At 68.5% G+C, this 57217-nt stretch carries 50 protein-coding genes, 1 tRNA gene and 1 pseudogene (1 of these 52 running past the window's edge); 38 read left to right on the forward strand and 14 right to left on the reverse strand.

All coding sequences use genetic code 11. The features are described 5' to 3' along the window. Positions 1-51 precede the first annotated feature (51 nt). The 10 genes and pseudogenes from HMPREF1529_RS11905 (at position 52) to HMPREF1529_RS11945 (ending at position 14300) form a co-directional block, all read left to right on the forward strand. A protein-coding gene (locus HMPREF1529_RS11905; RefSeq protein ID WP_157533856.1) for an IS3 family transposase occupies positions 52-1304 on the forward strand; the annotation gives its coding sequence in 2 pieces (ribosomal slippage) (positions 52-334 and positions 334-1304; 1254 coding nt in all). A 63-nt stretch (positions 1305-1367) separates the two neighbouring features. Next, positions 1368-1781: pseudogene (locus tag HMPREF1529_RS16430) on the forward strand (recombinase family protein); the annotation flags it as partial. Between the two features lie 72 nt (positions 1782-1853). Next, entirely contained in the window at positions 1854-2594 is a 741-nt protein-coding gene (locus tag HMPREF1529_RS16435; RefSeq protein WP_269634131.1) for a recombinase family protein, read from the forward strand. Between the two features lie 59 nt (positions 2595-2653). Then, on the forward strand, positions 2654-6367 hold the full coding sequence (drmA, locus tag HMPREF1529_RS11915) for a DISARM system helicase DrmA (RefSeq protein WP_084675257.1): 3714 nt from the start codon (positions 2654-2656) through the stop codon (positions 6365-6367). Next, positions 6367-8397, forward strand: a complete 2031-nt coding sequence (drmB, locus tag HMPREF1529_RS11920) for a DUF1998 domain-containing protein (protein WP_016465015.1) — start codon at positions 6367-6369, stop codon at positions 8395-8397. The genes drmA and drmB overlap by 1 nt, the downstream gene beginning before the upstream one ends. Further along, positions 8387-9103 (forward strand): DISARM system phospholipase D-like protein DrmC, encoded by a 717-nt coding sequence (gene drmC, locus HMPREF1529_RS11925; protein WP_016465016.1) that lies wholly within the window; start codon positions 8387-8389, stop codon positions 9101-9103. Before drmB ends, drmC begins: the two co-directional genes overlap by 11 nt. Positions 9104-9432: 329 nt before the next feature. After that, entirely contained in the window at positions 9433-9855 is a 423-nt protein-coding gene (locus tag HMPREF1529_RS11930) for a type IV toxin-antitoxin system AbiEi family antitoxin domain-containing protein (RefSeq protein WP_232212123.1), read from the forward strand. Next, entirely contained in the window at positions 9852-10811 is a 960-nt protein-coding gene (locus HMPREF1529_RS11935) for a nucleotidyl transferase AbiEii/AbiGii toxin family protein (protein ID WP_016465018.1), read from the forward strand. Before HMPREF1529_RS11930 ends, HMPREF1529_RS11935 begins: the two co-directional genes overlap by 4 nt. Positions 10812-11283: 472 nt before the next feature. Continuing rightward, positions 11284-12297, forward strand: a complete 1014-nt coding sequence (locus HMPREF1529_RS11940; protein WP_005050149.1) for an aldo/keto reductase — start codon at positions 11284-11286, stop codon at positions 12295-12297. A gap of 74 nt (positions 12298-12371) precedes the next feature. Beyond that, on the forward strand, positions 12372-14300 hold the full coding sequence (locus HMPREF1529_RS11945; protein WP_005050151.1) for an ArnT family glycosyltransferase: 1929 nt from the start codon (positions 12372-12374) through the stop codon (positions 14298-14300). On the opposite strand, the gene HMPREF1529_RS11950 is transcribed toward HMPREF1529_RS11945, so the two are convergent. Both HMPREF1529_RS11950 and HMPREF1529_RS11955 read right to left on the reverse strand, forming a co-directional pair. Continuing rightward, a complete protein-coding gene (locus tag HMPREF1529_RS11950) occupies positions 14285-14998 on the reverse strand; it encodes a HEAT repeat domain-containing protein (protein ID WP_016465019.1) in 714 nt (237 codons plus the stop codon). The genes HMPREF1529_RS11945 and HMPREF1529_RS11950 overlap by 16 nt on opposite strands. Before the next feature lie 74 nt (positions 14999-15072). Continuing rightward, entirely contained in the window at positions 15073-16608 is a 1536-nt protein-coding gene (locus HMPREF1529_RS11955) for a serine hydrolase (RefSeq protein ID WP_232212124.1), read from the reverse strand. A 261-nt stretch (positions 16609-16869) separates the two neighbouring features. Between HMPREF1529_RS11955 and HMPREF1529_RS11960 the strand changes: the two genes are divergently transcribed. After that, the gene (locus HMPREF1529_RS11960) at positions 16870-18597 is read left to right on the forward strand and encodes a sensor histidine kinase (protein ID WP_005050156.1); all 1728 of its coding nucleotides are present in this window, start codon (positions 16870-16872) and stop codon (positions 18595-18597) included. Beyond that, positions 18588-19268: a response regulator transcription factor gene (locus HMPREF1529_RS11965; RefSeq protein ID WP_005050158.1), complete on the forward strand. Its 681-nt coding sequence runs from the start codon at positions 18588-18590 to the stop codon at positions 19266-19268. Before HMPREF1529_RS11960 ends, HMPREF1529_RS11965 begins: the two co-directional genes overlap by 10 nt. A 1-nt stretch (position 19269) precedes the next feature. Here the strand turns inward: HMPREF1529_RS11965 and HMPREF1529_RS11970 are convergent, their stop codons facing one another. Both HMPREF1529_RS11970 and HMPREF1529_RS11975 read right to left on the reverse strand, forming a co-directional pair. Further along, positions 19270-20805 (reverse strand): bifunctional phosphatase PAP2/diacylglycerol kinase family protein, encoded by a 1536-nt coding sequence (locus HMPREF1529_RS11970; protein WP_005050160.1) that lies wholly within the window; start codon positions 20803-20805, stop codon positions 19270-19272. An 11-nt stretch (positions 20806-20816) separates the two neighbouring features. Then, positions 20817-22856 carry a DUF262 domain-containing protein gene (locus HMPREF1529_RS11975; RefSeq protein ID WP_005050161.1) on the reverse strand — a complete coding sequence of 680 codons (2040 nt, stop codon included), beginning with the start codon at positions 22854-22856 and terminating at the stop codon, positions 20817-20819. A 135-nt stretch (positions 22857-22991) separates the two neighbouring features. Between HMPREF1529_RS11975 and HMPREF1529_RS11980 the strand changes: the two genes are divergently transcribed. The 5 genes from HMPREF1529_RS11980 to HMPREF1529_RS12000 all read left to right on the forward strand — a co-directional run bounded on the left by HMPREF1529_RS11980 (position 22992) and on the right by HMPREF1529_RS12000 (position 28024). Beyond that, positions 22992-23765 (forward strand): hypothetical protein, encoded by a 774-nt coding sequence (locus HMPREF1529_RS11980; protein ID WP_005050163.1) that lies wholly within the window; start codon positions 22992-22994, stop codon positions 23763-23765. Positions 23766-23911: 146 nt separating this feature from the next. Further along, on the forward strand, positions 23912-24694 hold the full coding sequence (locus tag HMPREF1529_RS11985; RefSeq protein ID WP_005050165.1) for a DeoR/GlpR family DNA-binding transcription regulator: 783 nt from the start codon (positions 23912-23914) through the stop codon (positions 24692-24694). Further along, the gene (locus HMPREF1529_RS11990) at positions 24691-25638 is read left to right on the forward strand and encodes a 1-phosphofructokinase family hexose kinase (protein WP_005050166.1); all 948 of its coding nucleotides are present in this window, start codon (positions 24691-24693) and stop codon (positions 25636-25638) included. The genes HMPREF1529_RS11985 and HMPREF1529_RS11990 overlap by 4 nt, the downstream gene beginning before the upstream one ends. Before the next feature lie 38 nt (positions 25639-25676). Beyond that, positions 25677-27710 carry a PTS fructose transporter subunit IIABC gene (locus HMPREF1529_RS11995; protein ID WP_016465021.1) on the forward strand — a complete coding sequence of 678 codons (2034 nt, stop codon included), beginning with the start codon at positions 25677-25679 and terminating at the stop codon, positions 27708-27710. 41 nt (positions 27711-27751) lie between these two features. Next, positions 27752-28024 (forward strand): HPr family phosphocarrier protein, encoded by a 273-nt coding sequence (locus tag HMPREF1529_RS12000; protein ID WP_016465022.1) that lies wholly within the window; start codon positions 27752-27754, stop codon positions 28022-28024. Positions 28025-28092: 68 nt separating this feature from the next. On the opposite strand, the gene HMPREF1529_RS12005 is transcribed toward HMPREF1529_RS12000, so the two are convergent. Next, a complete protein-coding gene (locus tag HMPREF1529_RS12005; RefSeq protein ID WP_036283727.1) occupies positions 28093-28731 on the reverse strand; it encodes an MBL fold metallo-hydrolase in 639 nt (212 codons plus the stop codon). A gap of 120 nt (positions 28732-28851) precedes the next feature. On the opposite strand from HMPREF1529_RS12005, the gene HMPREF1529_RS12010 reads away from it, so the two are divergent. Then, a tRNA-Glu gene (locus HMPREF1529_RS12010) sits at positions 28852-28927 on the forward strand. A 62-nt stretch (positions 28928-28989) separates the two neighbouring features. Here HMPREF1529_RS12010 and HMPREF1529_RS12015 read toward each other — a convergent pair. Both HMPREF1529_RS12015 and HMPREF1529_RS12020 read right to left on the reverse strand, forming a co-directional pair. Beyond that, entirely contained in the window at positions 28990-30114 is a 1125-nt protein-coding gene (locus tag HMPREF1529_RS12015; RefSeq protein ID WP_005050174.1) for a DUF4349 domain-containing protein, read from the reverse strand. Beyond that, entirely contained in the window at positions 30111-30674 is a 564-nt protein-coding gene (locus tag HMPREF1529_RS12020; protein WP_016465024.1) for an RNA polymerase sigma factor, read from the reverse strand. Before HMPREF1529_RS12020 ends, HMPREF1529_RS12015 begins: the two co-directional genes overlap by 4 nt. Positions 30675-30894: 220 nt before the next feature. On the opposite strand from HMPREF1529_RS12020, the gene HMPREF1529_RS12025 reads away from it, so the two are divergent. The 7 genes from HMPREF1529_RS12025 to HMPREF1529_RS12055 all read left to right on the forward strand — a co-directional run bounded on the left by HMPREF1529_RS12025 (position 30895) and on the right by HMPREF1529_RS12055 (position 38414). Then, entirely contained in the window at positions 30895-31893 is a 999-nt protein-coding gene (locus tag HMPREF1529_RS12025) for a TerC family protein (RefSeq protein ID WP_005050180.1), read from the forward strand. Between the two features lie 150 nt (positions 31894-32043). Continuing rightward, the gene (gene leuC, locus HMPREF1529_RS12030) at positions 32044-33489 is read left to right on the forward strand and encodes a 3-isopropylmalate dehydratase large subunit (protein WP_016465025.1); all 1446 of its coding nucleotides are present in this window, start codon (positions 32044-32046) and stop codon (positions 33487-33489) included. Between the two features lies 1 nt (position 33490). Continuing rightward, on the forward strand, positions 33491-34087 hold the full coding sequence (gene leuD / locus HMPREF1529_RS12035) for a 3-isopropylmalate dehydratase small subunit (RefSeq protein WP_005050185.1): 597 nt from the start codon (positions 33491-33493) through the stop codon (positions 34085-34087). Positions 34088-34165: 78 nt separating this feature from the next. Next, positions 34166-35524: a UDP-N-acetylglucosamine 1-carboxyvinyltransferase gene (gene murA / locus HMPREF1529_RS12040; RefSeq protein WP_005050187.1), complete on the forward strand. Its 1359-nt coding sequence runs from the start codon at positions 34166-34168 to the stop codon at positions 35522-35524. Then, positions 35521-36306 carry a lysophospholipid acyltransferase family protein gene (locus HMPREF1529_RS12045; RefSeq protein WP_016465026.1) on the forward strand — a complete coding sequence of 262 codons (786 nt, stop codon included), beginning with the start codon at positions 35521-35523 and terminating at the stop codon, positions 36304-36306. The genes murA and HMPREF1529_RS12045 overlap by 4 nt, the downstream gene beginning before the upstream one ends. 10 nt (positions 36307-36316) lie before the next feature. Further along, positions 36317-37432: an NAD(P)H-dependent glycerol-3-phosphate dehydrogenase gene (locus tag HMPREF1529_RS12050; protein WP_016465027.1), complete on the forward strand. Its 1116-nt coding sequence runs from the start codon at positions 36317-36319 to the stop codon at positions 37430-37432. Then, positions 37332-38414, forward strand: a complete 1083-nt coding sequence (locus HMPREF1529_RS12055) for a D-alanine--D-alanine ligase family protein (protein ID WP_084675258.1) — start codon at positions 37332-37334, stop codon at positions 38412-38414. Before HMPREF1529_RS12050 ends, HMPREF1529_RS12055 begins: the two co-directional genes overlap by 101 nt. Before the next feature lie 25 nt (positions 38415-38439). On the opposite strand, the gene HMPREF1529_RS12060 is transcribed toward HMPREF1529_RS12055, so the two are convergent. Then, positions 38440-38919, reverse strand: a complete 480-nt coding sequence (locus HMPREF1529_RS12060; protein WP_232212125.1) for a DUF3515 family protein — start codon at positions 38917-38919, stop codon at positions 38440-38442. Positions 38920-38941: 22 nt separating this feature from the next. Here HMPREF1529_RS12060 and thiL point away from each other — a divergent pair, with 22 nt between their 5' ends. Beyond that, positions 38942-39925 (forward strand): thiamine-phosphate kinase, encoded by a 984-nt coding sequence (gene thiL / locus HMPREF1529_RS12065; RefSeq protein WP_005050199.1) that lies wholly within the window; start codon positions 38942-38944, stop codon positions 39923-39925. Positions 39926-40479: 554 nt separating this feature from the next. Here thiL and rsmD read toward each other — a convergent pair. After that, on the reverse strand, positions 40480-41040 hold the full coding sequence (gene rsmD, locus HMPREF1529_RS12075) for a 16S rRNA (guanine(966)-N(2))-methyltransferase RsmD (protein ID WP_082230644.1): 561 nt from the start codon (positions 41038-41040) through the stop codon (positions 40480-40482). A gap of 76 nt (positions 41041-41116) precedes the next feature. On the opposite strand from rsmD, the gene HMPREF1529_RS12080 reads away from it, so the two are divergent. Genes HMPREF1529_RS12080 through mutM form a run of 6 tightly spaced genes read left to right on the forward strand, consistent with a single transcriptional unit; the run spans position 41117 to position 46247 of the window. Further along, on the forward strand, positions 41117-43294 hold the full coding sequence (locus HMPREF1529_RS12080) for an ATP-dependent DNA helicase RecG (RefSeq protein WP_016465030.1): 2178 nt from the start codon (positions 41117-41119) through the stop codon (positions 43292-43294). Between the two features lie 35 nt (positions 43295-43329). Then, complete coding sequence (coaD, locus tag HMPREF1529_RS12085; RefSeq protein ID WP_005050208.1) at positions 43330-43827, forward strand: pantetheine-phosphate adenylyltransferase; 498 nt, start codon at positions 43330-43332, stop codon at positions 43825-43827. A gap of 46 nt (positions 43828-43873) precedes the next feature. Beyond that, on the forward strand, positions 43874-44428 hold the full coding sequence (locus tag HMPREF1529_RS12090) for a YceD family protein (protein ID WP_016465031.1): 555 nt from the start codon (positions 43874-43876) through the stop codon (positions 44426-44428). A 2-nt stretch (positions 44429-44430) separates the two neighbouring features. Then, complete coding sequence (gene rpmF / locus HMPREF1529_RS12095) at positions 44431-44640, forward strand: 50S ribosomal protein L32 (RefSeq protein ID WP_005050211.1); 210 nt, start codon at positions 44431-44433, stop codon at positions 44638-44640. A gap of 16 nt (positions 44641-44656) precedes the next feature. Continuing rightward, complete coding sequence (gene rnc / locus HMPREF1529_RS12100; RefSeq protein WP_005050213.1) at positions 44657-45349, forward strand: ribonuclease III; 693 nt, start codon at positions 44657-44659, stop codon at positions 45347-45349. Next, complete coding sequence (gene mutM / locus HMPREF1529_RS12105) at positions 45342-46247, forward strand: bifunctional DNA-formamidopyrimidine glycosylase/DNA-(apurinic or apyrimidinic site) lyase (RefSeq protein WP_005050215.1); 906 nt, start codon at positions 45342-45344, stop codon at positions 46245-46247. The genes rnc and mutM overlap by 8 nt, the downstream gene beginning before the upstream one ends. On the opposite strand, the gene HMPREF1529_RS12110 is transcribed toward mutM, so the two are convergent. From HMPREF1529_RS12110 to HMPREF1529_RS16440, 3 genes are read right to left on the reverse strand one after another with little or no spacing between them, the layout of a single operon-like run. Continuing rightward, complete coding sequence (locus tag HMPREF1529_RS12110; RefSeq protein ID WP_005050218.1) at positions 46217-46798, reverse strand: GNAT family N-acetyltransferase; 582 nt, start codon at positions 46796-46798, stop codon at positions 46217-46219. The two genes, mutM and HMPREF1529_RS12110, sit on opposite strands and share 31 nt — an antisense overlap. Continuing rightward, a complete protein-coding gene (locus HMPREF1529_RS12115) occupies positions 46795-47880 on the reverse strand; it encodes a GNAT family N-acetyltransferase (protein ID WP_005050219.1) in 1086 nt (361 codons plus the stop codon). The genes HMPREF1529_RS12110 and HMPREF1529_RS12115 overlap by 4 nt, the downstream gene beginning before the upstream one ends. Before the next feature lie 58 nt (positions 47881-47938). Continuing rightward, positions 47939-48070, reverse strand: a complete 132-nt coding sequence (locus tag HMPREF1529_RS16440) for a hypothetical protein (RefSeq protein ID WP_005050221.1) — start codon at positions 48068-48070, stop codon at positions 47939-47941. Between the two features lie 397 nt (positions 48071-48467). Between HMPREF1529_RS16440 and smc the strand changes: the two genes are divergently transcribed. The 4 genes from smc (at position 48468) to HMPREF1529_RS12135 (ending at position 54194) form a co-directional block, all read left to right on the forward strand. Next, complete coding sequence (gene smc, locus HMPREF1529_RS12120) at positions 48468-51974, forward strand: chromosome segregation protein SMC (protein WP_016465032.1); 3507 nt, start codon at positions 48468-48470, stop codon at positions 51972-51974. Positions 51975-52047: 73 nt separating this feature from the next. After that, a complete protein-coding gene (locus HMPREF1529_RS12125) occupies positions 52048-52713 on the forward strand; it encodes a hypothetical protein (RefSeq protein WP_016465033.1) in 666 nt (221 codons plus the stop codon). Positions 52714-52772: 59 nt separating this feature from the next. Further along, positions 52773-53645, forward strand: coding sequence for a signal recognition particle-docking protein FtsY (ftsY, locus tag HMPREF1529_RS12130; RefSeq protein ID WP_005050226.1), 873 nt, complete (start codon positions 52773-52775; stop codon positions 53643-53645). Positions 53646-53693: 48 nt separating this feature from the next. After that, a complete protein-coding gene (locus HMPREF1529_RS12135) occupies positions 53694-54194 on the forward strand; it encodes a DUF2004 domain-containing protein (RefSeq protein WP_036283483.1) in 501 nt (166 codons plus the stop codon). 21 nt (positions 54195-54215) lie between these two features. On the opposite strand, the gene lipA is transcribed toward HMPREF1529_RS12135, so the two are convergent. Both lipA and lipB read right to left on the reverse strand, forming a co-directional pair. Next, entirely contained in the window at positions 54216-55241 is a 1026-nt protein-coding gene (lipA, locus tag HMPREF1529_RS12140) for a lipoyl synthase (protein ID WP_005050228.1), read from the reverse strand. Continuing rightward, the gene (lipB, locus tag HMPREF1529_RS12145; protein ID WP_005050229.1) at positions 55238-55885 is read right to left on the reverse strand and encodes a lipoyl(octanoyl) transferase LipB; all 648 of its coding nucleotides are present in this window, start codon (positions 55883-55885) and stop codon (positions 55238-55240) included. Before lipB ends, lipA begins: the two co-directional genes overlap by 4 nt. A gap of 73 nt (positions 55886-55958) precedes the next feature. Here lipB and HMPREF1529_RS12150 point away from each other — a divergent pair, with 73 nt between their 5' ends. Together HMPREF1529_RS12150 and ffh are read left to right on the forward strand one after the other, a co-directional pair. Continuing rightward, positions 55959-56507 carry a TetR/AcrR family transcriptional regulator gene (locus HMPREF1529_RS12150; RefSeq protein WP_232212127.1) on the forward strand — a complete coding sequence of 183 codons (549 nt, stop codon included), beginning with the start codon at positions 55959-55961 and terminating at the stop codon, positions 56505-56507. A gap of 67 nt (positions 56508-56574) precedes the next feature. Beyond that, positions 56575-57217: the beginning of a signal recognition particle protein gene (ffh, locus tag HMPREF1529_RS12155; protein WP_005050231.1), read on the forward strand. The gene runs 908 nt beyond the window's last position; the window shows 643 of its 1551 coding nt (coding positions 1-643); it begins with the start codon at positions 56575-56577; its stop codon lies off the right edge, out of view.

Below are 57217 nucleotides of genomic sequence, written 5' to 3' on the forward strand. Positions count from 1 at the left end.
TGACTCGCCCCGGCGTGTCCGGAGACAGGATTCCTTGGAAGGATCTGTCTCATGGGACGTCCCAGTAAGTACCCGCGCGAGCTTCGTGAGCGCGCTGTCCGTATGGTCGCCGAGGTGCGATCCGACTATCCGAGCGAGTACGCCGCGATGACCGCTGTCGCGCAGATGCTCGGCGTCGGGTCGCCAGAAACGATCCGCACCTGGATCCGCAGGCAGCAGGTCGACGCGGGCGACCGGCCCGGAGTCACGACCGACGCCGCGGTGGAGATCAAGCGACTAAAGCGGGAGAACGCGGAACTGCGGCGGGCGAACGAGATCTTGAAGGCGGCCTCGGCTTTCTTCGCGGCCGAACTCGACCGGCCACACAAGCGATAGTCGGCTTCATCGACGCGCACAAGGACCGCGCCGACGGAGGGCTCCGATGGGGTGTCGAGTCGATCTGCGCCGTGCTCACCCAGCACGGCGTGAAGATCGCCCCATCGACCTACTACGACGCGAGAGATCGCGGTCCGTCACCGCGGATCGTGTCGGACGAGAGGTGGAAGCCGATCATCCTGACCACGTGGCAGACGCACCGGAAGGTGCTCGGGGCCCGGAAGCTCTGGCTGCGGTTGCGTCGCGACGGGCACGACATCGCCCGCTGCACGGTCCAACGCCTCATGCGCGAGCTCGGGATCGCCGGTGTCGTCCGCGGAAAACGGAAGCGTCCCGTGGATGCGGATCTGCGGGAGACCAGGCCCGCCGACCTCGTCGACCGGCACTTCGCCCGGTTCCGCACGAACCAGCTCTGGGTCGCCGACTTCACCTACGTCTGGACGTGGTCCGGATGGGTCTACGTCGCGTTCGTGTTCGACGCGCACTCCCGCCGCATCATCGGGTGGAGAGCGGCGACCTCGATGACAACTCCGCTCGTGCTCGACTGCCTCGACATGGCTCTGTTCACCCGCCGCCGCGAAGGCGTCACCGGGTTCGCCGGGCTCACGCACCACACCGACGCCGGCAGCGTCTACACCTCGATTGCCTTCACGGACCGGCTCGTCGACGAAGGCATCGACCCCTCGGTCGGGTCCGTCGGCGACGCCTACGACAACTCCCTCGCGGAATCGCAGATCGGGCTCTACAAGTCCGAGCTCATCCACCACGACGGGCCCTGGCGCGACATCGACCAGGTCGAGGCGGCAACCGCGTCCTGGGTGCTGTGGTTCAACACGGAGCGCACCCACGGCTCCATCGACGACCTCACACCCCTTGAGGTCGAGCAGCTCGACTACGCTCGCAACGAACCGGTCGGAAAAGCCGGCTGACACCAGTAAAACGCTCTCCGGACACGCCGGGGCGAGTCAGTACGTCGAAGTGTCCTTTACGCCCGCCTCAGTGTCACTAAGGAGGAATCCGTCTCGATTGCGCGGCAGCTTCAGTCATGCCGTCGCTACGCTGAGGCCCGCGGTTGGGAGGTCGTGGGTGAGTTCGTTGACGACGGTGTCTCGGCGACGGCCAACCGCCCCGAGGAGCGCCTCGGATGGAAGTCGCTGCTCGCAACTCGCGACTTTGACGCGGTGATCATCTGGAAAGTGGATCGGCTCGCGCGCAGGGTGCTCGACTTCCTCCACGCCGACGAGACGCTCCAGAAACGGGGCGCGGGTCTCGTCGCCGTCGAAGACCCGATCGACATGACCAGTCCCCAGGGGCGCGCGTTTGCTGTCATGCTCGCCGTTTTTGGCGAGATGGAGGCCGAGGCCATCCGCGCCCGAGTTCGAGCTGCGCGCGCGCAGATCCTCAAGGACGGACGGTGGCCCGGCGGCGGCATCCCGTATGGGTATCAGTCGGGCCCGAACCCCGACGGTCCAGGCCGAGTGCTGACGAAGGACATCGAGCGCATCGGTTGGCTCTCGGAGGCCGTTGCTAGGGCGCTTCGGGGCGAGACCGTCAACGCAATTGCCACGTGGCTCACCGATAGCGGCGCACCGCTACCCGTGCGTCGCGTCGAGCGCATATCGGGGAGTACGTCGTGGAACCGTCAGACGATCGACGGCCTGCTGCGCAACCCAGTGCTCGCCGGGATGACGCCGCACAACCCAGGCCGCGCCAAGAGCGCAAAGCGGGTCGATCCGTTCGCCGTACTCCAGGACGAGCACGGCTACCCGACCGTCAACGAGGCGCTCGCCGTCATCTCCTACGAGGAGTTTGAGACACTGCAACGACTCCTTGACGCCCGCACCGTGCCCCAGGCACGGAAGGGATCCGAGCGCCAATCTACAAGTCCCTTTCTCTCACGCGTCGCGCGCTGCGATGAATGCACCGTATTCCTCTGTCGAGGCACAAACCAGAAGCGGCCTGTCCTGTACTGCCCGAAGTGTCGCCAGACCATTGGCCGGACAGCGCTCGACGCCTACCTGATTGACCGGCTCCTCTCCGAGCGTTCCGAAGAACTGGTAGGCGACCTTGATGTCGCGGAGGCCTGGGCGCGCGCCGGCCACGATGACAAGGCCCGGCGGGCAGTTTTTCTATCCCAGCTCGGCACTCTCTTCATCCGCCGTGGAGTCGTCGGACGCTACTTCGATGAGGATCGCGTGTTGCTGGCATGGTCGTCCTAACACTGACGGTCCCGCGATCCGCGCCAATCGATATCAGTAGTCTGCGGCAGACTGGTTCCATGGCAGAGAGCACGAACGCGCAAACCCCAGCAGGCTCGGAATACGTGCTCAACTTCCCTACGAACGGCAGCTCGTTCGGTGTGCGCGAGAACCTCGTTGACATCCTGGAGCGGGAGCTGCTCGGGCCGATCCATGGCGAGGAAGAGCTGCTGCCGTTCAGCCCGAAGCAGATGTACCTAGTCGGTCTGGTCGCGCCGGTGAAGCTCACGGATATCGGCTCCTCGGTTCTGGACCAGGACGATGCCGACGACCTCGCGGAGGTGCGTCTCGACGAGGACGGCGTTACCGAGGGCCGGGGGGTTCCGACGGTCGCCGCCGATGAGAGCGAGGCTGACGCCGAAGAGGATGATGTCGAGGACCGTGCGCCTAAACAGGGCTTGATGATCCCTGCGTCGATGGGTTTGCGCTTTCAGGTGCCGAGTGTCCTGCCGTCGTTTGAGGTCACGGCGTCGTGGGGTACGTACGAGACGGTCGAGACCGACGAGGTGACGAAGGCTGGCCGCCCGGTGCGCAAGTACCAGCGCACGCCGGTTGAAGAGAGGCGGACGATCTCGCTTAGGTCGTTGATTCCGGGGCGTACCGAGACGGTCGTGCTTCGCGATGCGATCTGCTTGCGGATCGACCGGTACGACGATGCCAAGTACGGTCGTGTTCTCGTGGAGATCGCGCTCTGCAATGACCGCGAGACGCCGTTACCGATCCCATCAAGTATGTGGATGTTCCAGACGAAGCTGATGGTCGACGCGAGCGGGGACGATGTGTTCCTTCCCGTTCGTGACGTACTGGAGCAGAACTGGCCCGAGCACGACGACGAGGTGCGGCGACTCGACCTCCAGTACAAGGACCGGCTGGAGTTCGCGATCGGTCGGACCTGCTCGGCCGACTGGGTTGTGCGCAAGGGCGCGCGCCGGGCGACCTCGGTGTCGACGACCTGGCTGCCACAGGCCGAGACGCCACAGACCCGAGCCGGGGAGGTCAAGGGCTCGACACTGTCTATGAAAGCGCTAGCATCCGCCACTCCCAATGACTTGCGCGTCGGGCTCGCGCCGTTGGTCTCCGGGTATGGCGCTTGGCTCGACAGGCAGAAGGGCATCGCGGCGGAACTGCCCGCGCACCTCCGGTCGACGGCGGACGATGTTCTGTGGGAGGCGCGAGCGGCGCACACACGACTCGTCGAGGGGCTGGAGTTCGTCGCTTCGGATCAGACCGCACTCCAGTGCTTCCAGTTCATGAACCGGGTGATGCGTGACCAGCGCCTCGCCTCACAGGTCGCCGAGGCCCGAAAGTCTGACTCCGCGCTGTCGATCAAGGACGCATGGGCGAACCTGGAAGCGGACGAGACCGACGGGAAGCCGGTTGCCTCGTGGCGTCCGTTCCAGCTTGCGTTCATCCTCATGCAGCTTGGTGCGCTCACCGATCCGACCGCGCCGCTTCGTAGCGCGGAGCATCAGGCCGAGGTCGAGCTGTTGTTCTTCCCGACCGGTGGTGGCAAGACCGAGGCGTATCTCGGCCTCGCGGCCTACACATTCGCGATCCGTCGTCGTCAGGCGGTCGTACAGTCAAGCGACGGCCCACTGAACGGCGGCGATGGCGTCTCCGTGCTCATGCGTTACACCTTGAGGCTGCTTACTGCACAGCAGTTCCAGCGTGCGACCTCTCTTATTTGCTCGGCCGAACTCGCGCGCCGTGAGGACGAGCTGACGTGGGGAACGGAGCCGTTCCGCATTGGCCTGTGGGTCGGTACCGATGTCAGTCCGAAGCGGTTCGAAGAGGCCGACGAGCAGCTCAAGAAGGTCAACGATGGAGCCTCACACCGGCTCACCGTGCTCCAGATTCAACGCTGTCCCTGGTGCGGCACCGAGATCGCCCCTGCGAACGTCAGGGGCGACGCCACCAGCCGCCGCGTGTTTGTACACTGCGGTGACGAGCTCGGCCGCTGTCCCTTCTCGAAGGGTGGCGGTGTGTCGGAAGGTCTCCCGGTGCTGACGGTCGATGAGGAGATCTACCGGCTTACCCCAGCGTTCGTCATCGCCACTGTCGACAAGTTCGCGAGGCTCGCACGCGAGGGCGAGGCAGCGTCGTTGTTCGGCTACGTCAGCAAGCGCTGCGGGCGGCACGGATACGTGCATCCCGACTACACCGGCTGCACCGTGCAATCGCACCCTGCGAACAACGGGCACGCAGCGGCCACCGTGATATCAGTCGGCCGTCTACGCCCGCCGGACCTAATCATCCAGGATGAGTTGCACCTCATCACCGGGGCGCTTGGCACCGCGGTCGGTCTCTTCGAGGTTGCGGTCGAGACGCTGTGCTCCTGGGGGAGCCCCGAAGGCAAGCCGGTGAAGCCGCTCATTGTCGCTTCGACCGCGACCGTGCGGAACGCCGTTGAGCAGGTGCGTCAGCTCTACGGCCGCAAGGTTGAAATCTTTCCGCCGCAGGTTCTCGATGTTGCCGACACTTTTTTCTCCCGCGAGGTTGACGTATCCGAGCAGAACCCTGGGCGTCGCTACATCGGCGTGAGCGCGCCAGGCGTGCGCCTGTCGAGCGCCGAGATTCGCCTCGCCGAGGTGCTGCTGCTCGCGGGCCAGCTACTGTTCGATCGCACGGGCATCGAAGCTGACCCTTATATGGTCCTTGTCGGGTACTTCAACGCCACCCGCGAGCTGGCCGGCATGCGCCGCTACTTGGACGATGATGTGAGCACCCGGGTCGGTAACCCGCGGCGCGACTCAGGCTTCCCACGCCGCTACGGCACCGCGTTCGGAAGCCTCAACGTCGCCGAGCTAACCTCGCGCATCTCAGGTGCCGATATCGGCAAGACCCTCGACAAGCTCGGGCTCGAGTTCGACCCCGACTACGACACGACGGCTGCGTTCCAAGCCCGCATCGCGCTGAGGCGCGAGGACAAAGCGGCTCCCAAGCGTGATGCCGATGCACCGTTCGATGTGGTGCTTGCGACATCGATGCTCCAGGTCGGCGTCGATGTGCAGCGACTCGGCCTCATGCTCGTGGTCGGCCAGCCGAAGAATACGGCGGAGTACATCCAAGCATCCTCACGCGTCGGACGAGACGCGTCCCGCCCCGGCCTGGTCGTATCACTCGGGAACTGGGCTCGCCCGCGTGACCTCGCCCACTTCGAGCAATTCCGGCACTACCACGACACCTTCTACAAGCAGGTCGAGGCGCTGTCGGTCACCCCGTTCTCGCCTACCTCCCTAGAGCGCGGTATCGACGGGCTACTCGTCAGCGCGGCGCGCGTCGCCCAGGCGATGCTCGCTGACGGCCTTTCGCCCGAGCGCGAAGCGGGGAAGATCGCTTCACACCACCCCGCTGTCGTTGCGATCATCGACCGGCTCAGGGCCCGCATCCTCGCCGCGTCGCAGGATGACGACCTAACCAAGAAGGCGAGCGACCTGCTCACCAACCGGGTTGATCGCTGGATGAGCCGAGCCGGGTACGCCAGCGAGCGGCACCAGACTCTCGTCTACGAGCGCACAGGCGAGGGCGACAAGTACCTGCCGCTGATCATCAGCCCTGAGAACCACCGCGCTAACGTCGGCAGCACGACCGAGGCACCGTTCGTGATCGCCAACTCGATGCGTGAGGTGCAGCCCGAGATCAACCTCCTGGTCTCGCCGATACCAGACCGGCTCTTCGCCAGAACCCCCGCGGGTGTTGACGAATGGGCGATGCCCGTCGGGGAGGATGACTGATGGCTGAAACCACCATCGCGGCACTGGCCGACAACAATGACGCCCTCGACCCGCTCGGCGACGCCGACGAAGGCTTGGTGAAGAACCGGGCCAAGGTCGGCTCGGCGCGGCCATCGTCGCTGCTGTATACCTACGGCCCGGGCGCGATCATGGATCTGCCGAGCTTCTCAGTGATGCCCGCCGGGTTGGATGACTGGGAGCCGATCTGGAAGCGCCGCGAGATCGTCCCGACGATTCTTGAACCGCGCCTGCTTAACGTCGTCCGGCTGCACCTCGGCCCGCAGGTCGAAGCACTGCGTCCATTCCCGTGGCAGCCGAAGAAGGGCTCGATGTCCACCGAGGGCTCCGATCTCGGCCTGCCCGCGCGCGTGTTCCCGCAGTGGTTTCGCTGCACCGGCTGCGACTACCTCGGCCCGATCACCCGGTTCACCTACACGAACACGCATCCGTTCCGGCCCGACCTCGCCCAGTTTACCCACAAGCCGTGCCCAGGCCGTGGCGGGCGCGGACGGCGCGAGGGCAGCCCGGCTGTCCCCGCGCAGCACCTGCTGACCTGCACCAACGGGCACCTTGACGAGTTCCCGTACGCGCTGTGGGTGCACAAGGGCAAGAAGTGCCCCGTCGCAGAGAACCCTGACCTGAAGATGCGCGACGCCAACGTCGGCAAGAGTGTCGGCTCCACGATCATCTGCCAGTCCTGCAACGCGACGCGCGGCATGGCCGAGGCTCAGGGCGCGAAGGGACGGGAGAAGCTTCCCCAGACCTGCCGTGGCCGCCACCCTCACCTCGGCGCGTTCTTCCCCGGCTGCAAGGCCCAGCCTGCGTTGATCATGATGGGTGCCTCGAACCTGTGGTTCCCCTCGACTCAGAGCATCATTGTCATGCCGCGCTCAGAGGTCGAGCAGAAGGAAGCGCTCGCCGACCAACTCCGCGTCGAACTCGGCATCGAGCAGATCCAGCAGTTCGCTGACCAGATCCCGGTCATCCGCGCGCTCGCCGGGGCACGCAACATCGACGTGGCCAGCCTCTCGGACGCCGATGTCGCTACTGCCGTCGCCGACGTGCTCGCGCCTCCGGAGTCGGAAGAGGCCCGCGAGGAGCGCCGCGCCAGCTGGGACCCGATCGAGCTACTCATCCCCGAGTGGCGCTATCTCCAGAAGCCGATTCTGTTCCCCGAGCAGCAGAACGACACCGGGCTCATGGTCACGGAGAAGCAGCGCGGTGCTGACCTGCATCCGCGCATCACACGTGTCGTCGGTGTGGACAGGATGAAGAAGGTGAACGCTGTCCTCGGCTTCACGCGCCTCGATGAGATGGACCGCGTGAACGACGTGGCCTCGCGGCTCGTCGACCTCACCCGGAACGGCAAGCCCGCCTGGGTACCTGCCACCGAGGACCGAGGCGAGGGAATCTTCCTGCAACTCGACCTTGACACCGTCGCGCAGTGGGAGCAACACATAGAGACTGCCCCGTTGTGGGACGCTCACGTCAAAGCACACCGCCGCAACTTCGCCCGGCGTTTCTCCGAGACCGCCGCAGCGGTCAACCCCGATACCCGGATGCCTGGGCCGCGCTACTGGCTTGTCCACACGCTGTCGCACATCCTCATCCGAGAGATGGCGATGTACTCTGGCTACGGTGCGGCCAGCCTCACCGAGCGCATCTACGCCTGGGGTGACGAGCCTGGGCGCGAGGCTGCGGCGGGACTGCTCATCTGCACGACAGCGTCTGACAGTGAAGGCACGCTCGGCGGCCTCGTCGCTCTCTCAGAACCGACGAAGTTCCGGAACATCGTGCTTTCCGCGTTGCGCCGGGCCGCACGATGCTCGTCCGACCCGGTTTGCGCTCAACGCACGCCGTCCGACCCCGAGGACTTCCTCCACGGCGCGGCCTGCCACACCTGCTCCTTCGCTTCGGAGACCTCGTGCGAGAAGGCCAACCGGTTCCTTGACCGTCGGTTCCTCCTCGACCTCCCGACGGCGAATGGCCCGACCGTGCCAGGGTTCTTCGGCAGCATCCATGGCCTCTGACCCGCTCGCAGAACTCGGCAGCTTCCTCACCGCGACTGAGGCGGAACGGCTCGCCATGCAGTTCGAGACCGGCACGCCTGTCAGCGTTGCAGTGCGCGAGATCGCGAGTAACCGTCGAGAACAGGTCAAGGAGTTGCTCGTCGCGTCGGGGCTCGGGCCGGGTGACCGGGAGCGCGCCGTCAGCGTGCTGCGCGCCGTCGCCGGGGCGAAGAGTGCGCTGCGGGAGCTGACGCCTGTGTGGACGATGCCCGGCCACGAAGCGAGCATCGGTCACCTCACTGGCGAGTTCCACCGCATCGTTGGAGCCGCACGGCAGTCGGTCACGGCGGCCACCTACAACTTCCAGGACACTTCGCAGATGTGGACCGCGTTGAAGGCAGCCTCTGACCAGCCTGACGTCGTTGTGACGGTGTACGTCGATGCCGGGGTCGGCGATGCCGCGACGGTCAAGGCGCAGCTCTCACGAGTCACGGTCTACCGCTCGGCGATCCTGCCGAGCGGTAAGCAGGTGGTGAGTCACGCCAAGTTCGTCGTCGTCGACCACGAGGTATTGCTCATCACCAGCGCCAACTTCAGTTTCTCCGCCGAGAACCGCAACGTCGAGTTTGGCGTCCTCATCCGCGATACCGCCCTTGCTGCATCCGTCGAGGCCACCATGAGGAGCAAGCACGGGTCGCTCTACGAGCTGGTCCGGCTGGCTCCGTAGCTCCACCAACTCGACGTGGTCGACGAGTGTCTCGCCCGATACGAGGACATTCCGGCGGCAACAGTCCGGCGATCTTTGGAGGACATGCGGCATCGGGTTCCGCCCGACAAATGTGGATAAAAACCACACATAGAAAAGTCGTCTGTGCAAGGATTATATCCATGAAGGAGTTGGACGAGTCGCTCCCGTCGACGTTCACGACGGAGACCTCGCGGGCGCACGGTGTGCATCCGCGAGACTTGTATGCCTGGCGAGATGGCGGGCGGATCATCGAACTCTCGCGCGGGGTCTTCCGTCGAGCAGACGCGCCCCCGGCGTCGTACCCCGACATGATTGCCGTGGCGCACCGCGCTCCTCGCGCGATCGTGTGCTGCGTCTCGGCGGCAGCGATCCATGACCTGACGGACGAGATGCCCTCGTTAGTGCAGATCGCGGTTCCCAAGCGGTCGCATACGCCGATAATCACCTACCCTCCGGTGATGGTGTTCCGCTTCGACGAAGCCGTTTTCGAACTCGGGCTGACGTCGTTCGAGGCGGGGCCGGGAGAGTCGGTACGCATCTACGACGCTGCGAGGACGGTGGTGGATCTCATGCGGTTCCGGAAGCGCCTTGGCGAGCCGATCGCGCACGCCGCGCTTTACCGATACCTGGCCGCACCGCACTCGAAACCGGCACTGCTGTTGGACTACGCGGAGGCGCTGGGGACGTTTGGGCCGATGCGCGCTGCGCTCGATGTCGCGAGCGCCCGATGAGTAGGCCCACGCGAGAGAGCGCCGCAGGGCGCGCATACCTCGATCTGCAGAACCAGGCCCGCCGCCAGAAGCGCGGCACGCAGGAACTGCTCACGATGTACATCGTCGAGCGGTGGCTGTCGCGGATGTCGCGCTCACCGTATGCCGAGGACTTGATCCTGAAAGGCGGGATGCTGCTGGCTTCCTTCGGCACCCGCCGTCCCACGGTCGACGCCGACGCCCTCGCGCGCAACATGGCCTCCGACGAAGAGACCGTCGCTCGCCGCGTCGCTGAGATCGCCGCGATCGAAGATCCAGACGACGGCGTGGAGTTCCTGCCTGAGACCGTGACCACCGCAGTGATCCGCGACGATGCCTTGTACTCCGGCGTGCGGGTGACGATGACGGCACGGCTCGCAACAGCGCAGGTCAAGCTGCGTCTTGACATCAACTTCGGCGACCCTGTCACTCCGGCCCCGCGAACAGTCGTGCTGCCGTCGCTGCGGCGGGACGCTCCGCCGATCCGCATCCTGGGCTACCCGATCGAGACGGTACTCGCGGAGAAACTCGTCACCGCGATCGAACTGGGACGAGCGAACACGCGCGTGCGTGACTTCGCGGACATCCACCTCTTGACCGGCACACAGGCTCTCCAGTGCGGGGAACTGCGTGACGCGCTCACGGCGACCGCAACTTTCCGCGGGACCACGTTGATTCCGTTGGTGCAGGCCACCGAGGGGCTCGCAGTGCTGCGCAACTCGACCTATGTCGCCTACCGGAAGGGGCTCGGTGAGGCGGGCGCGAGTCTGCCGGCTAGGTTCTCCGACACCGTCGCTGCGGCTGCTGACTTCGTCGACCCGGTGCTCGACGGGCTCAACGCCAAAGCCGTCTGGAGCCCCGCCGAACGGAACTGGAACACGGCACCCGCCACACCATCCGTGCAGACAGAATCCGCTACAGGTAGGACAGGTCTGTGACGGTTTCTGTCGGACCTGGCCGCAGCCGATCCGGTGACCAGATTGGTGACCAAAAACCCTCCCGAGTGGCACGAATCAGCCCGAATCACTGCGTAGCTGTCGGTAGCCGGAGGTACACTTAACCCCATGAGATCCCTGAAATTACGGGGAACTCCACCGATTCGGGGCTTCGTTCGGACGGGCCAGGCGGCTCTCAGTTGTTCTTGGTTCGAGTCCAGGTACCCCAGCAAGACAGATAGCCCCGGAAATCCGCATCACGGCGGATCACCGGGGCTCTTGCTTTTGGGGATGGAGATGCCCACCTTCTGTGCAGAGTGCGGAACGTCGCTCCCGCACCGACCCCTCGCGCGCGGCTGGGACGCTCTCGAGGCGGACTCCACGCGACGCACGAGCAGCTGCGCCGCGATGCGATGATCGGCGGGCTCGTCTGACGCCGCCTCGGCGGGGGCGTCCTCGCAGATAGGCTCGACGCATGGCTCCCGCACGCTCCTCCCTCCCGCATCGCGCACTCGGCCGCACCGGCCGCGACGTGTCCGTGATCGGTCTGGGCACGTGGCAGCTGGGCGCCGATTGGGGCGATGTCTCCGACGAAGACGCGGCGGCGGTGCTCGCGGCATCCGTCGACGCCGGCGTCACCCTCTTCGACACCGCAGACGTCTACGGGGACGGGCGCTCGGAGCAGATCATCGGCCGCTTCCTCGCGACGCACCCCGGTCACGGCATCACGGTCGCGACGAAGATGGGGCGTCGGCAGGAGCAGCGCGCCGAGAACTACACGGCGGACAACTTCCAGGTGTGGACGGACCGCTCTCGCCGCAACCTCGGCGTCGAGACACTCGACCTCGTTCAGCTGCACTGCCCGCCGACGGCCGTTCTCGACGACGAGCGCACCTTCGATGCCCTCGACGGTCTCGTCGATGCCGGAGCCATCGCGGCATACGGGGCATCGGTCGAGACGGTCGCCCAAGGCCTGCGTGTCCTCGGTCGACCCGGGCTGGCGAACGTGCAGATGATCATCAACCCGTTCCGCCTGAAGCCGCTGGACGAGTTCCTGCCCGCCGCGGCCGACGCGGGCGTGGCGGTCCTCGCCCGCGTGCCGCTGGCGAGCGGTCTGCTGTCGGGCCGTTACACCACCGCCACGACCTTCTCCGACGCCGATCACCGCTCCTACAACCGCGAGGGCCAGGCGTTCGATAAGGGAGAGACGTTCTCGGGGGTCGATTTCGAGACCGGCGTGGCGGCCGCGACGGAGCTGTCCGCGGCGCTTCCGGACGGCGTGAGCCTCCCGGCGGCCACACTCGCGTGGATCGTGGCGCAGCCCGGTGTGACCGCGGTGATCCCCGGAGCGCGCACTCCGGCACAGGCCACGGCGAATGCCGCCGCAGCGTCGGCCTTGGACGATCCAGTGGCGTACGCCGCTTTCGATGCGGCCGTGCACGAGGTCTACGATCGCCGCCTGCGCGGAGCCATCCACCCTCAGTGGTGAGATGCGCTCATAGGCTTCCCTCAGCCCCCGCCGAGCGGGCGCCGAAGCGCCGCGCCTAGCGTCGGCCCGTGCCGATGACACCCGCCCTCCCGCGGTGGTGGCGCGAGCCCTGGTGGGCGCGCGTCACCCTTGCCGCAATCCTGGTCGCTTTCGCCGTCCTTACGGCGTGGAATCTGGCCCGCGGCGGCGACTTCTCTTTCTACGAAGCATCCGCGCGTTCGATGTCGCAGTCCTGGCAGGCACTGCTGTTCGGTGCTTTCGATCCCGCCGCCACGGTCACCCTCGACAAGCTGAGCGGCTTCGCCGTCCCGCAGGCGTTGAGCGTTCGCCTGTTCGGCATGTCGACCTCCGCGCTGGCGCTTCCGCAGGTGATCGAGGGGCTGGTCACGGTGTTCGCCTGCGCGCTGATCGGTCTGCGGTGGCGCGGTCGTGCGGTCGGGCTCATGGCGGCGGCTGCCGCGGCATCCACGCCCATCTTCGTCTCGATGTTCGGTCATCCCATGGAAGACGGACTCCTCACGATGTCGCTCGCGGTGGCGGTGCTGTGGTGGCAGCGCGCCGTGCTGACGAAGCGATGGTGGCCGCTGTTGTGGGCCGGGCTGTTCATCGGCGTCGGCTTCCAGGCGAAGATGATGCAGGCCTGGTTCGTGCTCCCCGCCCTGCTCATCGGGACCCTGATCGCCGTCGGCGGCCGCTGGCCGCAGCGCCTGGCTCGAGTCGGTGCGCTGCTCGGGAGCGCGGTCCTGGCCTCGCTGTCATGGATGCTGATGATGCAGCTCGTTCCCGCAGCGTCGCGTCCGTTCGTCGACGGCTCGACCGACAACAACGTCTTCGCGATGGTCTTCGGCTACAACGGCATCGATCGTCTCTTCCCGAACGCGATCGACGGTGCCGTCCGCAGCGGCGGCGGGACGCAAACGGCGTCCGGCGCCGCAGCGGCGGTGACGAAACTGATCGATCCGCTGTATCTCGGGCAGATCGGGTGGCTGTACCCGGCTGCGCTGTTCGGTGTCGGGCTGGGTGTGTGGTCGCTGGTGCGGACGTGGCGCGGTCGGAGCAGACCTCGGCCCGTGTCGCCGGCGACGGCGATGTTCGTCGTCCTGGTCGTGTGGCTGGTCACGGGTGCCGCGATCCTCTCGGCGGCACGCATGCCCCACACGGCATATCTGTCTGCGATCGGGGTGCAGCTGGCGTTGCTCGCGGCCTTCGCGGTCGATGAGGCGGTTCGGCTCCGCCGTGCACCGGGCCGGGCCGGACGGCTCGTCCTGCCGATGCTGACCGTGGTCCAGCTGTCGTGGTGCGTGGTGCTGGCCGTCGTGACGGGGATGCCTCGTCCCCTGTGGATCGCGATGATCGGCGTCACTGCGGGAATGTGCGCGCTCGTTGTCGCGAGTGCTCTGCGGACACCGTGGCGCCGACGCCTCGGCCGCACGATCGCCCTCGCCGCGGCGGTCGCGGTTCTGGCAGGACCCGCGCTCTTCGCCGTGCAGGTGGTGGATGCCGCGCGCGACGGCAGCGGGGGAGACGCGTACGTCGGCGTGAAGCACGACGACCCTCGCGCCGCCGTGGCGGCCTCGTTCCGGCCGTCACCACCGCAGGTCTGGGGCGGTGCGCCGGGGATCACGCCGCCGCTGGTGGAGCTCGTCGCCGCGGCCCGTGCGGCGGGAGGAGGGCGCGATGGCGCGCCGCTGTTCCTGACGGACTCGTGGAGCATCGCGGCTCCGGTCATCGACGCGACCGGCGATGAGGTGCTCACCGATGGCGGCTACTCCGGTCAGGCGGTCGTCTTCACCGCGGCCGAGATCACCGCGAAGATCCGCACCGGGGTGCACCTGATCGTCGTCAGGGATCACACCCCCAAGGGCGATCAGGTCGCCAACGCCGTGCGCGCCGCGTCTTGTCGGACGCTGCACACCTGGCCATCCGCACCGGCCGGCTCCCACACGAAGTCGACCTCGTCCGGCGGCGGAGCGGGCGGGTTCACGCTCTACTCCTGCTCCTGATGCGGCGTCACCGCCTCCAGAGAGAGCAGGCGCTTCTTGCGACGGTTCTCGCGAATGATCCAGGCGACGTCGGGGTCATCGCTGGACAGCGCGTGAAACGCGCGGAGTCCGGGGGCCGGGTCCGCGGCCACGGCGACGCTCCAGGCATAGCCCAAACACTGGCGGAGAGTCCGCACATCGGGGTCCCGTCGCCCCGGGGTGGGCAGCGCGCGGAGTGTGTCGGTGGCCTGCCTGCAGATCTCCACGGCGCGCGCGGCGGCGGATGATGATCGCAGCAGACGTGGCTCGCAGATCGCCGCGACCGCTGCGCGTCGGACGAGCGGGCTCGCCGCCGTCGCCCAGGCGGCGACGAGCTCCGCCATCGCCGCGGGGTCGACGTCGCCCCAGAGCTGAAGGCCGATCACGACACCTTCGCGCACACGCCACCGCGGATCCTGTGCGAGGCGACGCGCTCGCTTCTCGCTGTCGGGCGCGCCCGCATCGCGCCCGATCGCGGCGGCCGCGCACATGGTCGCGAACTCGCCGCCCGCGCGCACGAGCGCATCGATCTCCGACGCTCCGGCGATCCGCGCGGCCGCGACCACGAGGTCGAGGTTGGCGCGAGGTCCGGGCAGCTCCGACGCGCCCTCCAGCGTGGAGGCCCAGTCGTCGGCGTCGAGACGGCGCAGTCTCGCCGACCAGTCGATCGTGCTCGCCATGGCGCGAGACTAGCGCGCCACACGACGCGCCCACGTCGGTCGACACCGTGTCTATCCGGTGGGCGATGCCGCCCTCAGCGCTGACGCGTGAACACACCCAGGCCCGAGGGCTCCGCGATGTGCGGGTAGCGGTTGAGGTAGGTGAGCGTCGCGGTCGTCACCGCGCCGCCGGAACGTGCGAACACCACCGAGGACAGCGATCCCGGCAGCGCGTTCTCACCCGTGGGGACGTACGCCATGGTGTCGCCGTTCCATGGCGTGATGTCGAAGGTCGTCGCCTCCGTCGGCCCCAGCGCTCCTCGTAGTCGACCGCCGGCCTCGGTGACCGTGAGCGTGCCGAAATACGCACTGGTATAGGTGCCGACATAGTCCGATGCGGGAGCGGATGCCGCGGCATCCGTCGGCGGGCGCCGGCCGGCGAGGTCGCCCGACGGCGCGTTGAAACCGGCGAAGAAGCCGTGCATCGTGTCGACCCAGTCCCGGGACTGGTGCCCGTACATCACCTCGTCGAGGAAGATCTGCACCACGGCTTCGGGCAGGCCGACCGGTGCACCGTTCGTCAGGACGACGATGCCGAGGTCGAGGTCGGGTACGAGAGTGGCGGCGGTGGCCGCGCCGAGGCCGAACGCGCCGGAATGGCTGAGCGTGACGCGGCCGCCCGCGGCGGATCCGACGTTGATGCCGAACCCGTAATGCCCCGGGCGCTGATCGAGGTCGCCGGCATGGGAGCTGACGATCTGGGCCGAGAGCGCCTGGTTCAGCGGGTCCGAGTTGATGAACGCCGACCCGTCTCGCGAGCCGTCGCTGAGGAGCAGCTGCATCCACGTCGCGAGATCGCGCACGTTCGAGGACACGCCGCCCGCGGGAGCTTCCGCGTCGGGGTCGCGATCGAACAGCGGTTGGAAGTCGTCCTCCGCGATGCGGGCGTGCAGCACCGCGTGATTCGGGGCGGAGAGGAAGTCGGCGTGGCTCGTGCTCGTCGAGGTCATTCCCAACGGGCTGAAGAGCAGTTCCTTCGACATCTGCTCCCAGCTCTGGCCCCGGGATGCGGCCACCGCCTCCGCGCCCGTCGTCAAACCGAAGTTCGAGTACTGGTACGTGGTCCGAAACGGTTGCAGGGGGATCTCGCTGAGGTGGGAGAGGATGTAGTTCCGGTCGAAGCCGAGATCCTCCAGATCATCGCCGCCTCCCGTCGGGATGCCGCTGCGGTGTGCGAAGAAGTCGCCGACGGTGATGTTCTGGGTCACGTAGTGGTCGGCGAGTGCGAGGCCCGGCATGAGCGTGTGCGCCGGTGTCGACCAGGTCAGCGACGGATCCTGGGTCATCGCCTTGGCGAGGATGGTGGCGGAGATCGGTTTGGACAGCGACGCGATCTGGAAGACCGTGTCGGCATCGACCTTCGCGCCGGTGGACTCATCGCGAACGCCGAAGCCGTTCGTGTACAGCACCGCGTCGTGAGATACGACCGCCACCGCCAGCCCCGGAACCTTCGACCGGCGCAAGGCATCGTCGATTTGTGACGGCAGCAGAGTGAGCGCCGCATCGACCGCTGCGGCGCGGTCCGTGTACAGCGCCACCACGTCCTGGTTGGGCCGGGTCCCGGTGTCCACGGCGACGGTCGACGATGGCGCAGGCCCTCCGCTGCAACTGCTCAGCGCGCAGGCGGCGAACCCCGCCGCTACGACGATGGCTGTCGCGCGCGTGACGCGGCGTCTCATCGTGCCGATCTGTCCCATGAGCTTCCCCCTGCCGTGCGGCGACGATCCGTGTGCGAAGGCGTTCCGCTGGATCGACCATAGGGGAGAGCGCCGCCGGGAGGCCATGGACCTGGGTCCCGTTCGCGCAGACGTCGCCGGGAGTACGGTCGACGCATGGTGACACCGCGTACGCGTGGAGCGGAGCCTCGACGCGCCGGGCGAGGACATCGGCGACAGGTCCTGCCGCTCGAGCTCGCACTGTGGGTCATCGTGGCGTTCGCGGTGATCGTCGGGGTGGTGCAGCTGGCCGCAAGCGCGGCGCACCCCGACATGGCGAATGCCCTCGTCGCGTTCACCGTCGTCTTGTGGATCTGGGTGGTCGCCGGTGTGCTCGCGTGGTGGCGCCGCCCCGCCAACGGCACCGGACCCCTGATCCTGCTCGGAGCCGTCGCCCTGTGCCTCGGCGGGCTCGGCAACCTTCAGCTACCGCTGTCCGACGTGGTGTCCGCGTTGTTCGCGACCTCCGTGTTCGCCGTGACGGTTCACCTGTTGCACGCCTTTCCATCCGGCCGACTGCGGGGTCGCCTGTCCGTGGGCGTCGTCATAGCCGGCTACGCAGCGGCGACGGGACTGGACGCGCTGCGCGTGGCCGCTCCGCGCGCCGGGGCGCTGATCAGCGTGGTGCAGCCCGTCCTCGGCGCCCTGGTGATGACGGCGACGGCGGCGATTCTCACGATCCGCCTCGTTATCAGCGACCGTCGCCATCGTCGCATCCTGCTGCCACTGTCGGCATACGGCATCGTCGCCGTGCTCGGCATCGTCGCGGCGCCCCGATTGCTGACCGGCACGGCGGCATCCATGGTCGGAGTCGTCCAGCTCGCTCTCATGGCCGGGCTGCCGGTGGCCTTCCTCCTCGGCGTCGTGGCCGGCTCGTTCGCTCGCACCACGGCGCTGGAGTCGCTGAGCGCGTGGCTCGCGGTCGGGGGCCCCGACAAGCCGGCCGTCGAGCGGGCGCTGCGAGCCAGCCTGGGCGATGACAGTCTCCAGGTCGTGTACTGGTCGGCGCAGAGTGGAAGCTTCGTGGATGCCGACGGTGTCGCGTTCCTGCCCGCGGCGCCGGCCGGCGGGAGGGCGCACGTGCCGGTGCGCGTCGACGGTCGCCTGGTCGGGGCCATCGACTACGACACCCGCGTCACGGACGATCCTCTGACGGTGAGGCGAGCGGGGGAGATCCTTGCGATCGCGATCGACCGTGAGCGTCTCACCGCGGAGCTCACCCTCTCGAACGAGGAGCTCATCCAGTCTCGGCGTCGGTTGATGGAGGCTGCGTACGCCGAACGGGCACGCATCGCGCGCGATCTTCATGACGGACTCCAGGTGCAGCTGGTGCTGCTGGCGCTGGAGGCTCAGTCGATGGCCGACGTCGTCGCCGAGGACACCCCCGCGGCCGCGGAGCACTTGCGGGCCGGCATCGACGAGGCGGCGACGGAGCTGCGCCGACTCGTGCACAACGTCATGCCGGCGCCGCTGCGCGAGAGGGGGCTGGTGGCCGCGGTCGAGGAACTCGTCGATCGCGCGGAGGTGCCGGCTCTGTTGAGTGCCGACGTCGACGAGTCCCGTGTGTCGTCGGCGGCGGCGCACACGGCGTACTTCGTGATCGCGGAGCTGCTCACCAACGCCGTCAAGCACGCGGGCGCCACGGCCTTGCGGGTGAGCGTCGCCCTCCGCGAGGACCGCCTGACGGTCATCGTGGAGGACGACGGCGTCGGTGATGCACGCATCGGAGTCGGTGCGGGCCTGCGTGGTCTGCACGACCGGGTCGCTGCCCTCGAAGGCGCCGTCGAGATCGTGTCGCCGCGCGGCGGCGGCACCCGAGTGGGAGTCGAGCTGCCGTGCGTGTGATCATCGCCGAGGACGAGGTGCTGCTGCGCGAAGGGCTGACGCACGTTCTCGAGAAGGAGGGATTCAGCGTCATCGGTGCGGTCGGCACCGCGGCGGACTGGGAACAGGCCGTCGACGCGCGCGTGCCGGATCTGGCCATCACCGACATCCGGATGCCGCCGAGCCACACCGACGAGGGCCTCGCGGCGGCCGTGCGGGTCCGTCACGCTCACCCGCAGGTCGGTGTGGTCGTTCTTTCGCAACACGTGCAGCGCCGGTACGCCACGGAGCTGCTGGGGGCCCAGGCTGGGGGAGTCGGCTATCTGCTGAAGCAGCGCATCGCCGATGTGCGCACGTTCACCGCCGACCTTCGCCGGGTCGCGGCGGGCGGATCCGCGCTCGACCCGGAGGTCGTCGAGTTGATGCTCGCCCGGGCCGGTCGCTTCGGCGGTGCGGTGGGTGGGCTCACCCCGCGGCAGTTGGAGGTGCTCGCTCTCATGGCACAGGGACGCAGCAACGCCGGGATCGCGGCAGCCCTGGTGCTGACCGAGAAGGCGATCGTCCAGCACACCTCGAACATCTATGACGCACTGGGCCTTCCCGTGGATGCTGACGACCACCGCCGCGTGCTCGCGGTCGTCCGGTACCTGGATGCGGCGGCCGCCGGCGCTCTGCGCCCTCCCGCAACCTGAGTCAGCGCGCGGACGCGGCGGGCGCGATCACGGTGAGGGCGCGCGCAAGCACGCGCGCGCGGAGATGATCGACCTCTTCGCCCACTTCGCCGTCACGGGCGATGCGATACGGACCGTCGAGCAGTTCGAGGTCGAACTCGGCATCCGAGAACTCCTGATACCGACGGTTGCGGGAGATCCGCCCGGTGAACAGGTCGACGAAGACGCGCGCGCGGGACCCCAGGCGTGAGACGCCCAGTACACGCAGATCCAGTCGCGCGTCGTCGAGGGTCGCGCGGTGCACCGGAGCGAATCCCCGTGGTTCATACCGCCCGTTGCCGAGGAAGAGGAGGCTGAAGCGGGCGTCGACCGTCTCGCCGTCGAGATCGCGCACCCGGACGCGGACCGCGCGGGCGGTGCCCAGGGTCTTCACCGCGGCGACGACCGCGGCCAGCGGCTTGCCGATGCGGCGTTCGTAACGTTCCCGGATCGTCACGAAGTCCGTGTACGCGCCGACGCTGGCCGTGTTCACGAAGATTTTGTCGTTGACCTCACCGAGGTCGACCTTGGCCACCGTCCCGGCGCGGATCGCCGCGATCGCCGTCGACAGCGGGTACATGCCGAGGTCCTTGGCGAAGTGGTTGAACGTTCCCGCCGGCAGCACGGCCAGCGGGATGCCGTGCTCGCGGGCGGCGGCCGCGGCCTGTTGGACGGTGCCGTCCCCGCCGGCGACGGCAAGCACCTCGCAGTCGGCTGCCGTCGCGCGGATGACGGCCGCGTAGTCGTCGTCCGCGTCCAGCTCGACGACCCGCAGGCGGGGGAGGGCCCGCCGCACGGTCGGAAGGATGCGCGCCGCGCGCCCGGAGCCGGAGCGCGGATTGATCACCAGTGCGATTCCCGCGCCGTCGGGCCGGGGCGTGCCGGCATGCACGGCGAGAGCATCCTGCAGCGGGTCCACGCGTTCGACCGGGACGACGCGGGTCGTCAGCCAGGCGATCGCTTCGCCCAGGGCGAAGCCTGCCGCCACATCGGACGGGTAGTGGGCGCCGGTGGCGACGCGAGAGAACCCGACGAGCCCGGCGAGGGCGCGCAGCGGAACGGTCAGCGTGGGCATCTCGGCGGATGCGGCGGCGGCGAAGGCCATGGCGCTGGCCGAGTGACCGCTCGGGAACGACGTCGAGTCGGGAATCCGCCGGGCCAGCCGCTGCGTCGGCACTTGCGTGATGGACGGTCGAGGGCGGCGGTGCAGCCGCTTGGAAACCTGGTTCGCGAGGAGACTCGTGACCCCGATGGCCGCCAGCCCGCGCGCCGCAGCACGCCGGCCGCGTGGGCGGGCGGTGAGCGCGAGCAGACCCGCGATCGCCATCCACAGCACCGAACGGTCGGCGGCACGCGTCAGCGCCGGCATCGTCGCGTCCAGCAACGGGCTGTGCGTGCGCGCCACCGCGGCGAAGGTCGCGACGTCGAGGGCGTCGACCTGCCGCCGCACGTCGCGCCAGCGCCGCGCTGAGCCGCGCTCGGTACGGGAGCGGCGAGGCGTGGCCGATCGACGAGGCATGACGGCTCCGATCACTTCATCGCGTTACCGATGTAGGAGTACTTGACGAACACCTCCGAGGCCCACCCCGCCTCGTCGAGCACGCCCTGAACCGCAGTGAGCATGTACTTCGAGTCCCAGCCCATGTAGAGGTAGCGGCCGTCGCCCAGCTCGTCCCACTGGCCGTTCCACGCCTTCGCGGGATAGACCGGTCCGCCGCGCCGCGCGCTGAAATCGATGACGCTCTGGCGGGAGTCGGCCCAGAGACGCTTGAAGATGCGGTTGAAGAGGTAGCGGATGTCCGGCACCTCCCAGTGCTCGCCGCGGAACTCGACGTAGTCGAACTCGCGCTGCCATCCGCGCGGCCAGCCGCGCCGCTTCACGGCATCCAGGATCGGCGTCAGATTGTCGTCGTCGATGCTGACGACGGCGGGGCGGCGCCACACCTGGAGGAACAGCTCGGTCAGCGCCTGCGTGCGCGCGGCGATGGCTGCCGTGCTCCACGACTCGGTGCGGGCGATCGCGCGGGTGATCTCGACGGCGCTCTCGTCGTACACCGCACGCTTCGGGGGGAACGAGGCGTCGAACGCCCGCTCGAAAAGATGCTCTTCCAGCAGCGTCAGGTTGCCGAGTGTGGGTGCCAGCGCACGGAAGCTGTTCTGCTCGTCGTCGGTGAGGTCGGCCCATCGGCGGATGCCGTCGGGCGACCAGTCGTCGGAGGGCGCAGCGGGTGCGACGTGCTCCAGGTCGATGCCGGGAAGATCGATGTCGCCCGCCAGACGCTTCAACACGTAGGAGGGGTGCGGAAGTGCCGTGTACTTGAGCCCCACCCGGGTCCGTTCGTCAGACGGTGTGATGCGGGCGATCGCCTGCACCAGGGCGTCGCTCGACACCGCAGCGGCACGGCACAGGCGTGCGACGAGGCGGTCGGTGGTCACGCCCACGACGGTGCGTCGCAGCAGCAGCGACTGCACGTGCTCGAGCGAGACACGCAGCTCGGCAGCGCTGAGGTCGCCCTCGATGTGCTCGTGAAGCAGTCGAAGCGCCAGGGGGTACATGCCGCGTCCGAAGGTGTTGAGGTAGGCCAGCTGTCGTGCGATCACGGGGTCGTCGGCGCGCGCCGGATCGAGGAGGATCCGGTAGATGCCCGCGTAGCGACGCCACTGCGCGGCGCGCTCCCGCAGCGTCGCGAGGTCGAGGCGTGGGAACTGGGAACGGAAGGTGTCGTAGACGCCCCGCTCACCGGCGACCGTGACCTCGCGCCCGGTGAGCATGACCAGGTAGTGGCGCCAGAAGTCGCCGATCTGCTCGCCGGTGTCGTGCTCGATCGGCATCCAATACTCGTCTTCGATCTCGCCCTGCTCGGCGTGCGAGAGTCCCATCAGGACGTAGTTGTGGATCAGCTCATGATCACGCAGCGGCTCGCCGGTGGAGTTGAGGCTCTCGAAGGTCTGCTGGGCGTTCGCGTCTGCGCCCAGGGTGATCGACACGTGTTCGAGGCGCTCCAGGCCCCGCCAGATGTGGGCGGCCTCGTCGGGGCGGATCTGACTGCGGAAGAACGCATAGTTGTCGTCGAACCGTGATTCGCGCATCTGCTCGCCCGCCTCTCGGCGACCGAGCACGACGCTCTCGAAGACATCGGCCCACGCCCGGTGCGGACGCAGCTTGGTGCGCGTCGGATCGTCGCTGCGCACCAGGACGCGCTCGAGTTCGGCCGCGAGTGCGGGGTCGTCGTCGCGCAGCGTGTGATGCAGGGCGGCGACCAGCAGCATCAGAGTGGTGATGCGCTGCTGTCCGTCGATGAGCACCAGGTGCGCATCGTCGTCGGAGGAGGCCGACGCCGTCGACAGGATCGAACCGATGAAGTGTGTCTGTCCGGCGCCGGCATCGGCGACAGCGCGCACGTCGGCGAGCAGTTGCTCGCACCCGCCGATGTCCCATCGGTACTGGCGCTGATACACCGGGACGACGATGGTCGTGTCGGATGCCGAGAGCCAGCGGATCGTCGCGACAGCGGTGGCCGAGACGTGTGCCGCCGCGACCGAGGGGGCGAGATGCGTACCGCTGTTCATACTGTCCGTGTCGCCTCCGCGCTCGCTCTCGATGACCGCCGTCGAGTCTAATCGCGTTCACATGGGCGCTCTGTAGGCTTGCCTCGGCCGGGCCTGTAAAAACTTCGCTTGTCCGGCAGAAAGGTTGAATCCGTCATGGGTTACATCAAGAGCGCGGCTCTCGAGGAGACCGGTTACGTCGTCCTCGACCGCTACAACAACGAGATCGATCCGAAGGAATGGCTCGACGTCGAATACGTCGACTGGAAGTCTTCGGGCGACACTCGTTTCGCACCGCTGGCCTCGGCCAAGGGTGAGATCGAGTGCAACGGCTTCTGGAACCACAAGCCGCCGCGCACCGACAAGGACGGCGTCTGGATCGACTCGCAGACCGCCATCGCACCGACGCTGACAGCGCGCGCGATGGAGCCGGGTGCGAACGTCGGACGTTGCCGGATCATCGAGCTGCAGCCCAACACGTACGCGGACTGCCTCTACAACCTGCACCAGGACGACAACAACCGTCTGAACCCGGATGGCACGGGTTGGGTGGTGCGCGGGTTCTTCAACCTCACGGACGACACCACGAGCTACTTCGTGCTGCGTGAGAACCGCACCGATCCGAGCGAGGAGACGCGTATCGCGCTGCCGGCCGGCGCGCAGCTGATCGTCGACACGCAGCGGCTGTGGCACGCCGCCGCCCACTACGGAACCGAGCCGCGCTACTGCCTCATCACCTCGTGGGAGTCCGGCCCGGAGCTGGACGCCTACATCGCCAAGTACAACGGTGTGAACAAGGTGGACAGCTACCCCGTCGACCAGGAGACGCTGGATGCCGGTCAGATCGAACAGGAGCGTCGCATCGCCGCTCGCGCCGCCGCTCTGGCCGCACGCGGTCAGCAGGAAGTCACGGTGATGAGCGAGGCCTGAGCCTCGGCATCCCTCCGCGCGCCGCGCGGCAGAAGGGCCCCGGTCTTCGGATCGGGGCCCTTCTGCGCGTGATGTGGTTTTTCCCGGGCTGGTGTGTTGATGCGGCTGTGTTTGTGTTGTAACGTGTGGCTATTCAAGGAGGAACCGTGTACGCAACGGAGCGACAGCAGCTCATCGAGCAGCTGATCACCACTGAGGGTCGGGTCGTTGTCATCGATCTCGCCCGCCGCTTCGGCGTGACGACCGAGACGGTTCGCCGCGACCTCGATCAGCTCGAGTCGGCGGGCCTCGTGCGTCGCGTGCACGGGGGAGCCGTCGCCCGCACCCGCGTCAGTACCGCGGAGACCTCCTTCGTCGAGCGCACTCAGCGTCGCACCGATGCGAAGCTCGCCATCGCGGCGCGCGCGCTGGACGCCATCGGCACCCACGGTGACGGCTCGGTATACATCGACGCGGGCACCACCACGGCCGCGCTGGCGGGACTCTTGGCTCAGCGCGCCACGACGGCGCACCCGCTCGAGGTCGTCACGCACTCGATGACGGTCGCGCACCTGCTCGCCGGAGCGCCGGCGCTGAACCTCACGGCGATCGGCGGCCGCGTTCGCGGTCTGACGGCCGCCGCGGTGGGGGCGCAGACCGTCGATGCGATCTCGCGCCTTCGTCCCGACCTCGCCTTCATCGGCACGAACGGGCTGTCGGCCGCATTCGGGCTGAGCACTCCCGACCCCGACGAGGCGGCCGTCAAGCGTGCCGTCATCGCTTCGGCCCGCCGGATCGTGGTCCTCGCCGACGCGGAGAAGTTCGACGGCGAACTGCTCGTCTCCTTCGGCCGTCTGGCCGACCTCGACATCCTCGTCACCGACGCCGAGCCCCCTGCCGACCTCGTCGCCGCCCTCGGCGACGCCGATGTGGAGGTGTGGATCGCATGATCGTCACCCTGACCGCCAATCCGTCTCTCGATCGCACCGTGACGCTGTCCGACGCGCTGCGCGTGGGCGAAGTGCAGTCTGCACTCTCGGTCCGCGAGGATGCCGGGGGCAAGGGCATCAACGTGACCCGCGTGCTCGCCGGCTCCGGCGTCGCGACGCGCGCCGTTCTCCCGCTGGATGCCGACGACCCGTTCGCCGCCGTGCTGCGTTCCGCGCACGTGCCGGTTCTCGCGGTGCCGCTGCCGGGCACCGCCCGCGCGAACCTGACGCTCACCGACAGCGACGGCGTGACGACCAAGATCAACCTTCCGGGCGTCACGCGCACCGCGCAGGATGCGGCGACGCTCATCGATGCGACCGTGCGCGCGTCGGCAGATGCCGACTGGCTCGTGCTGGCGGGCTCGCTTCCGCCGGGCCTTTCGGAGGACTTCTACGTCGACGTGATCACCGCCGTTCGCGCCGCCGGAGCATCCGCTCCCCGCATCGCGGTCGACACGTCCGGCCCCGCATTGCGCGCGGTCGTCGAGCGCGGACGCCCCGACCTCATCAAGCCCAACGATGAGGAGCTGGTGGAGCTGGCCGGCGTCGCTCTGGACGCGGAGCTGCCGCTGCCCGAGGCGGTGCTCGCCGTCGCGCGCCAGCTCGTACCGACCCGCGTCGGGGCCGCCTTCGTCACGCTCGGCGGCGACGGCGCCGTGCTCGTCGACCCCGACGGCGCCTGGTTCGGTACCCCTCCGCCCACGCGTGTGCGCAGCACCGTGGGCGCGGGGGACAGCTCGCTGGCCGGGTTCCTGCTCGCCGACGTCGCCGGCGCTGCTCCCGACGAGCGGGTGCGCAGCGGCATCCGCTACGGGTCGGCGGCGGCCGCCCTGCCGGGAACACAGGCCCCCACCCCCACCGACCTCCTCCCCGGCGACGTGCCGGTGAGGCCTCTCGCCCTCTGAAAACCCACCCTGTACCCAAACGACCACTGGAGGTCACCGTGTCAGAGATCATCACGCCGGCGCTCGTCAGCCTTGACGAGTCGCTCGGCACCGACAAGCGGGCCGTCATCGACGCCCTCGCCGCCCGCGTGGCGGCGACGGGACGGGCGACGGATGCCGCAGCCCTCGCCGCCGACGCCTGGAAGCGCGAGCAGACCGACGAGACCGGCCTTCCGGGCGGCATCGCGATCCCGCACGCCAAGAGCGCAGCGGTGCGCGAGGCGACGCTGGCGTTCGCGCGGCTGAAGCCCGGCATCGACTTCGGCGCCGACGACGGCCCCGCCGACCTCGTCTTCCTCATCGCGGCCCCCGACACCGCCGCCGAGGAGCACCTGGCCGTGCTGTCCCAGCTGGCCCGCAGCTTCATGCGCGAGGACTTCACCGCGGGTCTTCGTTCGGCCGCGACGGCCGAGGACGTCGTCGCCCTCGTGACGGCCGCCGTCTCCGGCACCGCGGCACCGGCCGCGGCGCCCGCCGCCGCCGCAGCCGCGGACAGCGCGCACCTCATCGACGGGCGCCCCGCGCGCATCGTCGCGGTCACCGCCTGCGCCACCGGCATCGCGCACACCTTCATGGCCGCCGACGCGCTCACCGCGCAGGGCGGCAAGGACGGCATCGACCTCATCGTCGAGCCGCAGGGCTCGAGCGGATACAAGGCGCTCGACCCGAAGATCATCGAGGCGGCGGATGCCGTCATCTTCGCCGTCGACGTCGACGTGCGTGAGCCGCAGCGCTTCGCGGGCAAGCCCGTCGTGCGCGCGAGCGTCAAGCGCGGCATCGAAGCGCCGGCTCAGCTGGTCGCCGAGGCGATCGCCGCCGCGAAGAACCCGAACGCCGCGCGCGTGAGCGGTTCGGCGGCAGCGGCATCCACCGCGACGTCGGGTGCGGGGGAGTCGTACGGCGCGAGCATCAAGCGGGCGCTGCTCACCGGCGTCAGCTACATGATCCCGTTCGTCGCGGGCGGTGGTCTGCTGATCGCGCTCGGCTTCCTGCTCGGCGGCTACACGATCGCGTTCGACGCCGACAAGATCCTCGGCGCCTCCACCCTGTGGAACCTCGGTGACACCTCGCTCATCGTGTACCTCGGCGCCGTGCTGTTCAAGATCGGTGCGCTCTCGTTCGGCTTCCTCGTGCCGGCACTGGCCGGCTACATCGCGTACGGCATGGCCGACCGCCCCGGTATCGCCCCCGGGTTCGTGGCGGGTGCCGTCGCGGGCTTCATGGGCGCCGGCTTCCTCGGCGGCATCGTCGGTGGTCTGCTCGCCGGTGTCGCCGCACGTTGGCTGAACGGTCTGGACGTGCCGCGCTGGCTGCGCGGTCTCATGCCCGTCGTGATCATCCCGCTGCTCGGCTCGATCTTCGCCTCCGGGCTCATGCTGCTGGTCCTCGGCGGACCGATCGCGTGGCTGACCAAGGCGCTCAACGACTGGCTGTCGGGCCTGTCCGGCGCCGGCGTGATCATCCTCGGCATCATCCTCGGCCTCATGATGTGCTTCGACCTCGGTGGCCCCGTCAACAAGGTCGCCTACGCGTTCGCGACGGGCAACCTCGCCGCCGGCATCGCCGGTGACGAGCGTTACCTGCAGATCATGGCCGCCGTCATGGCCGCCGGCATGGTGCCGCCGCTCGCGATGGCCCTCGCCTCGACCGTCATCGACCGCAAGCTCTTCACCGAGCCGGAGCGCGAGAACGGCAAGGCGGCCTGGCTGCTGGGCGCGGCGTTCATCTCCGAGGGCGCGATCCCGTTCGCCGCGGCCGACATCTTCCGGGTCATCCCCTCCATGATGCTCGGCGGCGCGGTCACCGGTGCCCTCTCGATGGCGTTCGCCGTCACGAGCAAGGCGCCTCACGGCGGCGTGTTCGTCTTCTTCGCGATCGACAACTTCTGGCTGTGGCTCGTCGCCATCGCCGCGGGTACGGTCGTCGCGGCCTTCTCGGTCGTCGCTCTCAAGCGCTTCGCGCGCCGCGGATCGGCCGCCAACGAGGGTATGTCCGGCGCCAACGCGGTTTCTCCCGAAGCCGTCAGCGCCTAGGCTCGAAGACAGAAGAAAACGACCGATCCAAGGAGGATCCCATGGCAGAACGCCAGGCCACCGTCGCCAGCAGCTCGGGTCTGCACGCGCGCCCCGCGAAGCTCTTCGTGCAGGCCGTTCAGCAGACCGGCGTCCCCGTGACGATCGCGGTCGAGGGCGGTCCTGACCTCAACGCCGGCAGCATCCTCACGCTGATGGGACTCGGCGCCACGCAGGGCACCGTCGTCACGCTCAAGGCCGAGGGCGAGGGTGCGGATGCCGCGCTCGACTCGCTCGTCGCGTTCCTGGAGACCGACCACGACGCCGAGGCCTGATCGGCTCATACGAACGGATGCCGCGACCCTGGAGTGACCAGGAGTCGCGGCATCCGGCGTTTCGGGGGTCAGAGATCGATCGCGTCGCCGGGATCGAGCGGACGGAACCGTCCCCCGCCCTGTTCCGTGGCCCACTGCAGCCGTGCGCGGTGCATGTCGAGGCCGATGCGGGACAGCGTCATGTCGTGGGTCGCGAAAGCGTGCTCGGGGTGCACGGCGAGGACGAAGTCCATCGCCTCACCGACCTTCAGCCACGGAGCGCCGACCGGAGCGGCGAGCAACCGCACGTCTACCCCCTCGGGCGCCGAGAACGAATCGCCGGGGTAGTAGAACGCATCGTCGACCAGGACGCCGACGTTGTCGATGACCGGGATCGACTCGTGGATCACGGCATGCCGTCCGCCGAAGAAGCGGAGCGAGAAGGGCCCGACGCTCACGCTGTCGCCGGGGGTCACGACCGTGACGTCGAACTCCGCCGCCGCGTCCGCGACGCCCTGGGGCCCGTAGATGGGCACGGCGGGCGCGTGCTCGCGAATCCGGCGCAGGTGCTCGGGCGTCCAGTGGTCGGGGTGCTCGTGGGTCAGAACGACCCCCACTGTGCCGGCGAGATCCTGCAGCGGAAGAGTGAAGCTGCCCGGGTCGATGATGAGCTGGCTGCCCTCTCGCTCCAGGCGCAGGCAGGCGTGTTCGTGTTTGGTGACGCGCATGCCGTCAGTCAACGCCTGTCGTGCGATCCGGGCAAGCCGAGCGCGCATGCGAGCCTCGATTTGGCGAGGCGTCGATCGTCATGGCATAATCGAACGGTTGCTTACGCAGCGAAAAAGTACGGCCCCATCGTATAGCGGCCTAGTACGCCGCCCTCTCACGGCGGTAACGCGGGTTCGAATCCCGCTGGGGTCACCACGACAGAAGCCCGGTTCACATGGACCGGGCTTCTGTGCGTTGTCGACGGTTCGCGTATGCGGTCACGGATTCTCGACGGGACCGGCCGATGCGTTCCGTCGGCGGTGGCGACCCCGGCGCACGCGCACGATGAGCACCACAAGGGCCGCGATCACCGCGGCGACGCCGAGCCACGGGAGCAGGAATCCGATCGCGACGACGAGGGCGTTGAGCGTGGCGACGAGGCCGTTCCACCCGGCGGCGACGCCATCGCCGAAGCCGGCCGGGTCCGCGGTCACGGCCGGGGACGGCTCCACCAGAGAGACCGTGAGCGTCGACATCGCGACCTGCGACTCGGTCCAGGTCAACTGCTGACGCAGGGAGTCGAGCTCCGACTGGCGTTCGGAGAGGGCGGACTCAGCAGCGATGAGATCGGCCGTGGAGGTCGACTGCTTCATGAGGTCGGTCAGGCGCGCGACGGAGGTCTCCAGCGCACTGACACGAGCTCGAAGATCGAGGGTCTCGGTCGTCACGTCCCGCCGGTCGGTCTGCGATGCGGTGACGGTGCCGAGTGTGGACAGTCCTTTCACGACCTGTGACAGCGCATCGGCGGGAACCCGAACGGTGATCCAGGCGGTCGCCGGAGCGGGCATCATCTTGCCCGTGTCGGACAGCGGAGCGGCCGGTCGCCCGGGCGAAGTCCCCGTGCTCTGAGATTCGACGTATCCGCCGGCGTCAGCTGCCGCCGTCGCGATCGCCTGGGCCGCAGATGCCGCGTCCTGCACGTCCACGGTGGCGGACGCGCTCACGGCGATCTGCCGTTCTGCGGTGGTTTTCACGACGGAACCATCGGAGGCTGCTCCGCCGCCGGAGGAGTCTGCGCCGCTCATCCCCTCGGTGCGGGTATCCGGGGCGGTGGCGATCGCGCTGCCAGCGTCCAGAGAGACGGATGTCACAGACGACGCGCCCGAGGAACCGGAGAGTGCGTGCAGCACGGACGGTGCGATGATCGCGGCGACCGCGACCAGCGCCGCTGCGGCAGTGCCGCCCATCCAGAGACGTCCGCGGCGCACGGCGCGCACTCGGTCTCTCTCCGCCTTCTGCCACTGCGCGCTGCGTTCCTCGGCGATCTGGGCGAACAGCCGCTGCTCGATGACATTCACGCGGTCGTCGGCGAGCTCGGGCAGTGCGTTGTCTTCCGTGGTCATGACCCCTCCGAGGTGATGGTGGTGCGCAGCGAGCTGCGGATGCGGGAGAGGCGATTTCGGACCGCACCATGACTGACGCCGAGCCGGTCGGCGGCTTCGCGGTAGCCGTAGCCCTCGGCCGCGCACAGGCGGAAGATCTCCTGATCGAGTTCGCCGAGCGTCGACAGCTGGGCCGCGATCCGATCGGCGAGGTCGGCGTCGATGACCGCACGCTCGACATCGATCGTCGCCGGCAGGGTCTCGTCGACTCCTGTCGCCAGGTGCTCGCGGTCGCGCTTCTGACGCCGGACGCGGTTCGCGGCCTGGAAGCGGCAGATGGTGACGAGCCACGGCAGGAGGGATTCACTCTCCAGCTGCAGCCCGCCGATCTTGCGCCACGCCACGAGGAACGTCTCCTGCGTGACGTCCTCGGCATCCGTGGCCGTGCCCACCATCGCACGTGCCAGCGCATACACCGCACGTACGTGCGAGCGGTAGAGCGCGCGAAAGGCGAGGTCGCTGCCCGCGGCCGCCGCCGCGACCAGCTCCGCGTCGGTGCGCGCTCCGGAGTGGTCGGTCATGGTGTCCTCATCGTCTCTTACTGGGGGAGTGTCGGCGAGAGGAGGATCGTCTCAGAACACGCCGCGCCATGGATGCCGGTATCGTGGTCGCTGCGAGAGGGAGTATCCCGTTCTCGCGTGTCCGTCATCACGGGCCCGACGTCGGGACCCCGGGCACGCGCCGCAGCACCGCTGGCGGGGGAGAGACTTTCGACGTTTCGTCCTCCCTCGAAAGGCCTGCATGGACCTCCCCGTCTGGTTCGAGATCGGTTCGCTGATCGTCCTCGTCCTGATCCTCGTCGCCGACCTGACGCTCATCGCGAAGCGGCCGCACATCCCGACGCCCAAGGAGTCGAGTCTGTGGGTCGCCTTCTATGTCGCACTCGCGCTCATCTTCGCCGGGTTGATGTGGTTCTTCGCGGGTGGCGAGTACGCGGGTCAGTTCGTCGCCGGCTGGCTGACCGAATACAGCCTGTCGATCGACAACCTGTTCGTCTTCGTGCTGATCATGAGCCAGTTCTCGGTGCCGCGCCGCTACCAGCAGAAGGTGCTGATGGTCGGCATCATCATCGCCCTGGTCCTCCGAGGCCTGTTCATCCTCGCCGGCGCCGCCATCATCGAGCAGTTCAGCTGGGTGTTCTACATCTTCGGTGCGTTCCTCATCTACACCGCCTGGAAGCAGGCTTTTCCGGGCGGCGACCACGATGACGACATCAAGAAGGAGTCCTTCGTGGTGCGGCTGCTGCGTCGCACGGTCGACATCACCGACGATTACGACGGGCCGAAGGTTCGCACCGTGGTCGACGGCAAGCGGATGTTCACGCCGATGATCATCGTCTTCGTCGCGATCGGAATGACCGATCTCCTGTTCGCACTCGACTCGATCCCGGCGATCTTCGGCATCACGCAGAGCCCGTTCATCGTGTTCACCGCGAACATCTTCGCTTTGATGGGTCTTCGCCAGCTCTACTTCCTTCTCGGTGACCTTCTCGACCGCCTGAAGTACCTGCATTACGGCATCGCCTTCATCCTCGCCTTCATCGGCGTCAAGCTCATCGCGCACGCGATGCACGAGAACGAGCTGCCCTTCATCAACGGCGGGGAGAACATCTCGTGGGCTCCCGACATCTCGACATGGATGTCGCTCGGCGTGATCGTCATCTCGATGGTCGTGGCCACCGGTGCGAGCCTCGTCGCCGCGCGGCGGGACCGGCGCTTGGGGGCGACCGACGAGCCGTGACGATCCGGCGCCGATCGGTGCGGTGGTAGTCTGAGCCCGTGCGGATCGCTCGCCTTCTCCTTAGCCGCCGCGACGAGACCTCGTTCTGAGCCCTCTCTCGTCGCGGAGTCCGTCGCGGGCTTGATCCCCTTATCTGGAGAACGAGACAGCATGAGCACCACGATTCCCGACCGTCCGCGGACCCTGGCTGAGAAGGTCTGGGAGGACCACCTCGTCGTGAAGGGCGAAGACGGTCAGCCCGACCTCATCTACATCGATCTGCACCTCGTCCACGAGGTGACCAGCCCCCAGGCATTCGATGGTCTGCGCGCCGAGGGCCGTCCGGTGCGACGGCTCGATCTGACGATCGCGACCGAGGACCACAACACGCCCACGCTCGACATCGACAAGCCGATCGCCGATCTCACCAGTCGTACGCAGATCGAGACGCTGCGACGCAACGCCGACGAGTTCGGGGTGCGGCTGCACTCGCTGGGTGACAAGGAGCAGGGCATCGTCCACGTCGTCGGCCCTCAGCTGGGTCTGACGATGCCGGGCATCACGGTCGTCTGCGGCGACAGCCACACCTCGACGCACGGCGCCTTCGGAGCGATGGCGTTCGGCATCGGTACGAGCGAGGTGGAGCACGTTCTGGCGACGCAGACGCTGCCGCTGAAGCCCTTCAAGACGATGGCCATCACGGTCGAGGGAGAGCTGAAGCCGGGAGTGACCGCGAAGGACATCATCCTCGCCATCATCGCCAAGATCGGCGCGAACGGCGGCCAGGGCTATGTGCTCGAGTTCCGCGGCAGCGCCATCCGGTCTCTGTCGATGGAGGGTCGGATGACGATGTGCAACATGTCGATCGAGGCCGGGGCCCGCGCCGGCATGATCGCCCCGGACGAGACCACGTTCGCCTACGTCAAGGACAAGCCGCACGCTCCGCAGGGCCAGGACTGGGATGACGCCGTCGCCTACTGGCGGACTCTCCCGAGCGACGAGGGCGCGGTCTACGACGCCGAGGTCTTCCTCGATGCGAACGAGCTCGAGCCCTTCGTCACGTGGGGTACCAACCCCGGCCAGGGCGTCTCACTGAGTGACGTCGTGCCCGACCCAGCATCCTTCGCGGACGCCAACGAGCGCGCGGCCGCCGAGCGCGCCCTCGCGTACATGGACCTCGCCGCCGGGACACCGCTGAAGGACGTGACGGTGGATGCCGTCTTCATGGGCTCCTGCACGAACAGCCGCATCGAAGATCTGCGCGCCTTCGCCTCGGTCATCGAGGGCCGCCACAAGGCCGACGGCGTCCGCGTCATGGTCGTCCCCGGCTCGGCGCGGGTACGTCTGGAAGCGGAGGCGGAGGGGCTGGACAAGGTCTTCACCGCGTTCGGTGCGGAGTGGCGTTTCGCGGGGTGTTCGATGTGCCTCGGGATGAACCCCGACCAGTTGGCCCCCGGAGAGCGGTGCGCATCCACGAGCAACCGCAACTTCGAAGGACGCCAGGGCAAGGGCGGCCGCACTCACCTCGTCTCGCCGCTGGTGGCCGCCGCGACGGCCGTGCTGGGGCGGCTCGCCAGCCCGTCCGATCTGCCCGCCGTCGAGAAGGTCGAGGCCTGACATGGAGAAGTTCACGACGCACACCGGTATCGCCGCCGCGCTGACGCGGTCCGCGGTCGACACCGACCAGATCATCCCCGCCGTCTATCTCAAGCGCGTCACCAAGACGGGCTTCGAAGACGCACTGTTCGCCAACTGGCGTCAGGACCCTGATTTCGTCCTCAACCAGCCGGCGTTCGCGCGCGCCTCGATCCTCGTGGCGGGGCCGGACTTCGGTACCGGCTCGAGCCGCGAACACGCCGTCTGGGCCCTGCGCGACTACGGCTTCCAGGTCGTGCTGAGCCCGAAGTTCGCCGACATCTTCCGGGGCAATGCGGGCAAGCAAGGCCTGGTCACCGGCGTGATCTCCGAAGCTGACGTGGAGGCCATCTGGGCCCAGATCGAGGCGCAGCCGGGGATCGAGATGACGGTCGACCTTCTCGAGCGCACGGCCGTGATCGGCGAGCTCCGGGTCTCGTTCGAGATCGACGATTACACTAGGTGGAGGCTCCTCGAAGGTCTGGACGACATCGGGCTGACTCTGCGCAATGAGGACAAGATCGCGCAGTTCGAGGCGCGCCGCGAGGCGTGGCGCCCGCGGACGCTCCCCGTTCGCTAGGACGGATCGCGCCTTCACCGGCGCCGATCATCTGTCTTTCGCTTCCCCGTCCTCGACACACACTGTGAGGTCCGATCCATGAACACCCTTCTGAGCGCTTCGGCGTCGACACCCGCCGGAGGCGAGGTTTCGGTCCTCGAGATCCGCGGAGGACGGCCGCTGAAGGGGCGCGTCGAGGTGAAGGGCGCGAAGAACCTCGCGACCAAGGCGATGGTGGCGGCGCTGCTCGGGGAGACCGAGAGCGTGCTGCGCGATGTCCCCGACATCAGCGATGTGAAGGTCGTGCGCTCCCTGCTGGAGGTGCACGGGGTCACCGTCACCGATGAGGGCGAAGGGGTCCTGCGTCTCGACCCGCGCGGTGCGGTCTCCGCGCACATGGAAGAGATCGACGCGCACGCCGGCGCGTCCCGTATCCCGATCCTCTTCTGCGGCCCGCTGCTGCATCTGCTCGGGCAGGCATTCATTCCGGATCTCGGCGGATGCCGCATCGGCGACCGTCCGATCGACTTCCACCTCGACGCCCTGCGCGCCTTCGGGGCCACCGTCGACAAGCTGCCCAGCGGCATCCGGTTGTCCGCGCCGAACGGACTCAAAGGCGCGAACATCGCCCTGCCGTACCCCAGCGTGGGCGCGACGGAACAGGTGCTGCTGACCGCGGTGCGCGCGAAGGGCACGACCGAGCTGCGAAACGCCGCGATCGAGCCCGAGATCATGGATCTGATCGCCGTGCTGCAGAAGATGGGCGCGATCATCTCCTACGAGCCCAACCGCGTCATCTTCATCGAAGGCGTCGACACCCTTCGCGGCTACGACCACCGGAGCATCTTCGACCGCAACGAAGCCGCCTCGTGGGCGTGCGCGGCGCTGGCCACCGACGGTGACATCTTCGTCGGTGGAGCCAAGCAGCAGGAGATGCTCACCTTCCTCAACGTCTTCCGCAAGGTGGGCGGCGACTTCGACATCCACGAGGACGGCATCCGCTTCCGCCGCGGGGGAGCCCTGAAGCCCGTCGTCGTCGAGACCGACGTCCACCCGGGATTCATGACCGACTGGCAGCAGCCGCTCATCGTGGCTCTGACGCAGGCCGAGGGCGTCTCGACGGTGCACGAGACCGTCTATGAGAACCGGCTCGGCTTCACGCAGGCTCTGAACAAGATGGGTGCCGACATCGTCGTGCACCCCGAGGGCATCGCCAGCCCCGAGCGGCGCGTGGCGCGCCGCGCACTGGAGCAGGCCGCGGTGATCACCGGTCCGACGCCGCTGCACGGCGCCGACGTGGTCGTCCCGGACCTCCGGGGAGGCTACAGCTATGTGATCGCGGCTCTGGCTGCGCAGGGGCGCTCGCGCGTCGCGGGCGTCGACATCATCCGTCGCGGATACGAGAAGTTCCTCGAGAAGCTCACGATCCTCGGCGCCGACTTCGACGTCGTCGGATGACGGGCGCCGTCGGCCCGGCACGCCGCCGGGCTTCCGCTGAGAAGACGCGTCCTTCCGTATTCTGGCCACTCGCGGCGATCATCGTGCCTGCCGTCGGATGGTTCGCGAAGATCGAGATCACCGGCGCGGAGCACCTCCCGGCGGAGGGCCCCTACGTGCTCGCTCCGAACCACTACAGCGAGTTCGACCCGCTGATCATCGCCGTCGGCACGTGGCGAATGGGGCGCGCGCCGCGGTTCATGGCGAAGGAGAGCCTCTTCCGCGTGCCCGTGCTCGGAGCCGCCTTGCGCGCAACCGGTATGGTCCCGGTGGCACGCGCGTCGTCGTCGGCCGCCGCGAAGCAGACCCTTCAGCAGTCGCAAGACCTCGTGACCCATGGTCGCGGCGTCATCGTCTACCCGGAGGGCTCGCTCACGCGCGATCCCGACATGTGGCCGATGCGCGGCAAGACCGGTGCGGTGCGTCTCGCCCTGGCAGCCGGCGAGCCGATCCCCGTGATTCCGGCGGCGACCTGGGGTGTGCAGCAGATCCTCCCGCGCTACGGCAAGCTCCGCCTCTGGCCGCCGCGCCGCCGCGTTCGCCTCGCCCTCGGACCGGCGACAGACCTGTCGGCGTTCACCGGACCGGGTGCGACGGGATCGGCTAACCTCATCGCCGCCACCGATGCCGTGATGGCCGACATCTCGGCCCTGTTGGGCACGTTGCGCGACGAACAGCCGCCGACCGAACGGTGGAACCCCTCCGCCCACGGGCAGAACGAAACGGGTCGCCTTGACGCGTAGGGGCGAGTCGGTGTTGCCGCGGGTCGCGGTGATCGGCTCGGGCAGCTGGGGAACCACGTTCGGCAAGGTGCTCGCCGACGGCGGCGCCCACGTGGTGATGTGGGCTCGCCGCGCCGAGCTCGCGCAGGAGATTCAGGAAGGGCACCGCAACAGCGAGTATCTGCCCGGGATCAACCTGCCGCGCACGATGTCGGCGACGACGCACCTCTCGGAGGCGCTCGAGGGTGCCTCGCAGATCTATCTCGCGATCTCGAGCCAGGCGCTGCGACAGAACCTGAAGGCGGTGCGTCCTCTCGTGCGCGACAGTGACGCGCCGATCGTGTCGCTGATGAAGGGCGTCGAGAAGCGCAGCGGGCGGCGGATGAGCGAGGTCATCGCCGAGGAGCTGCACTGCGACCCGGCCCGCATCGCGGTCGCGTCCGGCCCGAACCTTGCGCTCGAGATCGCCCGGGAGCAGCCCACGGCAGCCGTCATCTCCTCCACCAGCCGTGACACGGCCGAGGCGGTCGCCCGGCGCGCTCGCAACGACTACTTCCGGACTTTCGTGAACACGGATGTGATCGGCACCGAGTTCGGTGGTGTGCTGAAGAACCTCATCGCCGTCGCGATCGGCATCGTCGACGGCGTCGGTTACGGCGAGAACACGAAGGCCTCCATCATCACGCGCGGTCTCGTGGAGATGACCGACTTCGCCGTGGCCCAGGGCGCGCAGCCGGAGACGCTGCAGGGGCTGGCCGGTCTCGGCGACCTCATCGCGACGTGTCAGTCTCCGCTGAGCCGCAACAACACCGCCGGGCGACTCCTCGGCCAGGGCTACAGCTTCCAGGACGTGGTGAAGCAGATGAACCAGACCGCCGAGGGACTCGCGTCGGTGGCACCGGTGCTGCAGCTGGCCCGCGCCTCCGGCGTCCAGATGCCCATCGTGGAACAGGTCAAGATGGTTCTGGACGGCACGATGAATCCTCGCGACATCGCGCCGCATCTGACCACCGACGACGACAAGCCCACGGGCGAGAGGACCCAGCATGGACAAAGCGGTAGTGGCGGTGCTCTTCGGAGGGCGTTCCAGCGAGCACGCGATCAGCTCCGCGACGGCGGGCGGCGTGCTTCGGGCGATCGACCGTGATCGCTTCGACGTCATTCCGGTAGGGATCACGCGCGACGGCGCTTTCGTGCTCGAAGACGACGACCCCGACAAGTTCGCGCTCAACCCGGAACGTCTGCCGGAAGTCGTCGACAACGGCACGCGCATCCTGTGGCCCGACTCCGTCCGCTCCCGCGAGCTGCGCGTTCAGGATGCCGACGGCATCCGCTCGCTCGGCGACATCGACGTCGTCTTCCCGATCCTGCACGGCCGCTTCGGCGAGGACGGCACGATCCAGGGCTTCCTCGAGCTGCTCGATCTGCCCTACGTCGGTGCCGGACTGTTGATGTCGGCGATCGGCATGGACAAGCACACCACCAAGAGCGTGCTGAAGGCTGCCGGCGTCCCGGTCGTGCCGTGGGTCACTGTCACCGAGGCAGCCCTGGCCCGTGAGAGCGACCTGTGGCTGCGGCGGATCCGCGCGCTCGGCCTGCCGGCGTTCGTCAAGCCGGCGCGGGCCGGGTCGAGCGTGGGCGTGTCGAAGGTGTCCGACTGGTCCGAGTTGGATGCCGCGCTGGCGACCGCCTTCGCCGAAGACGGCACGGTGCTGGTCGAGCAAGCGATCGTGGGCCGCGAGGTCGAGTGCGGCGTCCTCGCCGGTCGGGACGGCGCCGCGCCGCGCGTCAGCGTCGCCGGGGAGATCGTGATCACGGGGCGGGACTTCTACGACTTCAAAGCCAAGTACCTCGATGCCGCCGGTATCGACCTCGTCTGCCCCGCGCAGCTGCACAGCGGCGAACTCGCCGAGATGCAGCGCGTCGCGGCCCGCGCGTTCGAGGCTCTGGGCGGCGAGGGACTGGCACGGGTGGACTTCTTCTTCACGGGAACCGAGTTCTTCGTCAACGAGGTCAACACGATGCCGGGGTTCACGCCCATCTCGATGTTCCCGAAGTGCTGGATCGCGACGGGAATGAGCTACCGGGACCTCATCAGCGAGCTCATCGATCTCGCGCGCGTGCGCTGAGGCGCTCGGCTGTCGCGACGGCGCGTCAGGACGAGGGGCGGGCGATGCAGCTGCGACCGTCGGTAGGCAGCTGCTGCACGGCGGATGACAGCGCGCTGAGCACGTCGCGACCGCTCACCACGTCGTAGTCGAGATAGACCTGGACGGCAGGGGTCCGACCGAACGTCGTGAACCGATACTTGGGCGCCTCGGAATCGTCCATGATCCAGTCGATGCCGTCCACCGTCTGGCAGACGAGAGCCGACGGGCCCGGGGCGTCGAGACCGCAGGTGAGCAGGACGCTGGCGGGGGAGCCCCAAGCGCCCGTGGCCTGCGCATCCGTCCATCGTCGCGGTTGCCCGTCGACGGTCGCGGGGAGCCTGGAGGTCACCTCGGCGCAGGCGGGATCGTTCGCGCCCTTCGCCGGTGTCATCGAGACCGTCGAGCTGCAGCCGGTGACGCCCACCGCGACGCCGAGAGCCATCGCCACGGTCAGAGGGACGACGAGCAGGCGCGAGCGGAACACCACGCCAGGCTACCGTGGAGCGATGAGCACACCGATCGCGCCGACCGTCCGCGACCTCGGCGAGCGTGAGGTGCTGCGCCGCATCCTCGCCGTACTCGACGGGTCGTCGCGGGCGCTTCTCGGCCCCGGCGATGATGCTGCCGTGCTCTCGGCCCCGGATGGTCGCGTCGTCGTCTCGACCGACACGCTGGTGCACGGGCCCGACTTCCGGCTTGCGTGGTCGAGCGGGGAGGACCTGGGCTGGAAGGCGGCGGCGGTGAACCTCTCCGACATCGCCGCGATGGGCGCCCGTCCCACCGCTCTGATCGTGGCGCTCGCCCTGCCCGATGACACTCCCGTCTCCTTCGCGGAGGATGTCGCCCGCGGGCTGCGGGAGGCCTGCGACACGCTCGCTCCCGGGTGCGCCGTGGAGGGCGGGGATCTCGCGGCATCCGACACCCTGACGATCGCCGTGACCGTGCTGGGCTCGCTCGACGGCGAAGCGCCCGTGCTGCGTTCGGGAGCACGGCCGGGTGACGTCGTCGCCGTCACGGGCGAACTGGGCGCGGCGGCGCGGGGGCTGGCGCTGCTGTTCGACCGGTTCCGGGATGCCGAGGGCACACCCGTCCCGGTGGATGCCGACGCGCTCAGCGCCTCCGAGCGCGATGACCTCGCGGCCCAGCTGCGCCCGCGTCCTCAGCTGGCGCAGGGACCGCGGGCGGCGCGCGCGGGGGCGACGGCGATGATGGACATCTCGGACGGTCTCGTGCTCGACGCCCGCCGGATGGCGGAGGCCTCAAGGGTACGGATCGATCTCAGCCCTGAGCTCGATGAGATGGCGCTGCACGGTGGTGAGGACCATGGGCTGCTCGCCTGCTTCCCACCGAATGCTCCTCTGCCGGACGGGTTTCGCCCCATCGGCACGGTGTACGCCGATACGCAGCCACGTGTGACCGTCGGCGGTTCGCCCTTCTCCGGCATCGGAGGATGGGACCCTCACCGTGATTGGGATGCGGGTCGCGGCTGAAGGCCTGTATCGTCCGTGTGGCGTGCTCACGCCGTCGGCGTTGCGTTGCACGAGGCGCGCGGCGATCGACAGCGCCAGGCCGGAGCCGACTGCGCGCACATCCCGGTACCGCTCGCGCAGCAGCCCGCGGTCGAAGGCGTGGGCGGCGTCGTGCGCCGTCAGCCCGCGGCCTTCGTCGGCGCGGAGGACCTCTCGGACCTCATGCGATCGAACGGGGGAGACCAGACCATCCGCGAGCGCCTCCGCATAGCCCCGAATGGCCGTCAGCGGAGTTCTCATCTCGTGCGAGATCGACAGAAGGAGCTCCCGCTGTCTCTCTGCGGCGACTTCGGCGACACCGCTCGGGGGCAGACGCAGCTCGCGATCGCCGGCGGCGAGGGCGCGTGTGTCGAGGTCGAGGTCGGGTCATCCGTCGTAGCGGCGGACGCCGCCGACGCGCAAGCGCCCACCGCGACAGCGGCGATGGAAAAGGGGGCGAGAACACGGGGGATTCTCTTGACCACCACGATGAGCCACGTTTGTCAGGACGCAATGCGAGAAGTGTTCGGGTCGTGTCAGACGCGCACGCGCACCCACCACACGGTCGTGTCGCCGTAGGTCTTCTCGCGTGTGAGTATCAACGAGTCGGGAAGCGTGGGCGCGCCGGAACGTGTGGCCCGCTCGACGATGACGACGGCGTCAGGGTCCAGGCGTGCGGCGAGCAGTCCGAGGACGTCTCGCAGCTCGCTGTCCGCGAGGTCGTAGGGGGGGTCCACGAACACGAGATCGAAGAGCGTTGTGCCGCTGCGCAGAAAGGCGTCGACACTCACCCGATGCACGCGAATCGCGACGTCGGGGACCGCCGTGCCGACGGCGTGCGCGTTGCGAGCGGCGACGGCAGCGGCGCGCGCAGACTTCTCCACGAGATCGGCGGAGGCTGCACCCCGGCTGACGGCCTCGAGACCGAGCGCTCCGGAGCCGGCGTAGAGGTCGAGAACGGCGGCCTCCTCGATGAGGCCCGCAGCATCCAGGGCGCCGAAGAGCGACTCCCGCACACGATCGCTCGTGGGCCGCGTGCCGGCATCGGGGACGGTCAAGACAAGAGACCCAGCGAGACCGGAGATGATGCGCGTCACCGCTTCACGATAGCGCGACCGCTGCGCGGGCTTGCATGACGAACGGGGCGTCGGTAGGTCTGCATAGACTCGTCGCATGCCCGCGATCACGCTCGACACCGCCTTGGGTGACGCGCTGGGAGCGCCGACCGCGAAGCTGTTCGAGCGGGCATTCGGCATGAGCACGGTGGCCGATCTGCTGACGCACTACCCCCGGCGCTACGCCCGGCGCGGCGAGCTCACGCCGATCGATTCGCTGCCGCTCGGCGAGCAGGTGACGATCGTCGCCGAAGTGCGCTCGGTGTCGTCGCGGCAGATGCGTCAGCGTCGCGGCTCGATCCTCGAGGTCGTGATCAGCGACGGCGCGGGAGCGTTGACACTGACCTTCTTCAACCAGGCCTGGCGCGCCAATGACCTCCAGGTCGGTCGGCAGGGCATGTTCTCGGGCAAGGTCGGCCAGTTCCAGGGGCACCAGCAGCTGGCCCATCCCGATTACACCCTCTTCGACGACGTCGACGCGGCGCGATTGAACGCGGAGGCGCAGCAGCACACGCCGATTCCGATCTACCCGGCGACGAGCACCGTGGCGACGTGGCAGGTGCAGAAGGCCGTCGCGACCGTGCTGGCCGCGCTGGCGCCGATTCCCGACCCCCTCCCCGACGCGATGCGCGCGGACGAGGGGCTGCTGGATGCGACGACGGCTCTCCGGCGCATCCACATTCCGGAGAGCTTCGATCAGATCGACGACGCGCGACGAACGCTGCGCATGCACGAGGCGTTCATTCTGCAGACCGCGCTCCTCCAGCAGCGCGAGACGGTGCGGGCCATGGCGGCGACCGCGCGCCCGGCGGGCGAGCTGCTCCACGTCTTCGATGCCCGCCTGCCGTTCACACGCACCGCCGACCAGGACGCGGTCGGCACGCAGATCGCCGCCGATCTGGAAGGCCCGTGGCCGATGAACCGTCTGGTTCAGGGTGAGGTCGGTTCGGGCAAGACGCTCGTGGCGCTGCGCGCCATGCTGCAGGTGGCACAGTCCGGTGGGCAGTCCGCCCTGATCGCCCCGACCGAGGTCCTCGCAGCGCAGCACGTCCGCTCGATCGCTCGGATGCTGGGACCGCAGCTCGCGCCGGAGCTGATGCCCACGCTGCTGACCGGGCAGCTACCTGCCGCCGAGCGGCGGAAGGCGGCACTGCGGGTCGCGTCGGGACAGGCGCGGATCGTGGTGGGCACACACGCCCTGCTGAGCGCGTCGACGACGTTCGCCGACCTCGGTCTCGTCGTCGTCGATGAGCAGCACCGCTTCGGAGTCGAGCAGCGCGAGACCCTCCGCGCGAAGGGGACCGCGCCACATGTCCTGGTGCTCACGGCGACGCCCATTCCGCGCACCGTCGCGATGACCGTCTTCGGAGACCTGGATGTCTCCACCATTCGGACCATGCCGACCGGGAGGGCAGGGATCACGACGCACGTGGCGCCGCTCGCAGAGAAGCCCGGGTGGTTCGCACGCGTATGGGAGCGCGCCGCAGAAGAGGTCGCCGCTGGGCACCAGGTCTTCGTCGTCTGCGCCGCCATCGATGCCGAAGCGCTCGGCACCCCGGCAAAGGATGCCGCGGACGACCTGCCGGTCGATGTGGGCGCCGTCGAGGGCGAACAGCCTCGCACCCGATGGGGAGTCGTCCAGGTCGCTCAGATGCTCGCCGGCATCCCCTCCTTCGACGGCCTGCGGGTCGAGATCCTGCACGGGAAGATGCCGGGGGAGCAGAAGGATGCGGTCATGCAGGCCTTCGCGGCCGGGCAAATTGACGTGCTCGTGGCCACCACGGTGGTGGAGGTCGGCGTCGACGTCCCCAACGCCTCCACGATGATCATCATGGAGGCCGATCGATTCGGCGTCTCGCAGCTTCACCAGCTTCGCGGCCGGGTCGGCCGCGGCGCGGTCGCCGGGCTGTGCCTTCTGGTCACGGAGGCGCCGGACGGGACGCCGGCCCGTTCACGGGTGGAGGCGGTCGCCTCCACGACGGACGGCTTCCTCCTCGCCGAGATCGACCTTGAACTCCGCGGCGAAGGCGACGTCCTCGGCGATGCGCAATCAGGAGCACGGACGTCGCTCCGGCTTCTTCGCGTCGTACAGGATGCCGACCTGATCGCGCGGGCTCGCGCGGCCGCGGAGGACGTGTTGTCCGGCGATCCGACGCTCGGACGTCATCCGGGGCTCGTCGCGGCGATCGAGCGGCGCGTCGGGCAGCAGGAGCGCGCAGCGCTCTCCAAGAGCTGACGGCGCCGGAGTGCGGCCCCGCTAGGCTTGGCGGTATGAACAACCGCATCGCGGTCGTCCCCGGTTCGTTCGATCCGCCGACCCTCGGTCATCTCGACGTCATCCGCCGTGCGGCCGCTCTGTATGACGAGCTGCACGTCCTCGTGGTGCACAATCCGGGCAAAGAGGCGATGCTGCCGATCGCGCAGCGGCTCAGTCTCCTCGAGCAGTCCATCGCCGAAGAGGGCGTCGAAGGCAATGTCGTCGTCGCCTCGTGGAGTGTCGGTCTCCTCGTCGATTACGCGCAGGATGTCGATGCGGGCGTACTGGTCAAGGGCATCCGTTCGCAGATCGACGTCGCCTACGAGACGCCGATGGCGATCGTCAACCGGCACTTGGCCGAGATCGAGACCGTTTTCCTGCTGCCCGACCCTGCGCACGCGCTGGTGTCGAGTTCGCTCGTGCGTCAGGTTGCCGCCCTCGGCGGCGACGTCTCACCGTTCGTCCCCGGGCCGGTCGCGCGCTTCCTCGACACGGGAGCGCGGGCGGGCTGACGGCCTCGGCTGCCCACGAGGCGGCTAGCATTGCGTGGTGGTCAGAATGCATGTGAGCGGTCCGTTCGTGTTCCCGGTGCGCGATATCTCGCATCGCGCGGGAGAGATGCGCGAGTTCGACATCGAGGTCCCTGCGCCGGCGAAATGGGGCGAGGGTCTCGTGTCCGTTCCTGAGGGTGAGCCCATCGAACTTGCGGTCCGTCTCGAGTCTGTCCACGAGGGCATCCTGGTGACGGCCGAGATCGACACCGAGTACACAGGCGTGTGCGGCCGATGCCTCACCGACATCGCCCGGCCTGTCGAAGTCGAGTTTCAGGAGCTCTTCGGGTATCCTGGGACCGAAGCGATCGACTTCGAGGTTCAAGACGACCACGTGGATCTTGAAACTCTCGTCAGGGACGCGATCGTCCTCTCGCTTCCATTCCAGCCGGTGTGCCAGCCGGACTGCCCGGGGCTCGACCCCATCACGGGTGAGAGGCTGGCCGCAGGAACCGTGCCGGAGATTCCGATCGACGAGCGCTGGGCCGCGCTGAAGGCCCTCACCCCAGACCCTGATGACGAGGCCGCGAGCCGCGTCGTCACCGATACAGAGAAGAGCTAGCCATGGCAGGTAACCCCCCGAAGCGGAAGGTCTCCCGCTCCAACACTCGTTCGCGTCGCGCGCAGTGGAAGGCCGAGGCCCCCACGCTCGTCAAGACCGTCGAGAACGGCAAGGTCGTCTACAGCCGTCCCCACCAGGCGAAGGTCGTCACCGACTCGCAGGGTACCGAGCTGTTCCTCGAATACAAGGGCCGCAAGGTCGCTGACATCTGATCGCGGCGGCCATCTGATGGCGGATGCCGTGATCGAGCACCGTGTGCTCTCCGACAAGCTCGGGGTCGACATCGACCCCGAGCTTCTGTCGGTTGCGCTCACGCACCGTTCCTTCGCCTACGAAAACGGCGGAATCCCGCACAACGAGAGGCTCGAGTTCCTCGGCGATTCGATCCTCGGACAGGCCGTGACGGTGCATCTGTTCCTCACGCACCCGGAGCTCGAAGAGGGCGCCCTCGCGAAGCGTCGGGCGAGCGTCGTGTCGACGGTCGCCCTCGCCGAGGTCGCCCGGGGCATCGATCTGGGGGAGCACCTGCGCCTCGGACGCGGTGAGGATCAGACCGGCGGACGTGACAAGGATTCGATCCTCGCCGACACGATGGAAGCGGTCATCGGCGCCACGTTCCTCTCAGCAGGACCGGACGCGGCCACGGCACTGGTGCTGCGGCTCGTGGAGCCGTTGATGGCCGACCCCGACCGCTACGGCGCCGCGATGGACCCGAAGACGAGCCTGCAGGAACTTGCGGCACGGCTCACTCTCGCGCCGCCCGCCTACGTGATCTCGGCCGAAGGCCCCGATCACAATCGCGTGTTCACCGCGACGGTCAGCGTCGGCGACGCGACGGCGACCGGAGTGGGCTCCAGCAAGAAGCAGGCGGAGATGGCTGCGGCTCTGACGCTGTGGCGCACGCTCAGCGATCGTGCCTGAGCTGCCCGAAGTCGAGGTCGTGCGCGCCGGGCTGGCACCGGCCGTCGCTGGGGCGCTGATCATCGGCGTCGATGCACGCGACCCGCGGGCGCTGACGCGTCACGACGGCGACGCGACCTCGTTCGAGCGCGCGTTGACGGGTCGACGGGTCGGGGGTGTGGCGCGGCGTGGGAAGTTCCTGTGGATGCCGCTGGATCCGGCATCCGCTGCGGACCGCGCCGCGATCATCGCCCACCTAGGGATGAGCGGACAGATGCTGCTACGTCCCTCGGGTGCGCCTGTGGAACGTCACGAACGCGTACGCATCGATATCGCTCATCCTGAGCACGGCGAGCTCGTCGTGGTGTTCGCCGACCAGCGGACCTTCGGCTCGCTCGCGATCGACGACCTCGTCCCCACGGCGGACGGATGGGCCGGCGGCTGGGGCAGCACCGAGGCGCTCGTTCCCTCGCAGGTCGCCCACATCGGGCGCGATCCCCTCGATGACGCGTTCGATGAAGCCGCGGTCGTGGCACGCGTGCGGACGAAGCGTTCAGCCATCAAGCGCGTCCTTCTCGATCAGAGCGTGCTCAGCGGCGTGGGGAACATCTACGCGGATGAGGCGCTGTGGGCTGCGCGGATCCACCCCGAGTCGCCGGCCGCTGCACTCAGCGTGCGCGCTCTGCGCCGCCTGTTCGCCGAAGTGCGGGCCGTGCTGCTGAAGGCCCTCGCCGAGGGCGGCACCAGCTTCGACGCCCAGTATGTGAATGTCAACGGTCAAGCGGGCTACTTCGCCCACTCGCTGAACGCCTACGGCAGAGACGGGCTGCCCTGTCCGCGGTGCGGTCGTCCGATCGCCCGGGCATCATTCATGAACCGGTCCAGCCACTACTGTCCACGCTGCCAGCGTTTCAGCTGAGGCGCTTCTGCCACTCGCCTGCAGAAGAGACCGGAGTGAAGCCGATGGCCTCGTTCATCTCGCTCCTCGGCCGATTCTCCTCGGCGTTGTAGGTCTCGACACGTGTCAACGGCACCGAATCCCGTCGAGGCACCCACGGACGCACCACCGGGATGGCGGTGTTCTGTCCACGCTTGCAACACCGATCGCCCCAGGTCGGCCGCGATGCCCTCGGCCTCACGGAGCAGACGGGTACCGATGCCCCGACGACGGTGTTCTTCGCGCACCCTCACCATCACACCGGCGGTCCGTGACTGGCCATCTGGCAGGTAGTCGACGCCCACGCTGCCGACGACGAGGCCGTTGCACTCCGCGAGACGACCGATCACCGTGCGATCCGCCTGATCCTGCCACGCGGCGAGAACCTGGGGCAGCGTCAGGTCGTACGCGCTCGAGCCGTGTACCTGACGCCCGTGCGCGTTGCGCAGCTCCCGCAGCGCCTCGAGGTCGGCGATCTCCGGCGCGTCCATCGACGGGGGGACCCGGATGGGCCGGATGGTGACATCGCTCACGTCAGCACCTTCTTCCAGGCGCCGTTGTAGGCGACGGGCACGAAGCCGATCCTCTCGTTGATGTCCAGCATCGGCCGATTCTCCTCCGCGTTGTAGGTGATGACCTTCGGCGACTGCGGGGCGATGTTGCGGCGCCAGGTCTGCAGACCCGCACATTTGACGAGCTGGCCGAGCCGGTGGCCGCGGTGCTCGCGAAGCACCAGGGTGTCCTCCTGGTGGCTGGGCCCGGTCGGATCGGTCCCGATGACGAGCTCATTGAAGGCCACCAGCTCACCGCTGTCGACGTGCTGCGCAGCGGTGACCAGCTTGGTGCGGCCCGACTCGACGTACTTCGCGTCGTGACGGGCGACCCGCTCGGCATCCCAGGTCTCCTCATCGAAGTCGAGATCGGCGCTGGGCGCATCGGTCGACATCCGGGACTTCATCCAGGCGTACGCGTCGACGTGTGTCGCCGGGGTCGCGCCCTGCCACTGGAGGACGCGGTAGCCGGCGGATGCCGTCTCCGCCTCGGCACGGAGGTGACGGACGGTCGCGTCCGCACCCGCGAGGATCAACTCGCTCTGACGCTCGATCTGCTCGAGGGTATAGCCGTGGCGCAGGTAGAACCGTGCCGCGTGGTCGCGAGGAATCGATCCATAGCCGGTCGGGGCCACCAATCGATCTCCGTCGGCATCCGGATGCTGCGCCCATGACTGCAGGATCGTGCGCCCGTGTTCGCGTGCGGTCTGCTCGATCAGACGGTATCCGGCCGATCCGATGCCACGTCCGTGGTGCGCGGCGAGCAGTTCGACGAGCCAGAAGGCGTTGCGCGATCCGTCTTCGAGCGGCAGATCGACGCCCACACGGCCGACGAACGCGCCGTCGACGATCACCACCCAGGCATGACGGATCTCGTCCGGGTCGGCCTGGTAGTGGGGGAGCAGCTCTTCGGGTGTCATCGCGTCGTCATCGGTGCCGGCGATCTCGCGGTAGACGAGGTTGCGGACGCGGGTGAACTCGCGGAAGTCGGCGGCATCGCCGGCATCCATGGAGGTGGGAATGGTGAGGGAACGGAACTGGAGTCCGGGAACCGTGGTGGTCACGAGATGTCCTTGAGGTGGGGGCCGGGGCGCCGCAGACGGACGCCCCGGCAGAGGCGGATCAGAGGTAGGGAAGGATCTGTCGGCGGCGCTGCCATTCGAGCTCGCGCTGCTCGCGCTCGCGCTCGGCGAGACGGATGCGGCGGCGTTCGGGGTCGCTGGCGTGCAGGGCCGACGCGATGAAGGTGTGCATCGTGCGGTGCTTTCCTGTGGGAGAGCGCGGACGCGCTCGGGAGGCGGGAAGGTGCCGGGCTACGGCGGCGGCAGACGCGACGAAGCTGCGTGTGCCGGGGATGCTGACGGACGACGCGGTCGTGCCCGGCAAAAGGGCAGAGCTCTCGTCGGAGCGGGTCAGCAGACGCCGCGGACGGCGTCGAAGGAGACGGTCCCCGTGCGCTCACGGAACGGGTATGCGGGCATCGCGGTGGCGATGGTGCCGGTGGCGTTCAACAGAATCATGTCGGGGACCTCCTTTCTCGACTTCAGACGCGGTCTGTCACGCTAGCGGGTGCTCTCGGCGCGCGTCAAGCCGGTGTTCGCGTGTCGTTCCGATAGCGTGGAGCGCACACCCACTCCAGGAGGACTCGCGAATGCACCTGAAGAGCCTGACGCTCAAGGGCTTCAAGTCGTTCGCACAGCCGACCACCTTCGCGCTCGAGCCCGGCGTCACCTGCATCGTCGGTCCGAACGGATCCGGCAAGTCGAACGTGGTCGATGCTCTCGCGTGGGTCATGGGGGAGCAGGGCGCGAAGACCCTCCGCGGCGGCAAGATGGAGGACGTCATCTTCGCCGGCACCTCCACGCGTGGCCCGCTCGGCCGTGCCGAGGTGCAGCTGACGATCGACAACAGCGACGGCGCGCTGCCCATCGAGTACAGCGAAGTGACCATCAGCCGCACGCTCTTCCGCAACGGAAGCAGCGAGTACGCGATCAACGGCGCGAGCTGCCGACTGCTCGATGTGCAGGAGCTTCTGAGCGACTCCGGCCTCGGGCGGGAGATGCATGTGATCGTCGGTCAGGGGCGGCTCGACAGCGTGCTGCAGGCGAGCCCGGAAGATCGTCGCGGCTTCGTGGAGGAGGCTGCCGGCATCCTGAAGCACCGGCGGCGCAAGGAGAAGACGCTGCGAAAGCTGGACGCGATGGAGGCGAACCTCACGCGACTGAGCGACCTCGCCGGGGAGCTGCGTCGACAGCTCAAGCCCCTCGGCAAGCAGGCGGAGATCGCGCGCGAGGCGGCCACCATCGCGGCCGTCGTGCGCGATGCCAAGGCACGGCTGTTCGCGGACGAACTGGTCGGCCTGCGCACGCAGCTGGCCGACCATGCGCGTACGGAGCAGGAGCGCAGCGCCGAGCGCCTGGTTCTGCAGGATCAGTCCGAGCAGCTCAAGCTGCGCATCGACGCGCTCGAGGCGCAGCAACGTTCGGAAGCCGTCGACGCCGCGCGCGCGGTTGCCTTCGGTCTGGAGCGCGTGCAGGAGCGGCTCCGCGGTCTCTTCTCCCTCGCGGGCCAGCGTCTCGCTCTCCTGGAGGACGACAGCACGCTGGGAATCGAGGTCGCCACGGTCAGCCAGGCCTCGATCGACGAGGCACGCGCGGAGATCGATGAGATCTCGGCCGGCCTCGGCGGTGCCCAGGATGCCGCGGAAGCCGCCTCCCGCGACGTGATGCGGGCGCGTGCAGAACTGGACGCACTCGACTCCGACATCGCCGCCCAGAGCGCCCTCGTCTCCGAGCACGACATGCGGATCACGAAGCTCCGCGGAGCGGCGGATGCCGCGGCATCCCGCCTCGAGGCCGTGCGCGCGGGCGTCGAGCGCCAGCAGCGCGCGCTCGACGCGGCCCTCGCGCGCCGCGCCGAGGCGGAGGCGGCTCTCGCGGGTATCGACCCCGATCTGGTGACCGAGGGGTCATCCGCCGAGCACGCCGCGGCCTACGAGCGGGCGCAGCGCGACGCCACGGCAGCCGAGAACGAACTCGGGGCGATCCGCGAGCGGCTGCACGCTGCCGAACGGGAGCGGGAGTCTCTGACCGCGCAGACCGCGGCACTGGGACGAGCCCTGGACGTCCGTAACGCCGCGGCCGAGTTGATTGCGCGTGGAGGCTCCGGCATCCGTGGCCTGGTCGGCGACGCCGTCAAGGTGCGGTCGGGATACGAAGCGGCGATCGCGGCGGCTCTCGGTGCCCTGGCGGAGGGTCTGCTGGTCGACGACATCGATGCGGCGATCGCGGCGGCCCGCGGTGCGCGCGACGCCGACCTCGGCCGGGTCGACATCACGATCGCCGACGTCGCAGCGGTCGTGCCGACGGCAGAGATCCCCGATGGCGCGATCGCCGCGGCGGACGTCGTCACCGCACCAGCCGGCATCCTCGGCATCCTCGCGCGCGTCCTGATCGTCGATGACCTCGATTCCGCGCACGCCGTCCGGCGCACGCTCATCGACGGCCCGGCAGCCGGGACGACGATCGTCACCCGCGCCGGCGAACTGCTGACGGCTTACACGATCCATGCGGGCTCCGGGGCCGGACGCTCGCGCCTGGAGCTGGCTGCGGAGCGGGATGCCGCGGCTGAACGCCTCGCGGAGATCACGGTCGTCGCGGATTCCCTCCGCGAAGCCCTCGCCGACGCCCAGGAGTCGTGGAACGACGCACGATCGCGGACGAAGGACGCTCTGCAGAGCCTGCGCGAGCACGACGCCGCTCTGGCGGCACACACCGAGCAGGTCAACCGTGCCACGGTGCGCCACGAAGCGGCCGTCGCGGAGTGTGAGCGTTTGGAAGCTGGCCTCGCTCAGGCGTCATCCGCGGTCGCGGAAGCCGAGAGGGCGGCCCGCGCGGCCAATGATGCGTTCGAGAGCGCCCAGCAGGCTCCCCGCCCCATCCTCGACGCGTCAGCCCGCGACGGTCTGCTCGACGCTTTGGAGGGTGCGCGCGACCGCGAGATGCGCGCGCGTCTGGATGTCGAGACGCTGCGTGAGCGCGTGCGCGCCGGCGAAGGCCGGGTCGATCAGCTCGTGCGCCAGCGCGAGCGCGAGCGCGCCGCGGCGGCGGAGGCCGCACGCCGCGCCGTGATCCGTCGTGCACAGCGAGCGCTGGCGGCCGAGGTCGCCGATGCACTGCCCCCGGTGCTCGATTCGGTCGACCGGTCCGTGACCCAGGCACGCGTGGAACTGCAGCTCGCCGAGCAGGCGCGCACCGCCTTGACCGCCGAGCTGGCCTCACTGCGCACCGAGGAAGCGAGTGTGCGCGAGCGACTGGGCCGACTCACCGAAAGCGTGCACGGACTCGAGCTGCAAATGCACGAGAAGCGCCTGCATGTCACGAGCCTGCTCGATCGCGTTCGCTCCGAGCTCAGCCTCGAAGAGAATATTCTCGTCTCGGAATACGGTCCGGACGTTCCCCTGCCCGGAGGCGAGGGCGAGCAACCGCTGCCGTACGATCGCGCGGCGCAACGCAAGCGGCTGCAGGATGCCGAACGCAAGCTCGGGCAGCTCGGACGCGTCAATCCGCTCGCCCTCGAGGAGTACGCCGCGCTCGAGCAGAGGCATGCGTTCCTCACCGAGCAGCTCGCCGATCTCGTCCAGACGCGCACCGACCTGCAGACGATCATCGCGGAGCTCGACGAACGCATGCAGACGATCTTCCTGGCGGCGTTCGAGGACACGCGCGTGGCGTTCGGCGAGGTGTTCCCGATCCTGTTCCCGGGCGGCTCCGGCAGCATCTCCCTGACCGATCCCGACAGCCCCCTGACCACGGGAATCGAGGTGTCGGTGCGTCCGGTCGGCAAGAAGATCGAGCGCCTTTCGCTGCTGTCGGGCGGCGAGCGCTCCCTGGCCGCCGTCGCGCTGCTGACCGCGATCTTCATGGCGCGTCCGAGCCCGTTCTACATCCTCGACGAGGTCGAGGCCGCTCTCGACGATGCCAATCTGGGACGGCTGTTGGGCGTCTTCGAGAAGCTGCGCGCCTCGAGCCAGCTGATCGTGATCACACACCAGAAGCGCACGATGGAGATCGCGGACGCGCTCTACGGGGTATCGATGCGACAGGACGGCGTGTCTGCTGTGGTCGGTCAGCGCGTCCGCGAACGGGAGAGCGCGTGACGCGCGTCGTGCGTTATCCACAGATGGCCACGTCCAGCGACGGCGCGCGTCGCGGCATGGATAGGTTCTGCTCATGAAGTCATCTCACCCGGTGTCAATCGCGGTGCTGCTGATCGTGGCGGTCGGACTGACGGCCTGCGCGGCGGGGGGTCCTTCCTCCTCCGAGTCGACTCCCTCGCACCCGTCGGCGTCGGCGTCTCCCAATCCAACGGGCAGCGAGACCGACGTTCCGGTCCGGGACACGCTGGGCTTCGACGACGGAAACGACGTCGACAACCGCATGCAGGCGCAGTGGATCGACGCGATGATCGCCGACAAGGACTTCACCCTCTCGTCGCCCGACGACGGGAAGGGAAACTGGGCCTATACGCAGAACGCCACGCAGTGCGTCGTACGTTTCTGGCAGGGGTCGGTCGCCGACCTGCCCGCCGCCTCCTCCGATCGGGAGCTCTCCGACGCGATCCTGTCCGTGTGGACCAGGGTGAGCCCGGCAGACGTGACCGCCCACGCGGCAGACGGCACCGTCGGCTATCAGCTGTCGGGTGAGGCGACGGCGGCCGTGCGCATCATCGCCGGGTCCGCGCAGGACAAGACCTACGTCACCGCGGCACGCGGCCTGCGCGGCCTGCGCGGCGGTTTTCTGACTGAGGTGGAGTGCCCGTCCGGCCAGTCCGCGACGGCCCTGTTCGCCGCCCTCACGCCGCGATATCTGGGTCTGACGGTGTATCCCGCGTTCTGACGCATCCGCGTCTGGGCGGGGCGCCGTCGCCGTGTGCCGCGCACCCGTAGGCTGAAGATATGGCGGAGAATTCCTGGTCGCTCGGTCGCGCTCTGCGCGGCATGTTTGTGAAGCCGACGATCGACGACAACACGTGGGACGATCTGGAAACGGCACTGCTCACCGCCGACTTCGGTCCTGACATCACCGAGCGGATCATCGACGAGCTCCGAGAGAAGGTCGAGCGGTTCCGCACGACGGATCCGCGTGACCTCCAGCGGATGCTCAAAGAGACTCTCGAAGAGCATTTCGCGAAGTTCGACACGACGCTCCGGCTCACTGAGCGCCCGGCGGTCGTCCTCGTCGTGGGAGTCAACGGCGTCGGCAAGACGACCACGATCGGCAAGTTCGCGAAGTACCTCCAGCGCTATGGTCGTTCCGTCGTCGTCGGCGCCGCCGACACCTTTCGCGCTGCGGCCGTCGATCAGTTGGCGACGTGGGCGGAACGCGGGGGAGCTGCGATCGTGCGACCGCAGCAAGAGGGACAGGACCCGGCATCCGTGGCCTTCCAAACCATCGACTACGCCAAGCAGAACGGTGTCGAGATCGTCCTGGTCGACACGGCCGGACGCCTCCACACCAAGGGCGGGCTCATGGACGAGCTCACCAAGATCCGTCGCGTCATCGAGAAGCAGGCCCCCATCAGCGAGGTGCTGCTCGTGCTCGATGCGACGACGGGTCAGAACGGCGTCATGCAGGCCGAGGCCTTCCTCGAGCATGCCGGCGTCACCGGTCTCGTGATCACGAAGCTCGACGGCTCGGCGAAGGGCGGATTCGTTCTCGCCGTCCAGGAGCGCACCGGCATCCCCGTCAAGCTCCTCGGCCAGGGGGAAGGCGTCGGAGACCTCACCGGCTTCACACCCCACGTGTTCGCGTCAGCGCTCGTCGACTGATGGCGCGGCGGGGTCGCGCACGGACGCGGAGGGTGGTTGCATAGGGACATGGCGATCGAGCACGACTATTTCGGACTGCTGGAGTCCGGGCCCGACGGATCCATCTTCTGGTCCGAGGTCGTCGACTTCGCCGACCAGCGGGTCACCGTCGATCTGACCGCGCCCGATCAGGACGACGTCTCCGCGGCCGCACTGGACGTCGCGGCTGCCATGATCAACGCGCTCGAGCAGATCGACATGCAGGCCCGCAACGCCATGGTCGCCGAGCTGGATGATCGAACCAGCGAGGTCACCGAGTACCTCCTGCAGCAGCAGGAGACGCTGGGCGACGACCTGGACGACGTCCTGGTGGACATCTCCGGCGACACGCACATCGACATCATCCGGTCGTTGCAGCTGGTGAGCATGACGATCCTCGCCGACGAACACGGTGGAACGGATCCCTTCGCCGTCCTGGAGTACGCTCTGGATCCCGACGCGACCGACGAAGTGCTGCTCGTGAATCTGACCAGCGACGGCGACGTGCAGTCGGTCACCAGCGCCGACTGACGATCCCTCTCGGGCTGCGCGTCATACCGCTTGCGCGAAGCCCAGTTCTGCGTCGGCCAGGTGTGACAGGTGCGTCGGGATCTCCCGACCCTTGGCGACCATCGACTGCGCCCACAGTCGGCCCGCGCGGTACGACGAGCGGACGAGGGGACCGGCCAGAACGCCGAGGAAGCCGATCCGTTCGGCTTCCTGCTTGAACCCGACGAACTCGTCCGGCTTCACCCATCGGGCGACCGGAAGGTGCCGTGGTGAAGGGCGGAGGTACTGCGTGATCGTGATGATGTCGGTGCCGGCGTCGTGCAGATCCTGCAGCGCCTGGATCACCTCCTGCGGCTCCTCGCCCATGCCGAGGATGAGGTTCGACTTCGTGATCAGCCCCGCTGCGCGCGCCTGGGTCAGCACGTCGAGCGAGCGCTCGTAGCGGAACGCGGGCCGGATGCGCTTGAAGATGCGGGGAACCGTCTCGACGTTGTGCGCGAAGACTTCGGGGCGTGCAGCGAACACCTCGTCGAGCAGCCGCGGTTCGCCGTTGAAGTCCGTCGCGAGCAGCTCGACACCGGTTCCCGGATTGACGGTGTGGATCTGTCGAATGGTCTCGGCGTTCAGCCACGCACCCCCGTCGGGCAGATCGTCGCGGGCGACGCAGGTGACGGTGGCGTAGCGCAGCTGCATCCGGCGGACACTGTCGGCGACGCGTCGCGGCTCATCGGTGTCGTAGGCGGCAGGCTTGCCCGTGTCGATCTGGCAGAAGTCGCACCGTCGCGTGCACTGCGATCCGCCGATGAGGAACGTGGCCTCCCGATCCTCCCAGCACTCGTAGATGTTGGGGCATCCCGCTTCCTGGCAGACCGTGTGCAGTCCCTCTCCCTTCACGAGCGACTGCAGGGCCTGGTATTCGGGTCCCATCTTGGCCTTCGTGCGAATCCACTCGGGCTTGCGTTCGATCGGTGTCTGCGCATTGCGCACCTCAAGCCGCAGGAGCTTGCGCCCTTCCGGCGCGTTCGCGGGACCGGTGTCACCGATGGGAGTCACGCCGCACGCGCTCATGCTGCGACCTCCGCGGGCTGACCGAACGACGCCCGGAAGGCGTCCGCCACGAGATCTTGCACGTCGGCGGGGGAGACGTCGCGCCCGAGCACCTCGCTGATGGTCGTCACCCCGGCATCCGAGATGCCGCATGGCACGATCTGCGAGAAGGGCAGCAGCGAGTTGTCGCAGTTGAGGGCGAATCCGTGCATCGTGACGCCGCGCTGGACGCGCACCCCGATGGCCGCGATCTTGTCCTCGGAGAGCGGACGACGCACCCAGACGCCGCTGCGCCCCTCGACGCGGTACCCGTCGACGCCGACGCCGCCCAGCACATCGATGAGGATCTGCTCGAGTCGGCGCACGTGGGCGACGACGTCGACGGGCTCGGTGAGGCGGACGATCGGATAGCCGACGAGCTGGCCGGGTCCGTGCCAGGTGATCTTGCCGCCGCGGTCGACGTCGACCACGGGCGTCCCGTCCGTCGGCCGTTCGTTGCGGGCCGTGCGCGCACCGGCGGTGAAGACGGCTTCGTGCTCCAGCAGCAGCAGCGTGTCGGGGCGCGCTCCGGAGACGACATCGGCGTGAATGGAGCGCTGGAGCGCCCACCCGTCTGTGTAAGGGACGAGGTCGGGCGCGAGGCCGACGGTCTGCACGTCGAGCATGATGGGCTCCTTCGCGGATGGAGAGCGGCGTTTGTGGACCGCGTCCAACAATACGCCTCGCTACAGTGGGCAGATGTCCTCCGGTCGCCCGCGCGCCACGTCGCGCTCCACGATCGCTGAGGCGGCGACAGAGCTCTTCCTCGAACGCGGGTTCGCAGAGACCACGATCGCCGATATCACGCAGCGCGCCGGCGTGAGCCGCTCGAGCTTCTTCAACTACTTCTCGTCGAAGTCCGCCGTTCTATGGGCGGCGCTCGATGACGGCATCCGGAGCGCGGTCGCGGCTCTTCGCGCCGGTGCAGCGCCGAGCGCTGCCCTGCGCGCGGCGGTCGTCGACATCGAAGCCGACAGCCTCGCGCTGGCGATCATCCACGGCTCCGTGATGGGCCTGTCAGACGAACTCGCCGACGAGCGTGCGATCCGCACCGGGATCCTCAGTCGCGCCGTCTCCGACAGCCTGGTGTCCATGGGCATGGCGCGCCTCGAGGCCGACGTGCACGCCGCTGCGCTGTCCTCCGCTGTCTTCGCCGCCATCTGGGCCTGGGCGGCGTCCGACGCGCCCCGCCCCGCCCTCAGCGGACTGGTCGACCGCGCGCTCGGGGCCGCAGGCGCGTCACGATGACGCACGACGGCGACCAGAGGCCGCGGCGCAGAGCCGGCTGAGGGGATTCCCGTAGAATCGGGGCATCATGGCGACTTTCGGCACCCTCAGCGACCGGCTGACAGAGACTTTCCGCAACCTTCGCACGAAGGGCAAGCTCACCCCCGCCGATGTCGACGGGACCGTCCGTGAGATCCGGCGCGCCCTGCTGGACGCCGACGTGGCGTTGGTCGTCGTCAAGGACTTCACGGCGAAGGTGCGCGAGCGCGCCCTCGGCGACGAGGTCAACCGGGCCCTCAACCCTGCCCAGCAGGTCGTGCAGATCGTGAACGAGGAGCTGGTCGCCATCCTCGGCGGACAGCAGCGCCGACTGCAGTTCGCCAAGAACCCGCCCACGGTCATCATGTTGGCCGGCCTCCAGGGCTCGGGAAAGACGACCTTCGCAGGCAAGCTCGCCCGGCAGCTGGAGAAGGACGGGCACACCCCGCTCCTCGTCGCCGCCGACCTCCAGCGTCCGAACGCCGTCAACCAGTTGCAGGTCGTCGCCGAACGGGCCGGCGCCGCGATCTACGCACCCGAGCCGGGCAACGGCGTGGGCGACCCGGTGCGCGTCGCGCGCGACGGCGTCGAGACGGCACGCCGTCAGCAGCACGACGTGGTGATCATCGACACCGCCGGCCGGCTCGGTGTGGATGCCGAGCTGATGAAGCAGGCGGCGGACATCCGCACGG

This window comes from Microbacterium sp. oral taxon 186 str. F0373 (assembly GCF_000411455.1).
In the GTDB taxonomy this organism is placed as follows: Bacteria; Actinomycetota; Actinomycetes; order Actinomycetales; family Microbacteriaceae; genus Microbacterium.

What these genes read in the sequence shown, in the direction of transcription:
- HMPREF1529_RS11975 (WP_005050161.1), bottom strand. Translation starts at nt 22,856, where the DNA reads ATGAACAGCGGTACGCATCTCGCCCCCTCGGTCGCGGCGGCACACGTC.
- HMPREF1529_RS12090 (WP_016465031.1), top strand. Translation starts at nt 43,874, where the DNA reads ATGCATGTGAGCGGTCCGTTCGTGTTCCCGGTGCGCGATATCTCGCAT.
- drmA (WP_084675257.1), top strand. Translation starts at nt 2,654, where the DNA reads ATGGCAGAGAGCACGAACGCGCAAACCCCAGCAGGCTCGGAATACGTG.
- HMPREF1529_RS12055 (WP_084675258.1), top strand. Translation starts at nt 37,332, where the DNA reads ATGGACAAAGCGGTAGTGGCGGTGCTCTTCGGAGGGCGTTCCAGCGAG.
- HMPREF1529_RS16440 (WP_005050221.1), bottom strand. Translation starts at nt 48,070, where the DNA reads ATGCACACCTTCATCGCGTCGGCCCTGCACGCCAGCGACCCCGAACGC.
- drmC (WP_016465016.1), top strand. Translation starts at nt 8,387, where the DNA reads ATGGCCTCTGACCCGCTCGCAGAACTCGGCAGCTTCCTCACCGCGACT.
- HMPREF1529_RS11960 (WP_005050156.1), top strand. Translation starts at nt 16,870, where the DNA reads ATGGTGACACCGCGTACGCGTGGAGCGGAGCCTCGACGCGCCGGGCGA.
- HMPREF1529_RS11990 (WP_005050166.1), top strand. Translation starts at nt 24,691, where the DNA reads ATGATCGTCACCCTGACCGCCAATCCGTCTCTCGATCGCACCGTGACG.
- leuC (WP_016465025.1), top strand. Translation starts at nt 32,044, where the DNA reads ATGAGCACCACGATTCCCGACCGTCCGCGGACCCTGGCTGAGAAGGTC.
- lipA (WP_005050228.1), bottom strand. Translation starts at nt 55,241, where the DNA reads ATGAGCGCGTGCGGCGTGACTCCCATCGGTGACACCGGTCCCGCGAAC.
- HMPREF1529_RS12020 (WP_016465024.1), bottom strand. Translation starts at nt 30,674, where the DNA reads ATGACCGACCACTCCGGAGCGCGCACCGACGCGGAGCTGGTCGCGGCG.
- coaD (WP_005050208.1), top strand. Translation starts at nt 43,330, where the DNA reads ATGAACAACCGCATCGCGGTCGTCCCCGGTTCGTTCGATCCGCCGACC.
- HMPREF1529_RS11935 (WP_016465018.1), top strand. Translation starts at nt 9,852, where the DNA reads ATGAGTAGGCCCACGCGAGAGAGCGCCGCAGGGCGCGCATACCTCGAT.
- rpmF (WP_005050211.1), top strand. Translation starts at nt 44,431, where the DNA reads ATGGCAGGTAACCCCCCGAAGCGGAAGGTCTCCCGCTCCAACACTCGT.
- HMPREF1529_RS12025 (WP_005050180.1), top strand. Translation starts at nt 30,895, where the DNA reads ATGGACCTCCCCGTCTGGTTCGAGATCGGTTCGCTGATCGTCCTCGTC.
- HMPREF1529_RS12135 (WP_036283483.1), top strand. Translation starts at nt 53,694, where the DNA reads ATGGCGATCGAGCACGACTATTTCGGACTGCTGGAGTCCGGGCCCGAC.
- HMPREF1529_RS12125 (WP_016465033.1), top strand. Translation starts at nt 52,048, where the DNA reads ATGAAGTCATCTCACCCGGTGTCAATCGCGGTGCTGCTGATCGTGGCG.
- HMPREF1529_RS12015 (WP_005050174.1), bottom strand. Translation starts at nt 30,114, where the DNA reads ATGACCACGGAAGACAACGCACTGCCCGAGCTCGCCGACGACCGCGTG.
- rnc (WP_005050213.1), top strand. Translation starts at nt 44,657, where the DNA reads ATGGCGGATGCCGTGATCGAGCACCGTGTGCTCTCCGACAAGCTCGGG.
- HMPREF1529_RS11970 (WP_005050160.1), bottom strand. Translation starts at nt 20,805, where the DNA reads ATGCCTCGTCGATCGGCCACGCCTCGCCGCTCCCGTACCGAGCGCGGC.
- HMPREF1529_RS12080 (WP_016465030.1), top strand. Translation starts at nt 41,117, where the DNA reads ATGCCCGCGATCACGCTCGACACCGCCTTGGGTGACGCGCTGGGAGCG.
- ftsY (WP_005050226.1), top strand. Translation starts at nt 52,773, where the DNA reads ATGGCGGAGAATTCCTGGTCGCTCGGTCGCGCTCTGCGCGGCATGTTT.
- murA (WP_005050187.1), top strand. Translation starts at nt 34,166, where the DNA reads ATGAACACCCTTCTGAGCGCTTCGGCGTCGACACCCGCCGGAGGCGAG.
- HMPREF1529_RS11950 (WP_016465019.1), bottom strand. Translation starts at nt 14,998, where the DNA reads ATGGCGAGCACGATCGACTGGTCGGCGAGACTGCGCCGTCTCGACGCC.
- thiL (WP_005050199.1), top strand. Translation starts at nt 38,942, where the DNA reads ATGAGCACACCGATCGCGCCGACCGTCCGCGACCTCGGCGAGCGTGAG.
- HMPREF1529_RS12000 (WP_016465022.1), top strand. Translation starts at nt 27,752, where the DNA reads ATGGCAGAACGCCAGGCCACCGTCGCCAGCAGCTCGGGTCTGCACGCG.
- HMPREF1529_RS12005 (WP_036283727.1), bottom strand. Translation starts at nt 28,731, where the DNA reads ATGCGCGTCACCAAACACGAACACGCCTGCCTGCGCCTGGAGCGAGAG.
- drmB (WP_016465015.1), top strand. Translation starts at nt 6,367, where the DNA reads ATGGCTGAAACCACCATCGCGGCACTGGCCGACAACAATGACGCCCTC.
- HMPREF1529_RS11980 (WP_005050163.1), top strand. Translation starts at nt 22,992, where the DNA reads ATGGGTTACATCAAGAGCGCGGCTCTCGAGGAGACCGGTTACGTCGTC.
- HMPREF1529_RS11940 (WP_005050149.1), top strand. Translation starts at nt 11,284, where the DNA reads ATGGCTCCCGCACGCTCCTCCCTCCCGCATCGCGCACTCGGCCGCACC.
- lipB (WP_005050229.1), bottom strand. Translation starts at nt 55,885, where the DNA reads ATGCTCGACGTGCAGACCGTCGGCCTCGCGCCCGACCTCGTCCCTTAC.
- HMPREF1529_RS12150 (WP_232212127.1), top strand. Translation starts at nt 55,959, where the DNA reads ATGTCCTCCGGTCGCCCGCGCGCCACGTCGCGCTCCACGATCGCTGAG.
- leuD (WP_005050185.1), top strand. Translation starts at nt 33,491, where the DNA reads ATGGAGAAGTTCACGACGCACACCGGTATCGCCGCCGCGCTGACGCGG.
- smc (WP_016465032.1), top strand. Translation starts at nt 48,468, where the DNA reads ATGCACCTGAAGAGCCTGACGCTCAAGGGCTTCAAGTCGTTCGCACAG.
- HMPREF1529_RS12045 (WP_016465026.1), top strand. Translation starts at nt 35,521, where the DNA reads ATGACGGGCGCCGTCGGCCCGGCACGCCGCCGGGCTTCCGCTGAGAAG.
- HMPREF1529_RS11930 (WP_232212123.1), top strand. Translation starts at nt 9,433, where the DNA reads ATGATTGCCGTGGCGCACCGCGCTCCTCGCGCGATCGTGTGCTGCGTC.
- HMPREF1529_RS11945 (WP_005050151.1), top strand. Translation starts at nt 12,372, where the DNA reads ATGACACCCGCCCTCCCGCGGTGGTGGCGCGAGCCCTGGTGGGCGCGC.